Genomic DNA, 42810 nt, shown 5'->3' on the forward strand with positions numbered 1-42810 from the left:
CGGGCGGGCCGGGCGGGCCGGGCGGGCCGGGCGGGCCGGGCGGGCCGGGCGGGCCGGGCGGGCCGGGCGGGCCGGGCGGGCCGGGCGGGGCAGTTAAGCTCACCGGCCGTGACGGCTTTGGATGATCTGATGCGGCTGGTGCCACCGCCGGCCAATCCTGTCGGCGGGCCGGCGGACTGGGCGGCGGCCGAGGCCGGGCTCGGACTGCGCCTGCCCGGCGACTTCAAGGCGATGGCCGACCGCTACGGGCAGGGCGAGTTCTGCGATCTCCTCTCTCTCCAGCAGGACCTGCCCGGCTACAACGCCGACGTGCTCGAGGACGAGCGGGGCTATCAGGAGGACGACCCGGAGGACTACCCGTACCCGCTGTACCCGGCGCCCGGCGGGATCCTGATCTGGGGCGGCACCAGCAACGGCGACTGGCTGTGCTGGCTCACCGAGGGCGACCCCGAGGAGTGGCCGGTCGTGGTGTGGACGCCCCGGGGTGCGGAGTGGGAGCTCTACCGCATGGGCGCTGCGGCGTTCCTCGAAGGCTGGCTCGCCGGCCGGGTCACGGCGTTCCCGGATGGCTTCCGGGCCACAGCGCAGTGGTTCGACCCCGCCCAGGACCTGACCCACGTCTACGTCAGGCTCACCGAGAGCACACTCCCCTACGAACAGCGGTACACCCACCTGCGCGAAGCCCTCGCCCCGACCGCGGACCGGATGCGGGTCGGCCCCGAGGAGTCCCGGCAGGACAAGTTCGCCGCGGCCGGTGGCCGGTGGCGGGTGATGTACGAGACGGCGTACAGGCATCAGATCCGGATCGCGTTCCCGCCCGGCGACAACGACCGAGCCCGCGGGGCTGTGTTGCGGGCCGCCGCCCTGATGGGTTGCCAGGTCGACTCGGCGGACCGGCTCGACTCCGGCGCGATGGTCGCGGTCTGGCTTTGAACCCACTGACCTCACCAGGCGGTCCCGGCGTTGCCGAGCCGGTGAACGATGCTTCGCCTGTCACGCCTTCTCCCGTTTCGTCAGGAGCCGGCGTCCACCCCAGGCGATCAGTCCGGTGATGGCGCCTACCAACAGGCCGGTGAAGATGCCGCTGACCGCGGCGAAGATCCGGATCATCAGCTGTTCCGTGCCCGGCGACAGCCGGCCTTCGAGGTTGCCGCCCAGGCGCACATCGTGACCCCCGCTCACGTCCCAGAGCAGCTGGTGGGCAATGCACAGGAACACGCCGTAGAAGGCCCCGACCGCCAGGAGGGTGAGGAACGGTCGCGGGACCCTGGCAGCAAGCGCCACCGCGATCCAGATCATCGGCGGAACGACGACGAACAGCAGGTTGACGAACGTTCCTTCCTCAAGGATGTCCAGATCATGCAGGATCACGCGGGGCACGGCGAGCAGCGCCAATCCGGCCACAGCGGGCCAGGGCATTCCTCGGGGACGGGATGGCTGCTTCTGCATGGCCCGACCGTAGGCGCCCGGGCCTCGCGCGCCATCCGTCTCGGACCTCGACCGTGTACGTCGAGAAGCGACAGCCCGGACGCCTCGCTACTACGTTCGGCGGCGCGCTACCGCGGTACTGGGGATTTAGGCTGGCCACCATGGATAGTCGTATCCGGAGGCCCATGCCGTGGGTGGCCGACTCCATACTCGGGCTCGTTGTGACCGCCACGCTGGTGGGGACCATCTCGGCCCGGCAGGGCGGTACCCAGCAACCGGACGCGATCGCGTACGCATGGGCCGCCGGGCTGGGTGCGCTCATGCTCGCCCGCCGCCGCTATCCGCGTGCGGTGCTGGGGGTGACCGCCCTGGGGTTGTTCGCCTACTACTCGGTGGGGTACCCGGCGGTCGGTGTCGCCGTACCACTGGCCGCCGCCCTGTTCTCCGCCGCGGAGGCCGGTCGGCTCGTGACCGCCGCCGTCACCTCGCTGGGGGTGCTCGGCGTCTCGCTCATGTTCCGGCTGATGGAAGGGCAGGACGCCGCCTTCGTACTCGGCTACGACCTGGCGCCGCACGTAACGCTGATGGCGGTTGCCATCGCGCTCGGCGACGGCCTGCGGAGCCGCCGGGTACAGCAGCGCAGTCAGCGCGAGCTGCGGGACCTGATGGCACGGCAGTACATCCAGGAAGCGGAGAGTTGGTTACGCGAGGAACGATTGTCGATCGCCCGCGACCTTCACGACGCGATCGGGCACGCTCTCTCCGTGATCTCGCTGCACGCGGAGGTGGCACGCGAGGCGATCCCGGTGGACGACGAGGTCGCCGGACCTGCGGTACGGCAGGTGAAGGCCGCCGCGTCGGAGGCCATGCGCGAGTTGCGTACGACGGTCGGCGTGCTGCGTTCGAAGCCGCCCGGCAGGAGCGTCACGGTGTCGCTCGCGTACCTGTCGCCTGTGCTGGATACGGCCAGGGCGGCCGGCTTCGACGTCGAGGAACAGGTCGAGGTGGCGCCGGGGACGCTGCCCCGGATCATCGACGCGGCCGCGTACCGGATCGTCCAGGAGGCGGTGACCAACGTGGTCCGGCATGCCGATGCCAGTCGGCTGAGTGTGAGAGTGGTCGCCGGCACCACGCGGCTGCGAGTGTTCGTGACCGATGACGGTCCGCCACCGGGGAAGCCCCTTCGTGCGGGTCATGGCATCGCCGGTATGACGGAGCGGGCCCGCGCGCTCGGTGGGTCGCTGCGCACGCGGCACGAAGCGTCCGGATTCACCGTCGAGGCCGAACTGCCTCTGCGCGAACCCTCATGATCCGCGTCGTGCTGGTCGACGACCAGGAGCTCATCCGGGCCGGGCTGCGCGCTCTGCTGGCGTCGGTCCCCGACGTCGAGGTCGTGGCCGAAGCAGGTGACGGCGTCGCCGGTCTCGCCGTCGTCCGGCGGCACCTGCCGGACGTGGTGCTCATGGATCTGCGTATGCCGGGCGGCGACGGCCTCACAGCGACCGCGCAGATCACCCGGGACGCATCCCTCAACGGCGTGCGGGTCCTCGTACTCACCACCTTCGACGAGGCCACCGAGATCGATTCGGCGATCCGCGCGGGAGCGGCCGGCTATCTGCTGAAGGACATCGGTTCCGACGATCTCCGCCGGGCGGTCCGGGTCGTCGCCGCCGGGGACAACCTGCTGTCCCCAGCGGTTACCCGGCATGTCATGGACCGGCTCGCCTCGCAGGATGCCCCTGCGGAACCCGACCCCCGGCTCGCCCGGCTCACGGAGCGCGAACGCGAGGTCCTGTCCCGGGTCGGTCTCGGGGAGACCAACCAGGAGATCGGCGAAGCGCTGTTCATCAGCCCGGCGACCGCCCGGACCTACGTCAGCAGGATCCTTGCCAAACTGGACGCGCGTGACCGTACCCAGCTCGCGGTCATTGCCCACCGCGAAGGCCTCGCCTGACTGTGAGGCTGGTGGTGCCGGCCCGCTAACGGCGGTCGCGGCTTTCTCACCAGCGGCGTTACTTCTCCGGCGATCTGCCCGTCTGCTGTTCGCAGGCACAAGCCCGCCGAGGGGTACGCGGACCGTCGGTGAGTGTCGTGCTGCGAGGGTTCAGTGCTCGGCAGGGGCGGTGCTACCTGTCGAGGGCGATGGCGAGGCGACGTACCCATCGCTCGACGTCGCCCTCGATGATCGGGTGCTCGGCGGCGAGGTTGTCCCAGTCGACGTCGATCCAGGACAGTACGGTCTCCGGGCCGAAGGTCGGGTCGCTGAGGAGTTCGCGGACCAGGTTCAGGTCGACCGGGGTGTGCTCGGCCAGGAGGACCGCGTCGTAGAGGTCCTTGCCCTGTGGCCACATGTCGGTGCCGAGCCACTGCAGCTTCCAGGCCAGCGACAACCCCGCGGTGGCGGCCTGCACCGGGACGCCCACGCCGGGCAGCGTCACCGGGAGCGGGTCGACGGGCAGCCGCTCCCCGAAGACGACATCGACCTGCAGCGACCCGCCGAGCTCATCCACCGAGCGCCGCGACCCCCGCGCAGGCCGACGCGAACCCCGGCCTCCACCGCGACGCGACACCGCATCGCCACGCGAACCCTCGCCTCCAGGCAAAGCCGCACCACCACGCAACGCCGAACCGCCATGCGAGCCCTCATCCAAGGCGCCGCGGGCGTGCAGGGCGTCGAAGGGGATGGCCAGCCGGTGGCCGTCGGCGCGCTCGTACGTCCAGATCGCCGACTCCGCAGCTTCGCCCGGTTGCAGCCCCGCGCACGCGAGGATGCCGTCGAGCAGTTGGCGGGCTTCGGTGCTGTCGCTGGTCAGGGTCGGGGGTGTGACCACGAAGTCCAGGTCACCCGGCTCCCGCGCGGCTTCGCCCACCCATGCCGGCATGGTGACGCTGCCCCGGAGCACCAGGTGCGCGGACCATCGGCTGGCGGCGATCGCCGTCAGGAGGTCCTGCATGGCTGTCCGGCGGGCGTCGCGCCAGCGCTGACCCAGCACCGGGTCGGTGAAGACCGGCTCGCCGGGGCGGAACGCGTGGGGGTACGGCTTGACGGCCGGATCGAAGGCGGCGCGCTGACGGAGGCCGGGTGCGGACGGCAGGGGCTGGTAGGTGGGCGGGTACCCGGGTTGGCCGGCCGGGGCCTGGCGGTTCGCGTCGTCGCGCTTCGTGAGCCAGTCGTTGTTCTTGCGACCCCAGGCGTCCGCCTGCCGGGGCGGCTGGAGCCAGCCGAGGTCCAGGTCGAGGTGGCTGTCGTGCACCACGTACTCCTGCTCGACCTTGGCGATCTCGTATCCGGCGGCCCGCAGGCCGTCCACCAGTTCGCCGAGCCGGGCCGTCGACGTCTCCCTGCCCACGCCCCAGCAGCGCTGGTTGACGAACCGCGCCTGGGTGCCGGCAGCGTCCCGGGACCGGGCGTTACGTGACAGTCGTGCCCCGAAGGCGACGGCCAGGTCGGTGAGTTCCAGCAGACCGGCGACGCCCGCCCCGGCCGGCAGCAGCACCTTCACGTGATGCTCGAAGTACCGGTCCTGCGGTTCCCCGGCGGCGTCACGATCGGCGACCGGCACGCCGGCCGCGTACGGTGCCGCCTCGACCTTGACCCGGGCCGGGCGCATGCCGGCCTGCCCCAGCCTGTCGCACCACTCTCCTGCCACCCGGATCTGCTCAGCGAGGGTGCCGCTGCCGTGCAACGTCAGCATCGGCTGGTGACTGATGTCGCCGCGGTCCAGTTCGATGTGCACAACCTTCAGTGCGTGCTCGGCGGCGAAGGCGTCCAGGGCGTCACGCTGATGCGCCTGTACGGTCACGTGTGTCTCGAAGTCCCCGCTGATCTCGCTCACGCCGGGAGGATAAGCGCTGCCCCGCCCCCGCGACGATCGATAAAGCTATCGGCAAGGGCGATCGGCGAAGCAGACGGACAGCGAAAGGCCCGGCGCGAAGAACAGATGCGCGCCGGGCCTGGGTGCCGGGCAGGAGACCGTCAGGCTGCCGCGGCCGGGGTGACCTCGACGATCAGGTGCTTGGTCAGCGGCTGTTCGCTCTGGGAGCTGTTGTCCGTCAGCGCGCAGAGCACGTTCAGTTCGGGCATGTAGCCCGTGACGCTGCCGCGCGGGGTGTCGTAGCCGATCACGCGGTACCCGTACACAGATCGGGTTTCCCCGTCTCGGGCATGGCTGGTGATGTCGATGAGGTCCCACTCGCTCAGGCCGTGTTCTGTCATGTCCTCGCGGTTCATGAACAGGACCGTGCGGATGTTCTTGACGCCACGGTAGCGGTCGTTGTCCGAGTAGATGGTGGTGTTCCACTGGTCGTGGGACCGTACGGTCGAGAGCATCAGGCGGCCCTCGGGCGGGACCACGTCGGGCAGCGGTGAGCTGTGGAACTCGGCCTTGCCGGAGGCGGTCAGCCAGACCCTTTCCCTGGCCGGCTGGGCGAGTCGGAAGCCGATGCCGTCGTGGACGCGCTTGTTGAAGTCCTCGAAGCCGTCGAGCGCGTGAGACATTGTGTCTCGGATCTTGTCGTAGTCCTCGGCGTAGGCCTCCCATGGCGTGGCCGAGCCGGGCAGGGTCGCCCGGGCCATGCCGCAGAGGATGGCGTTCTCCGACTCGAGGTGCTCGGTCGGCGGCTTGCGCTTGCCGTAGGAGAGGTGCACGTAGCTCATCGAGTCCTCGATGGTCACGCCCTGTTCCTTGCCGCCGCGGAAGTCCTTCTCGGAGCGGGCCAGGCAGGGCAGGATCAAAGCCTTCTTCCCGTGTACGAGGTGGCTGCGGTTGAGCTTTGTGCTGACCTGCACCGTCAGCTCGGTGTTACGCAGCGACGCGAAGGTCTGCTCGGTGTCGGGGGCCGCGAGGGCGAAGTTGCCGCCCACGCTGATGAAGACCTTGACCCGGCCGTCGCGCATCGCCTCGATGGTGTCGACCGTGCCCAGGCCGCGTTCGCGGGGGGAGACGATGCCGGTGGCCGCGTCGTGCTTGGCCAGCCATGCCTCGGTCGGGTGGTGGTTGACGCCGCAGGTGCGGTTGCCCTGCACGTTGCTGTGCCCGCGGATCGGGGACGGTCCGGCGCCGAGATGGCCGATCATGCCGCGCAGCAGGAGCAGGTTGATGATCTCGCGCATCGTGTCGACGCTGTGTTCCTGCTGGGTGAGGCCCAGGCACCAGGCGATGATCGTACGTTTCGACGCGACGTACTTCGCGCCCAGCTCGCGGATCTGCTCCTCGGGGACGCCGGACTGGTGCACCAGCTCGGCCCAGTCGGAGTCCTCGACCGTCTTGCGGTACGCCTCGTACTGATCGGTGTGCTCGGCGATGAAGTGCTCGTCGACGGCGCCCTGCTCGAGCACCACCTTGGCGACGCCACGCAGCAGCGCCAGGTCACCGGCGATGCGGGGCTGGATGTTCATCGTGCCGGTCTTCGTGGCGTGGAACGTGCCCATCGCCTTGAAGTCGTGCGGCACGATGGTCCGCTGGCTGGCGACCTCGATCAGCGGGTTGACGTGCACGATGTCGGCGCCACGGTCGGCGGCGAGGGCCAGCGAGGTGAGCATCCGGGGCGCGTTCGAGGCGGCGTTGACGGCCATCAGGATGAGCAGGTCGGAATTCTCCCAGTCCTCCAGGTCGCAGGTGCCCTTGCCGGTGCCGATCGCTGCCTGTAGAGCCCGGCCGCTCGCCTCGTGGCACATGTTGGAGCAGTCGGGGAGGTTGTTGGTGCCGTACTCGCGTACCCACAGCTGGTAGAGGAAGGTGCCCTCGTTGCTGAGCCGTCCGGAGGTGTAGAAGGAGGCCTCGTGCGGGCTGGGCAGGGCGCGCAGGGCATCGCCGACCATCTTGTACGCGTCGGCCCAGCTGATCGGCTCGTACTTGTCGGTCGCCGGGTTGTAGCTCATCGGCTCGGTGAGCCGGCCCTGGTTCTCCAGGTCGTGGTCGTTCCACTTGTTGAGCTCGGCGACCGTGTGCGTGGCGAAGAACGCGGCGTCGGTGCGCTTGCGGGTCATCTCCCACGTGACGTGTTTGACGCCGTTCTCGCAGAAGTCGAGGTGCAGGCCCTTGCGGTCGTCCGGCCAGGCGCACCCGGGGCAGTCGAAGCCGCCGCCCTTCTTGTTGAGGCGGAGCTGGTTCATCTGCAGCACGGCCCGCGGCGCAGCCAGGGGCTCCTGGGCCTTCGCGATGATCTTGCCGACGCTGACCGCCGCGCCCCAGCCCGCGGACGGGTGGTGATAGTCGGCCTGTGAATATTCACCGCTGGTGTTGGGCCCGCGCCCCTGTGCGGGCTCGCCGGGCGCTCCCTGTCCCAGCCGGTCACCGTCGCGTGCCATGTCGCCTCCGACCATCCGAAACACACCCTTATCGATCACGGTGCCACTTGCGGCTCCGCGGCGCCAGTCCGGCCCTCTGGACCGCCTCCCTGCACTGTATAGAGCTTTGTGAAAGTGTCGGGGCATGCCGGACATGTGGTGGCGCGACGCCGTCGTGTATCAGATCTACCCGCGTTCATTCGCCGATAACAACGGCGACGGGGTCGGGGACCTCGACGGCATCACCGCACGCCTCGGGTACGTGGCCGGGCTCGGCGTCGGCGCGATCTGGCTGACGCCGTTCCAGCGTTCCCCGCAGGCCGACCACGGCTACGACGTCAGCGACTACACCGACGTCGACCCGCTCTTCGGCGACCTGGCCGCCTTCGACGCACTGGTGGCGCGTGCCCACGAGCTCGGTCTGCGGGTCATCGTCGACGTCGTGCCCAACCACTGCTCGAGCGAGCACCCGCTGTTCAAGGACGCGCTCGCTGCCGGGCCGGGGAGTGCCGCCCGCGCCCGGTTCCACTTCGCCGACGGCCGCGGGGACAGGCCACCGAACAACTGGCCCAGCGTTTTCGGCGGCCCGGCCTGGACCCGGGTCACTGAGGGCGACGGGCGCCCAGGTCAGTGGTTTTTGCATCTGTACGCGCCTGAGCAGCCCGACTGGAACTGGCGCAACCCGCTCACCGTGGACTTCTTCGCCGGCGTGCTGCGCTTCTGGTTCGACCGCGGCGTGGACGGGCTGCGCATCGACGTCGCGCACGGGCTCTACAAGGCCGCGGGCCTGCCCGACCTGGACGACCCCGCCGCCGTCCCGCCGATGCGGCTGCGGGGCAACCCCCTCGCCAGCGACCAGGAGGAGGTCCACGACGTCTACCGGCAGTGGCGGCGCATCGCCGACTCCTGCGACCCGCCACGCGCCCTGATCGGCGAGGTCAACCTCGACCCGGAGCGAGCAGCCCGATATGTACGCCCGGACGAGCTCCACCAGGCCTTCGCCTTCGCGCTCGTGGCAGCCCCGTGGAACGCGCCGGCATGGGCGGACGTGGGCGCGAGGCTGATGACGGGCGGCGCCCCCGTGACGTGGGTGGTGGAGAACCACGACGTCGTCCGCACCCCGACGCGCTACGGCAACCCGGACCGCGCGAGGGCGGCGCTGCTCGCGATCCTGTTCCTGCCCGGCGCCGCGTACGTGTACCAGGGCCAGGAGCGGGGCCTGCCCGAGGTTGACGTGTCACCGTCCGATCGCCAGGACCCGGCGTGGACCCGCTCGGGCATCTCCCGCGACGGCTGCCGGGTCCCCCTGCCCTGGCAGTCCGACCCGGCCGGCACCTACGGCTTCTCCCCACCCGGCTCGGCCGCACCATGGCTGCCGGTCCCGCCGGACTGGGGCACCTACGCCACCGACCCCGCCTTCCTGCGCGCCGCCCTGGCCCTGCGCCGCCGCCACCTCCACGGCGACCCGGTCACCACGTCCACGCCACCGGCCGACGTCGCCGGCACCTCCCACACCGACCGCACGGCCGCGCGGCACGAACACGACGGCGCCCTGACGGCTGACGACACGGTTGTGTGGCGCGTTGACGACAATGGGCTGCTGACCGCCGTACGCGAGGATGCCTTTGTCCTTGCCATCGCCATGGGCGTCGGGCCCGCCGAGCTGCCACCCGGTGAGGTCCTGCTGACCAGCGGCCCGCTCACCGCCGGCGGCCTGCTACCGCCCGACACCGCGGCGTGGCTGAGCCTCCGGGAGTGAGGTGGCCCGCCCTGGGTACAACTGAAGGATGTTCCTGCTCTTCGGTCTGCGCACCAAGGACTATCTGATCTCCGTCACGACCATGATCTGCGAGGTGTGCGGCTGGAACGCGCCGCAGACCCTGATCCGGCGCACGACGAAGTTCACGCTCTTCTTCGTGCCGCTCTTCCCCGTGCGCCCGAGCCGGCAGTTCCTGAGCTGCGGCCACTGCCAGGCCTACCGCCCGGCCCCGACCGGCACCTACCAGGGCACAACCCCGTAGTTCTTGACGAGTACGCCATGCAGCGGCGCGCCCGCCTCGCCGCTCAGGATCGGGTGGTAGACGCGGGCCGCCGCATCGACGACGTCCAGCGGCGGCCGCCAGCCCGCAGCGGCGCGGCGGTCCCGGCGCCCCGGCGGGCTCTCGTCGGTGATCCAGCCGGTATCGACGCCACACATGTGGACGCCGTCGCGGGCCAGGTCGGGAGCCGCGACCCTGGTGAGCATGTTCAGCGCCGCCTTGCTCATCGAGGTGTGCGGGTGACGTTCCGGCCCCGTCCCGCCACTGAACCAGCCCTCACGACCGGTCACATTGACCACGTAACGCCGGTCCACCCCCGGACCGGTCAACGCAGGGCGCAGACGATCGAGCAGCAGGAACGGCGCGATGACGTTGACAAGCTGCACCTCGAGCAGCTCCACCGGATCAACCTCGCCGAGCCGGGCAGTCCACGAGTTGCGGTCACCCGGCACGACCAGCGCCCCGGTGGCATCGGTCTCGTCCCGCGCCGTTGTCGCGCCATCCACGCCGGCACGGCCGGCCGTCGCGGTGATCGAGGGCAGCATCAGCTCCGCGACACCGGGCCGATACCCCGACACCATCTCGACCGCAAACCCCGTCCCGGCACCCCGGGCAGCCTCGACCGACCCACCCGCTCCGGCCGCCCGGGCGGTGAGGAGCTCCGTTGCCACGAGCGGCTGATAGGCCCACGCGGGGCGGCGTACCGTCTGGGCGGCGTTGTTGATCAGAATGTCGAGGTGGCGCTCGCCGGCGCGGTCCGCCACCTCCAGCACCTGCCTCGGGTCACGCAGGTCGGCACCGATGATCCGTAGCCGCGGGAGCCAGGCCGCGGCATCCGGCTCCCCCTCGAACCTGCGGCCAGCATCAGCCGGGAACCGCGTCACCACCATGACCTCGGCGCCGTCGCGCAACAGCTTCAACGCGACCTGGAACCCGATCTTCACCCGCCCGCCGGTAACCAGAGCCCGTCGTCCGGTCAGGTCGGTGCGGGCGTCGCGGTAACGCCGATGCAGCCCGGCGCACTCCGGGCAGAGCGCGTGGTAGAACGCATCGACCGTCCGGAACCGCCCCCGGCAGGCATAACACCGCCGCTCCCGCCGAGTGGTCCCAGACCCCTCATCAGAGCCACCCACCACGGGTACGCCCTCAGCCCGGTCCACCGCCCCCGTCGACGCCCCTGCCACCACGGCCCGGTCCAGGGCCGCCGTCCTGCGCCGCCGATCGGCACGCCGCTGCTTCTGACCGTCCTTCACCAGCCCGTCCACGGCCCGCTGAAACCGCTGCCGCACCGGGTCATCAACATCCAGATCACGGACCTCGCCGAGCACCCGCAGGGCAGCCTCGATCGCATCACCGTCCATACCGCTCACCTCCCCCGGTTCGCGGGGCAAGCCGGCCGCCTCCCCTGTCCTGCCCTTCGGTGGTCTGCGGCGCGATCTCGGTGACCCGGCGCGCCCGCCTCCGGATGCGGGCCGGGCCGACTCCCCTGTCCCGCTTCCCCGCCCTCGGGGTGGGCCGAGCCGGATTCGAACCGGCGTCCTCCGCACGAGCAGCGCGGCGCGTCGACCTCTGCGCTACCGGCCACCCCGGCGGTGGACCCGGCCGGACTCGAACCGACATCCTCTGCCTTGAAAGGGCAGCGCGACAGCCAATTGCGCTACAGGTCCACCGAGCCAGGACTATACGGACCGCCCCACGCCCCCCAAACCCAATTCCCGCCCGGCCGCACCGCCGCACCGCCGGAGGGCCGGAGGGCCGGAGGGCCGGAGGGCTGCCCCGGTGCACCCCCTCGACTGGAGTAGGGCAGGCACCGGCGTCAACCGAAACGAAGACAGCGGCTGGCTCTCAAGCGTGGTCGGCTGCGGTGACGTATCAACCCAGAGATTGACTACATTGGATGGTGGCCGGGAGCTCATCGGGGGCAACCGCGAACTGTCGCGCGCACCGGGTGACGCCGGGCTCGCCGGGTTCGTGGGCCCGGCGCTGTCGCGAGAGAGGCATCCGTACCTCATGCGTAGACGTGATTTCCTGGCTCTGGCGAGCATCGGCGTACCCCTCGGGTCTGCTTTGCCGTTCTCTCCTGTGGCCGCCGCCGGGTTGGACAAGGGCAATGTCATCGGGTTGCTCGCCCGGGAGCAGGACAAGGTCGACGAGGGCGCGGCCCTGCTCAAGGGTTTTGTTGTCCGGCTCAACTGGGACGCGGCGCAGCCGGCCGAGGGCGGCGCGATCAGCAAGGCGGCGTGCGACCAGCTGACCGGTGCGGTCGCCTTCGCCAGGGAGCATGGCTACTCCCGGTTGAAGCTGCGCCTGGTCGCGGGCCAGTCCGCGCCGGGCTGGGCCAAGGCCATCGGCGGTACCGCCCTCGACTGGGACAACGACGGAAAGACACTGACCGTGCCACGCTGGTGGACGGGCGCGTACCTCGATGCGTACCGCGGCTTCGTGCTGCGGCTCCGCGACCACCTCGACGACCCGATGTGGTGCGAGGTGACGGTGTCAGCCACGTGCACGGTGTTCGCCGAACCCTGCATCCACGAGCTCGACTCCCAGGCGAACAGGACCACGCTGCTGAAGCTCGGGTACACGACGCAGGACGAGATGGACGCACTCAAGAGGGCGATCGCGATCCACGAGGAGCTCCTCTCCCCGTACGGTATTTCGTCCTCGGTCGCCTACAACCCTCTGCAAACGATCGTGGTTTCGCCCGACGGCACCACGAACTCGCTGGTCAACGACACCGGCAAGACCATCGAGCTGATGGACCATCAGCGAGCCGCCATGGGCGACTTCGGCGTCTGGGAGAACAACTCGCTCATCGCAGCGGACATCGACGGGACCCTCGAGCAGACCCGCCCGGCCTACCGGACCATGTACGCCCACATGCGCGCCGGTGCAGCGGCCGGCCATCCCGTCCAGTTCCAGACCGCGACCCTGGCGAAGATCCAGGAGGCGAAGGGCTCGGTCTATCACACGGCGTTGTGGGCAGCCCGGAACGGCGGCATTTCGGTCGAGCTCCCGGTGGGCTGGGAGGGCGACGGCCTGCACGGCCCGGTCATCGACGCGGCCCTCGCCGACAAGCTCAACAAGACCTTTGCCGAGAACGCCTGATCGAACCGCCTTTGCGTGTCTCTCCTGTGTGGGCGCGGGTAACTCGCCTGTCCGGCTTAGTCAGACACTTTGTCTCAGAGTGACAGGGCCGCCGTGGCGTGAAGGCTTGGCACGATGACGGGATTTAAGGACGGTGCCGGTTCGCCAGGATGATCCGCATGACTGAGACAGCGAGCCTGCCGGCACCGTCCTGGAAGTCCGTCGCGGTGCGAGGCGCCGGTGTCGGGGCCATCTCCCTGGTGACGTGGGTCGTCGGGTACGCGGTGTCGGACCTGCTGGTGCGGCCGCAGGACGGTCAGGACATCGCCGACTACGTGATGAACGCCGCCCTGGTCGCCCTCGCCATCGGAGTGCCGGCCGGCCTCATCATCGGCCTGCTGAGCGGCCGCGCTCTCCACCTGCGCCGGCCCTTCCTGACGGCAGTGCTCGGCCTCGCCGGTGCTGCCACCCTCGTGGTCAGCGGCCTCTCGGTGACGGAGTACGTCCCCGGGCTGCCGGTCATCGCCGGCGTGGCCGAGGAGGTGGTGTTCGTCGTAGCGGCCTACGCCGGCGCGGCCCTGCTCGTCTCCCGCGGCCGCCTGGCGGCGACATCCACCCGGACCGCGGCGTCGTCCACTCGCGCAGCAGCCCGGCCCAGCCGCGCGACGGCAACGCCGGCCCGTCCCGCCACCGCCGCAGCCCACCACCGCGCGACCCGGACCTACGCCGACGCGCCCCGCACCTACAGCACCACCCGCCCAGCCCGCGTCGCCGCCTGACAACCGCCCCGGTCCGAGCCGGACAACACAGCCCGAGCCGAGCGACACAGCCCGAGCCGGGCGACACAGCCCGAGCCGAACAATGCGGCACTCAAGCCGAACAATGCGGCCCGAAGCCGCCCCGATCAGCCCGCGCACTCAGTCAAGCAGGTCGTCGAGCCAGGGTTGCGGACGATGCGGTCTGAACAATGCGCCCCGAGCCCGCCCCGAGCAGCAGCCCGCGCTCTCAGTCGAGCAGGGCGTCGAGCCAGGGGTTGCGGAAGATGCGGTTCGGGTCGAATTCGCGGGTGAGGGACACGAAGTCGGTGAAGCGGTCGTACTGGGCGTGGATGGTGTCCGGGCTGGTGGTGAAGACCTTGCCCCAGTGGGGGCGGGCGTCGAGCGGCGCCAGGGCCTGCTCCAGCCTCGCCACGACCGGGAGCACGATGTCCGTGTCCGCGATCCAGGTGAAGTGCAGGGCAAACGTTTCGCGCTGGTAGTTGGGGCTCAGCCACAGGTCGTCCGCGCCGATGGTGCGGAGTTCGCAGATCTGCAGGACCGGTGAGACGACGTCGCCGATCGCGTCGACCGCGTCGATCGCGTCGAGGGCGCGGTCCCGGGGGACGTGGTACTCCGACTGGAGTTCTTCGCCGCTGCTCGGGGTGAACTCCATGCGGAAGTGCGGCAGCCGGGTGTGCCAGGGGCCGGGGTCGCCTGACTGATCGGTGCTGTTCTGGGCCGGCATGCCGGGGACGGGATGGCGGGCGGCGTCCGCGCGGCGGGCCCCGTGCCAGTCACCGGCGGGCATCGGGTCGCGGCGCTTGAGCCAGGCCATGTTGACGTCCGGGCCGGTCCAGTTGGTGAAGAGACTGACGCTGTAGCCGTCCCCGAGGATGCCCGGGAGGTCGCGCTCGAGCTCGGCGCGAGGGAGGTCGTCGTACACATATTGGCGCAGTTCGAAGGCCGGGGCGACGTCGAGGGTGAGCGAGACGACCACCCCGAGCGCGCCCAGGCCGACGACCGCGCCGAGGAAGGCGTCGCCGTCGAGGTCGCGGCGCAACGTGACCAGCTTGCCGTCGCCGCGGATCAGCTCGATCGCGGAGACGGCGGTGGCGAGGTTGCCGTTGTGCTCGCCCGAGCCGTGCGTGGCGGTGGCGATCGCCCCGGCCACCGAGATGTGCGGCAGCGACGCCATGTTGTGCAGCGCCAGGCCCTCGGCGTCGAGGCGGGAGGCCAGCTCTCCGTAGCGCATGCCGCCGTCGATGCGTACCGAGTTGTGGTAAGGGCCGACCTCGAAGATGCGGGGGAGGTCGGCGAGCGAGATCAGGTCGCCGGTGGTGTCGGCCATCCGGTTGAAGGAGTGGCCGCTGCCCAGGACCTTGACCGGCCGACCGGCCGCCACCAGCTCCTGGATCTGCTCCACCGACGTCGGCCGATGCAGGCGGTGCGCGCCGAAAACGATATTCCCGGCCCAGTTGGTGACCTTCTCATCGCTCATGGACCCAGCACACCACGGAAACAAGCCGGAAACCATCTCCCTGAAGATCCAAAATCAGGATGAGCGACAGATCCTTCAGCCGTACGCGATCAGTAGCCGGACTCCTCCCCCACAGCGGCCCGGGCAGCGGCCTCGGCCGGCCCGTCGCCGTACCCGGGCCGGGCCACGGCGACGGACTGGAAGTAGTACCCCTGTTCCTCATCCGGATCGTCGTCCGCCGCGAACGACCGCCACAGGCTTAGGTACAGATCAGGCGCCGAGAAGCAGCCGTCGTCCTCGCCCGCATCGACCCTGGTGTGCCGCCGCAACTCCCGGACCACCTCGCGGGCCGCCTGCCCGAAGACATCAACATCCCGGTACCGCACGACGTCCTCCTCGTACGGGCGGTACAGCTCGATGAAGTTGACCCGCCCCCGGGAACGCCCGGCCACACCGAACCCGACGCTGAACCCGAGACCGCCGGGCATCGTCAGCGCCACGCCGCCCAACCCGTTCCGGGCCAGCGGTCCGAGCACCGCCAGCGCGGCCCCGGCCTCCTCGACGGTCATGCCGAGCCGCAGCGGCCCGGCCCCGTACGGCGGATCCAGCACGAATTCCATCGCGAGATCATCTCCAGTCCCTCCGACGCTCCGGCGGGCGCACCCCCACGTCGCCAGATCCTGCCCACGCTCCAGCGAACGCACCCGGGACAGGAGGCACGTCGCCAGACCCTGCCGACGCTCCAGCGAACGCACCCAGGACAAGAGGCACGGCGCCGCGCACGAGCCGGACGGGAGGTTCAAGGCCTGAGCGCGTGCGCCGCCAGGAACTCGAGGAAGTCCGCGGCGACGATCTCGTCGTCGTCGCCGGCGTCGTGGAAGTGGAACCAGACCTGCTCGAGGCAGCGGCCCTCCTCGACGGGAAAGCCCCAGTGGTCGCCGGTGCCGACCGCGGCGACGGCGACAAAACTGCGATCGGGGAACTCCTGGTCGTTTGACGGTGCAGAGGTCGGCGCCGTACTCCTGCGGCTCCGCGACGACGGGGAACAGCTCCACGTAACCGAACATGCCGCCACCAAAGCGTTCAATGAACGCTTTGTACTTGTCCGGCAGTGCGATATCCAGGCGGTGTTCGACGACGGCTATCTCATCGGCCGTGGCCGTGCGTCCCTCGACGAGCGCGAAGCCGTGCTCGGCCTCCCCCGCCGCGGACTCCTCCAGCAACGGCTCGGCGAGTGCGGCGAACTCACGGAGCTCCACGTCTACTCCGCGGCGGCCGGGTCGGGGCGGTCGCCGCGGGGCATGAGGGTGACCATGGCGACCATGAGGACGGCGAGGGCGATGATGCCGAGGAAGACATGCTGGACCGCGGTGGTCATGCGGACGGGGTCCGCGCCGTCGCCGCGGAGGGTGGCGTTGGCGATCGCGCCGAAGACGGCGACTCCGACGGCGCTGCCCAGGGAGCGCATGAAGACGTAGTTGGCGGTGACGACGCCGCGGTCCTCCCAGCCGACGCTCGACTGGCCGACCACGACCGTGGGCGGGCCGACCAGGCCCATGCCGAGACCGATGAGCAGGCAGACCGCGCCGACCGTGAGCACGCTGGAGCGCTGGTCGAGGACGAGCAGCAGGAGCGAGCCGGCGAGCACGATGGCCGTACCGATCAGGGCGCAGCCGCGGAAGCCGAGCCGCAGGTAGATCTTTCCTGACTGGCTGGCTGCGATGGGCCATCCGATCAGCAGCGTCGCGAGGGCGAAACCGGCGAGGAGTGGGCTGGCGCCGAGCGCAGTCTGGGCGTACGTGGGGATATAGGAAGTAAGGCCGAGCAGGACCGCCCCGATCCCGAACGACGTCAGGCCGGCGGCGACCAGGGTCCGGCGGCGGAAGACCCAGAGTGGGAGCACCGGTTCGGCGACGTTGCGTTCGGCGAAGCCGAAGGCGACCAGCAGCGCGACGCCCGCGCCGAGCACCGCGATGCCCGGCGCCGACATCCACGCCCAGCTCTGACCGCCCTCCAGTAGACCGAGAATGATCAGGGTCAGACCGGTGGTGAGCAACGCCGCGCCGCGGTAGTCGATCGCCGGATGGGCCCGGTTCACGCGTTCGCCGAAGCGGCGCCAGATGGTCAGGGCGGCGGCCAGGCAGAGCGGAATATTGATGAAGAAGATCCAGCGCCAGGACACCCATTCGCTGAACACGCCGCCCAGGGTCGGGCCGATCACCGAGGCGATGCCCCATACGCTGGCGATATAGCCCTGGACCTTCGCGCGTTCCCGCACCGAGTAGAGATCGCCGATCATCGTCATCGTGGTTGGCTGGATGGCGCCCGCGCCGAGGCCCTGCACGGCCCGGAAGGCGATGAGGGCGCCGATGCTGCCGGCGAGGCCACCGCCGACCGACCCCAGGGCGAAGACCGCGATGCCGGCCAGGACGACCGGCTTGCGTCCGAAAAGGTCAGCCAGTTTCCCGAACACGGGTACGCTCACCGCCTGCGCGAGCAGGTACGTCGAGAACAGCCACGGGAACTCCGCGAACCCGCCGATGTCCGCCACGATCGAGGGCACCGCCGTGGCGATGATGGTCGAGTCGATCGCGACCAGCGCAGTACTGAGCATGACGGCGGCGAGCACCGGACCACGCTCCGACCGTAGGCCTACCCCGGTATCCGTCACGATCACCACCCAACCACGCCCGGCCGCCATGATCGACCCGGCGATGATCGACAGTGGCCTTGATGACACGATGCGGACATGCGTTCAGGTTCCCGCGCACCTCTGGAGCCCTCCGGGATCTTCGTGCCCGCCAGGCGTCCGCCGGGCACCGCCACCATCAACCGGTGGCGAAGGGCCAACTGCGGTGAAGTGCTGCGGCCGGGCGTCCGGTCAGCCCTTTGGGATTTCGTACGCGAGACCGCGCCGCTCCTGCACCCCGGCCTCACGGCCCCGGCCGAACCGGCGCTGCTCTCCGGCCTCAACGACGGCCGCGACGCCGACGTGAAGACCGGCATGCTCGGCACGGACACCGCTCCGCTGTGCCTGATCCTGCGCACCCACCTGGGCACCGCCGGCCCCGGCCCGCACCGCCGCTGGCGCGAGACATTGGGCCGGCCGGGCGTACGCACCTCGGCGGCGGTGGTGACCGGCATCGAACAGGTCAACCCGCAGGAGGCCGGGCCGCTGCTGGCCGAGCCGCTCCCCGCGCAGGCCCGGCCCTGGCTCGTGATAAGCGCTACGGTCGCGGACCGCGCGGGCTCACTGTCGGTGGACCCGGGTGACGGGGTGCTGCGGCACGTCCTGGACTTCGCCGTGCTGCGCCTCGACCGGCCGGGCCCACTCCGAGACAGACCGTCTCATTGCCCGCACTGCGACCGGACCAGGGTCCGGCGCTACTCCGCCTTCGACCTCTGCCCAGACTGCGGCTGGTTCGACCAGCCCTCCCCCACCTAGCCCTGACGCCGCTTCGCCCTGACGCCGCGGTGCTCGGCCTTCGACGCTGCGCGGGTGTGGAGGCTGGGTCAGGACGAAGCTGAGCCGTCACTCATCTTGACCGCGAGGCGTGCGCTGAGGTCGGCGTACGTGATGCCGAAGAGGTCTCGGACCACCAGGCCGTCGCCGGTCACTTCGAGCGTCGCCACATCGGTGTAGATGCGGTCGACGCAGCGGGCGGCCGTCAGGGGGTAGGCGCACTCCGGCACGACCTTGGGGCTGCCGTCCTTGGCGAACATCGTCGTCATGACGTAGACCTTCTTCGCGCCGACCGCGAGGTCCATCGCCCCGCCGACCGCCGGGATGGCGTCCGCGGCGCCGGTGTGCCAGTTGGCGAGGTCGCCGGCCGCGGAGACCTGGAAGGCGCCGAGTACGCAGACGTCGAGGTGACCGCCGCGCATCATGGCGAACGAGTCGGCGTGGTGGAAGTAGGCCGCCCCGGGCAGCTCGGTCACCGCGACCTTGCCGGCGTTCATCAGGTCCGGGTCGACGTCGTCACCGTGCGCCTGCGGGCCCATGTTGAGCATGCCGTTCTCGGTGTGCAGCACCACGCCCGAGCCGGGTTCGAGGTGATCGGCGACCAGGGTGGGCAGGCCGATGCCGAGATTCACGTACGCCCCGGCCGGAATGTCCCGCGCGACCAGCGCCGCCATCTCAGCCTTGCCCAGCGAAGCCTGCGCGCTCATCCGACAACCACCCTGCCGATAGATGCCTGCCCACTCATGCCGCGACCACCCTGTCGATGTAGATGCCGGGCGTGACGACGGCCTCCGGATCCAGCGTGCCGATCTCTACGATCTCGCTGACCTGGACCGCGACCGTCGTGGCCGCTGTCGCCATGACCGGGCCGAAGTTGCGGGCCGTCTTGCGATAGACCAGGTTGCCCATCCGGTCACTGCGGTGCGCGCCGATGAGCGCTACGTCGCCCTTGATGGGGAACTCCAGCACATGGGTACGCCCGTCGATCTCGCGTGTCTCCTTACCCTCCGCGAGCAGCGTGCCGGCGCCGGTCGGGCAGTAGAACGCGCCGATGCCGGCACCCGCGGCACGTAGCCGTTCGGCGAGGGTGCCCTGCGGCACGACCTCGAGCTCGATCTTGCCGGACCGGTACAGGCCGTCGAAGACCCAGGAGTCGTGCTGGCGGGGGAAGGAGCAGATCACTTTGCGTACGCGTCCCTCGGCCAGCAGCGCCGCCAGCCCCGTGTCGCCGTTGCCCGCGTTGTTGGACACCACCGTAAGGCCGGTCGCGCCCTGCCGGATCAGGGCGTCGATGAGATGCGTGGGCATCCCGGCCATGCCGAAGCCCCCGACCAGCACCGTCGACCCGTCCGCCACCCCCGCCACGGCCTCGTCGGTGCTCTCGCAAATGGAAGTCATGACTCATTTTCCAGGACGACGGCGAGGGCCTGGCCGACGCCGATGCAGATGGCTGCCACGCCCCAGCGGTCGCCGGAATCGGTGAGGCGCTTCGCCAGGGTGGCGAGGATCCGGGCACCGGAGGCGCCGAGGGGGTGGCCGATCGCGATGGCACCGCCCTTGGCGTTGACGATCGCCGGGTCGATCTTCCAGGCGTCGACGCAGGCGAGGCTCTGCACCGCGAAGGCCTCGTTGAGCTCGACGGCGCTGACGTCGTCCCAGCTGATACCGGCGCGGGCGAGCGCGCGGTCGGCGGCCTGCACCGGCGCGTACCCGAACATCTGTGGTTCGAGGGCCGCCACGCCGCGGCCGGCGATGCGGGCCAAGGGGGCGCTGCCGATCTGCGCGGCTGCGGCTTCGGAGCCGATGAGTACGGCCGCGGCGCCGTCGTTCAGCGGCGAGGCGTTGCCCGCGGTGATCGCGCCGTCGGGGCGGAAGGACGGCTTGAGCGCGGCGAGCTTCTCCAGGGTGCTCGAGGCGCGGATGCCCTCGTCGCGGGTGAGCACCGCGCCCGGGACCGGGACGACCAGGTCGTCGTAGAAGCCTTCCTCCCACGCGGCGTGCGCGAGCAGGTGCGACCGCAGTGCGAACTCGTCCTGTCGTTCCCGGTCGATCCCGAAGCGGTCGCGCAGCTGCTCGTTGGCCTCCCCCAGCGACACGGTCCAGTCGGCGGGCATCCGCTCGTTGACCAGGCGCCAGCCCAGCGTGGTCGAGACCGCGGTGGCGTTGCCGACGGGGAACGCCTTGTCGGGCTTCGGCAGCACCCAGGGCGCCCGGGTCATCGACTCGACGCCGCCGGCCACGACCACGTCGGCGTCGCCGGTCTCGACGCTGCGGGAGGCCATCATCGCCGCGTCGAGGCTGGAGCCGCAGAGCCGGTTGACCGTGGTGGCGGGGACGCTGACCGGCAGCCCGGCGAGCAGCACCGCCATGCGGCCGACGTTGCGGTTGTCCTCGCCGGCCTGGTTGGCGCAGCCCCAGAGCACGTCGGCGATGGCGGTGCGGTCCAGCGCCGGGAAGCGGTCCAGCAGGCCGGACAGTGCGGTCGCGGCGAGGTCGTCGGGGCGGACGCTGGCCAGTGCCCCGCCGAACCGGCCGAACGGGGTGCGCGCGGCGCCGTACAGATAGCTCGCGGTCATACCCCTCACCGTACGGCCGCTGACTCATACTCTCCAATCTTCAATCACCGCGGATTGATAAGCTGGATGCATGGATCTCCGGCAGCTGACATCGTTCACGATGCTGGCGCAGGAGCTGCACTTCGGCCGCGCCGCCGCCCGCCTGCACCTGGCCCAGCCGGCGCTCTCCCAGCAGATCCGCCAGCTCGAGAAGGAGCTGGGCAACACGCTCTTCACCCGCTCCACCCGCCGCGTGGAGCTGACCGAGGCCGGCACGCTCCTGCTGGAACGGGCCGGCACGATCCTCGCCCTGCTCGCCCGCGCCGAGGACGAACAGGCCCGCCTGGCCCAGGGCAGCGCGGGCCAGGTCAGCATCGGCTTCATCGGGACGGCGACCTACGACGTCCTGCCCGGCGTGGCCCGCAAGCTCCGGGCCGGCCTGCCCGACCTCCGGCTCGACCTGCGCGGCGAGATGCTCACGCCGGAGTTGGTCACGGGCGTCCTCGACTACTCCCTCGACGTGGCCCTCATGCGCCCGCCCACCGACCGCGCGGGCCTCGACGTCGTGCCGCTGCGCACCGAGGCACTCGTGGCGGCGTTACGCGCGGACGACCCCCGGGCCGGCGCCGGGGTCCTCGACCTGACCACCCTCGCTATGGAACCGTTTGTCTCACACCCGTCTCGCCGGCTCTCCTCCATGCACCAGAGCCTGCTGGACACCTGCCGGGCGGCGGGGTTCCAACCCCGGGAGATCATCGAGGTACGCGAGACGTCCACGCTGATCACCTTTGTGGCGGCCGGCATGGGCGTAGCTTTGGTCCCCGCGTCGGTCCGCTCCCTCGGGATCGACGGCGTCGCCTACGTGCCGCTGCTCCAGCGCAGCGCGACCGTCGACCTGGTCATGGCGACCCGGAGCGCGGAGACCTCTCCCGGCGTACGGCGGGTGGCTCAGCTCATCGCGGCGCACGTGCGGGGCGGCCCAGCAGCTCTTCCAGATCCGGCGTCTGTGTGGCGAGGGCCCCGGCCTTAGCGAGCCCGTGCAGCCAGCCCATCGGCCCGGCGACCTCACCCTCCCGCGCCGTTGTACCCCGAGACACCGCAAGCTCGGGGAAGGTCCAGAGCGGACCGGTCAGCTCATAGGTGCGATTGGCGATCCGATCCGAGAGCAGTGCTCTTGCTGCGGCCTCGGCGAGATCGGCCCGGTAGGCGGTGTTGAGCGGCTGCCCACCGGTCGCATGCGTCAACTCGCCGGCAGGCTGCCCATCGGAGGTATGCGCCGCGCCTCTGACGGGCTGCCGGCTGGCGGTTTGCGCCGGACCTCCGACGGGCTGCCAGCTGGCGGTTTGCGCCGGACCTCCGACGGGCTGCCAGCTGGCGGTATGCGCCGGACCTCCGACGGGCTGCCAGCTGGCGGTATGCGTCGGATCTTCTGCAACGAAGGGTTCGGTGTAGAAAGGGTTTCGGAGGATCGAGTACGCCATGCCGCTGGCAGCGATCGCGTCCTCGGTCACGCCGTGTACAGCGAAGATCCCGGCGATCCGGTGGAAGCTGGTGTAGACGACGGCCTCGACCCCGGCCTCCGCGGCGGCCCCGACCACGGCGAGATGCTGCGCGGTGCGCCGGTCAGGGTTCAACTCGGGCGATGAGATGAACAGCAGCCGCGAGACCCCGTGAAAGGCTTTGGCCAGAGTCGAAGGCTTGTCGTAGTCGGCCTCGGCCCTGCCGAACGCGAGGACATCACCGGCCCGTTCCCGCAGCACATCCACCACGATTCGGCCCAGATTCCCGGTCGCCCCGGTGACACCAATCATGAGCACACCCTCACGGCCGCCCCGGTGCATGGCCAACCGATTTGCCGTGCCGTGCCGCGCCGCGCCGCGTTGTGCCCATGCCGTGCCCTGCCGCGCCGCGTTGTGCCCGCGCCGCGTTGTGCCGTGGCGCGCGGAGCGAAGCGCGGAGCTGCCAGGCGGTTTGAGTACGACAACTCACGTGGCGGCGCAGATCCGTCAATACGGTGGGTCGCATGACTTCCACGACTGAACTCGACCGTCCGATCACGAGTCCTCCGGCCAAGAGCCACGGCCGGCGATGGCTCAGACGTTCGCTCATCGCGGTGGCCGCGCTCACCGCGGCCGGCGTGACCACGGCGGCGACCGGTGCCACGTACGTGATCGCGCACAGCGGCAACGAGCCACTACCAACCGGGAGTATGCACGCGGTGAACGTCTACACCGTGGACGATTCGATCAGCACCACGGTCCCGGCTTCGGAACGGCCCGGCGTGATCGGGCGGTTCATCGGGATGTGCGACGCCGACACCTACTACGTCGAGGTGGACGGCGGTGGGTACTGCGTGGTTCTCAACGGCTCGCTCGGCGAGGTCGAGGCGACCGGCACGGACAACGGTGTCGAGCTGAGCCCCGCCGAGGCCGCCAAGGTTCAGGGCATCGTGCAGCGCGCCGACGAGGGCGGGACGGAGAAGACAACGCGGGTGGTGCTCGAGTACGACGAGGGCTGGGCCGGAATGCTCAAGGTCGCCGACCTGGCATCCGGCGGCCCGGTCCACGGCAGCGCCATCAACTGACCGACGCAGGGAGCAAGTCGCCTGCCCGGCACAACCAGGAAATCCCGAACCGGCACGGCAACAGACTCCCGAACCGGCACGGCAACAGAGAGGTGACATCTGTCAGCCGCATCGGCACTGCGCCGCAACTAACGTGAACCACAGGAACGTGAACCACAGGAACGCAGACCACAGGAACGCAGACCACAGGAGCGCAGACCACAGGAACGGGGGCAGATGCCGAAAACATTCAGGCCCAGTCGTACGGCGGTGATGGTTTGTCAGGGCCGCGCAGCGGCACAAGGACTGATCGCCGCGGGGCGCTTTGCGGATCCGACCGCCATGGCTCTGCTGCGGGACGATGAGCGCACGGCTGTCAACTGGGTGCGCGACGGGGCCGTGCCTCGGCGATGGCGGGAGAGGGTCGACTACGAGACGGTCAAGGGTTGCGCCGAGATGATGGTGCCGCGGACCGTGGCTATCGACGATGCCGTTCGGGAGCACCCGAACCCTCAGGTGGTGATCCTCGGCGCCGGGCTGGACGGCCGGGCGTGGCGGATGCCCGAGGTCGCCGGCACCGCGGTTTTCGAGGTCGACCAGCCCGCCTCCCAACAGGACAAACGCGACCGCGCCGCACGACTCGGCGACGGCGCACGATTCGACCGCGCCGCACGACTCGGCGAGGCCGCACGACTCGGCGCGGCCGGGCCGGTGTATGTGCCGGTGGATTTCGGCAGGGATGACCTGGTCGAGGTGCTGGCTGCGGCGGGTTGTCGTGCCGATCTGGCCACGACCTGGATCTGGGAAGGCGTCGTGCCATATTTGACCAGGCCGGAGGTGGCCGCCACGGTTGCCGCCGTCGCTGCCTGCTCGGCCCCGGGAGTCGCCTGATCGTCAACTTCCAGGCGCCCGCTCCGTCGATGAGGGTCGGTCAGCTGGTGGCGCGGGTGCTGATGGCCTCCACCGGAAGGCGCAGCGTGTGGGCGCGGGAGCCGTGGCGCTCGACCTGGACGGCGGGTGAGATGGCGGCTCTGCTCGCGCGGCACGGCTTCACCGTCACGTTGGACCAGAATCTGCTGGAGGTGGCCGAGGCCCTGGAAACACCGGCCCACCGGCCCCGCTCGCTCGGCAACAGCCGCCTCATGGTCGCCGACCACAGCTGAGAACGGTAAGACGCCGACCACAGCTGAGAACGGTAAGACGCCGACCACAGCTGAGAACGGTAAGACGCCGACCGCGTCTGAGAACGGTCAGGCGGAGCCGCGGATGACGAGGCTGGTGGTGAGGACGACTTCGGGATCCTCGGGCTCGATGCCGTCTATTTTCGAGAGCAGGAGCCGGACCATTTCCTGGCCCATCTGCTCGATCGGCTGGTGGACGCTGGTCAACGGCGGGTCGGTGTGCGCGGCCACCACCGAGTCGTCAAAACCAACAACGGCGACATCTTGTGGCGTACGCAGGCCGCGCTCGCGCAATATCCGCAGAGCGCCCGCCGCCATGGTGTCCGAAGCAGCGAAGATCGCGTCGAGCTCCGGGTCCTGCGAAAGCAGTTGGACCGTGGCCGCGGCCCCGCTCTCCTCGCTGAAGTCGCCGTGCGCGACGAGCCCCGGGCCTGCCACGTCGTGATAGCCGGCCAGGCGGGCGATACCCGCGGCCATGTCCTGCGGCCCGGTGATGGTCGCGATGCGGTGCCGGCCCCGCTCCTTCAGGTACGCGACAGCGTCGCGCGCACCGCCGCGGTTGTCGGCATCGACGTAGCAGCCGAGATCGGTGCCGGCGGGACGACCGGCGCGGACCGTGGCGACGCCGCGTTCCTCGAGTTTCGTGGGCAGCGGGTCGGCGCCGTGCAGGGAGAGGAGCAACGCGCCGTCGACGTGCTGGCGGGTGAGGTAGCCCTCGAGGCGTTCGCGTTCGTGGGGGGCCTGGGCGATCATGAGGACCATCTGCAGGCCGCGGTCGACGAGGCCGGTGGAGATGGACTGGACGATGCGGCCGAAGAAGGGCTCGGCGAAGAAGCGTTCGCCGGATTCGAAGACGACCAGGGCGATCGAGTCGGTGCGCTGGGTGACCAGGGTGCGGGCTGCCCTGTTCGGTACGTATCCGAGCTCGGCGATCGCGGAGCGCACCGCTTCGCGGGCCTGATCGCTGACCTGGGCCGAGCCGTTGATGACGCGGGACACCGTGCCGCGGCCGACGCCGGCGCGGGTGGCCACCTCGTCGAGCGTCGGCGGGCGGGTCGCGGGCAGAGCCTGCCCTGATCGGGAAACCGCCCTCCTAGCAGACAACTGCCGCACCTTTCGACGGGCACGTCACGAGCCCGCTGCGCGCGACGACGAGTTCCCGTCAACCTACCTCCCGCGCGCGAAGGCGTACGCTGCGGCCGTGATGCGAGCTTTTCTCGTCTCCCACTGGGGTGACGACCCGTGGTCCCGGGGTTCGTGGAGCCTGATCGGGCGGGGCGGGACGCCTGCCGACCGGGTGACGCTGGGCAGCGCGGTGGGCGTACGGCTGCGGATCGCCGGGGAGGCCACCCACCCGGACCGGGCCGGGATGGCGCACGGCGCGTACGAGAAGGGCCGCGAGGCCGGGCTGTGGGCCGCGGACCTGGGGCATCGGCGGGTCGCGGTGGTCGGTGCCGGGATGGCGGGGCTGGCGGCGGCGCGGCAGTTGACCCGTCTCGGCGTACACGCGGAGGTCTTCGAGGCCCGGGACCGCCTCGGCGGGCGGACCGCCGGGCGGGATCTGGACGGCTTCCGATTTGATCTTGGTGCCAACTGGCTTCAGCAGTACGCGGGGAACGCGCTGGCGCGGATCGCGGAGCGGCTGGGGCTGCGCACGGTGCCCACGGACTTCGCCGATCCGATGGTGTTGCGGGGCGCGCCGGCTCCGGAGGGGCTCGACGTGGACGCGCAGCGACGGCTGGCGGCGGCACCGGCGGATGCGTCGATCGCGGACGTCGTCGACGCGTGGCTGCGCGAGCCGGCGCCGTGGACGCCCGCGGACATCCAGCGGTTCGCGGACGCGGAGATCATCATGGATTCGGGGGCGCCGCTGTCGTGGCTGAGCGCCCGGCACGGGTTCGAGCCGGGGGTCGGCGAGGGCGACCGGTGGATCGCGGGCAGTTACCGGCTGCTGGTCGACCATCTCGCCCGCGGCCTCACCGTGCACCTGTCGAGCCCGGTCTCGCACGTGAGCGCCGGGCCTGAGGGCGTTCTCGTCGGGGGCAGCCGTTTCGACGCGGCGATCGTGACGGTGCCGGTGGGGGTGCTGAAGGCGGGCACGCTCGCTTTTGTGCCGCCGTTGCCGCAGGGGCATCGCGACGCGCTTTCGCGGCTGGGAATGGGGCGGGTCGAGAAGGTGGTGCTCCGCTTCGACGAGCACTTCTGGCCGGTGTCGCGTTCGGGTTACTACCGGATCCACGGGCCGGGCGCCGGCGATATCTGCGAATGGCTCGACGCTACCGGCGCTGACGGCGTACCCACCTTGGTCGGATTGTTCGCCGGGCCCTGGCTCGCCTCGCTGTGGAATGGCACGGACGCCGACATCGCGCAGCGCGCCGCTTCCATCGTGCGCGATGCCGTGGCATAGCACGAAGGGCCGCACAGCCAAGGGGGAGATTTGGCTGGACGGCCCTCCGGGGCCTTCGGAATTGTCAGACGGCGTTGAGGAGAAGCGCGCTCAGGACCATGCCGAGCACCGCGCCGGCCACTCCGGCAGCGGCGGCGTACCAGCCGAGCGGGCGGTCGCCGAGGGAACCGGCGATCACACCGAGAATCACGGCCACGAGGCCGAAAACGGGCGGGAAGAACACGATCGCGAGGGCCGCGAAGACGAAGCCCACAATGGTGCAGACCCGGGCTGCGGTAACGCCGGAACGGGTCGGCCGAGTGCTGGTCACCTGCGCCATCATCCAACTCCTTCGTGAGAATCGCTGACACCGTTCAGCTACCCACAGTGGAGCAGACCCCAAACAAAAATCATTCCTGATGTACGGGCTGAGCGCTCGACGCCCGTGCCCGGGTGACGTCCGCCATCAGCCGGTCCCACGCCGGATCGGGCCGGAAAGGGCCCAGCGCGAGCCGGCTGCCGACCCGGGCGTACGTGTATTCCCACCAGGCCGCGACCCGCACCGGCCAGAGCCCCACCCGGACCGCCCCCGCGAGGAAGCAGCGGTGCACCAGCAGCGTCGCGGCGAGGATGTCGTCGTCGAACTCGGCACCTTCCTCGTCGACCGCCCGTCCCAGGGCGCGCACGTCGCGGTGCATCTCTGAGTACGCGATGAGGTGCGGGGTCGCCGGCACGCGCACCTCGGCCCCGGGCACGAGCATGTCAGCGGCGTACGCCGGCATGAACACGACGTCGTCGACGGTGATGATGAGGGGAAGCTCCTCGTGGCCGCGCCGCACGCCCAGCTCGAGGCCGGGGTCGCCGGTGGGCACGATCACCTGCTCGAAACCCAGGACGTCGCGGATCGCGAGCGTGACCGCGTCACCGATGGCCGGGATGGTCACGGTCACGGCGCCGGCGGCCACCGACACCTCCGTGCCGGGTAGTTCGCCGAGCAGACCCACGAGAGCTTCACTGTGCATGTGCTCGTTATACCCAATCATGGCGACCTCGACAATTTCTTACAGTAATCGCCGCGCTACTAAAGGTAATATTTACCGCCATCGTAAAACGGCAAGGACTAGACTCCGAGTACTACGCACTCACGCACTTGTCCGGAACGGGAAACGGCCAAAGAATCGTTGCATGACGGTCGGTAAGGCAGAACTGCCCTATCCCTATAACCAGGACTTCTCGGGCATCGTCACCCGCGTGAAGGGTGTCCGGGAGGCCACGCGCGCCGCGCTGGTGAACTCGCCGAAGGTGGCGTCCTACCTCAAGGCCGGTGCCAACCTCGTCGAGCAGAACCTGGGTGCGTGCGACTGGGCAGCGGTCGCCGACACCGGCAAGAAGCAGTACTGGTCGGGGCTGCGGTTCCTGACCGAGCGCGCACTGTCGCGTGAGATGGAGAGCCTCGAGCCGCCGTTCCTGCGGCAGAAGGGCGACGGGCCCTACCGCGCGACCTGGGCCAGTCACGACGACTACCTGAACGACCTGCTCACCTTCATGTTCCACGCGAACAACTACGACCCGCAGTACAACGCCGAGGTGGAGACCCGCGGCTGGCTCGACGACGAGGAGAGCTTCGTCGACGCGATCGACCGCGCCACCTTCGCCGAGCTGCAGGCGATCTGCCGGATGCCGCTGTTCCGGCTCCAGCTCATCATGGTCGCCACCGCGGACCGCAACGACGGCATCCATGACGCGATCGCCAATCAGTACGACGGCGCCCTCGAGCCGTGGAAGAAGATCTACGAGTCGACGTTCGCCTCCCGCGGTTTCCAGCTGCGCAACGGCGTCACGCTCGACCAGCTCGCCAACATGCTCGCCGCGGTCACCGAGGGCTTCGCCCTGCACCACCTGGGCGATCCCGGCGCGGGCATCGTCGGCGAGGACCACCAGGACAACCTGGTCGCCATGGCGGTCCTCGGCATCCTCAACAGCTACCTCGAACCGGTCAATGAACCATCCGGGCTGACCTTGCGTGAGCACTTCCGAGACACCTCGTTCCGGGCGCGCCCGGCGGATCGCACCATCGACCAGAACGGGGACCGACCATGACCAGCACGATCGAGCCACCGGCCGTCCGCCCCGCCGCCGCCCACTCCTCCTGGTGGGAACGGCAGAGCGACGTGATCATGCGCAGGCCGCTCAACGAGTGGACCTTCACCCACATGAACTGGCTGATGCCCACCGAGCGCGTCGGCTGCGGCCTGGAATACCGTCCCCTGTCGGTCGCGTCCGTGCCCCTCGACCTGACCTACCGCTTCGACGACCACGACTACAGCCTCACGGACCTGCACCACCGCACGTTCACCACCGCGTTCGTGGTGCTGCACCACGGCCGGATCGTGCACGAGAGCTACCCCGGGGCCTTCGCCGGCCCGCGCACCAGGATGCAGCTGTTCTCGCTCTCCAAATCGGTCACCTCGATTTTGTTCGGCATCGCGCTGGCCGACGGCGCGATCGGCAGCATCAAGGACCAGATCACCGACTACCGCCCCGACTTCGTCGGCACCGCCTACGACGGGGTCACCCTCGCCGATCTGCTCGACATGAGCAGCGGCGTCGGCGAGCTCGAGTCCTGGGACGGCACCGCCAGCATCATCCGCGACTTCGAACGAGCCGTCCTCAGCGGTGGCGACGTCCCCGCCATCATCCGCTCCGCGCCCCGCACCACCCCCAGCGGCGAAACGTTCAACTACTCCACGTTCGACGCCCAGATCCTGGGCTGGGTCCTCGAAGCGGCAACGGGCAGCACCCTGGCGGCCTACGCCTCGGACAAGCTCTGGACCAGGATCGGCGCCGAACGCGACGCCTACTACGGCCTCACCCGCTCCCAGCCCCGCACCGCCATCGGCGCGGGCGCCTTCAACGCCACCGCCCGCGACCTCGCCCGCCTCGGCCTCCTGATGTCCCACGACGGCCGCCTCGCCGGCGACCAGATCGTCCCCCGCGACTGGGCCCGCCGAAGCCGCGGCACCGACCTCCCCCACCTGGCAGTCGGCGCCCTCGGCCCCTCAGGCTATGACCACTATGGGTACGCCAACCAGTGGTGGACCCTCGGCGAAAGCTGCTTCAACGCCTTCACCGGCCTCGGCGTCCACGGCCAATACCTCTTCGTCGACCCCGCCGCCGACGTCGTCATCGTCAAATGCAGCGCCTGGCCCACCGAGGACGACCCCACCCGGGACCGGGAAACCATCACCGCCCTCCGCCGCATAGCCGACCACCTGGCCTGACCCCCTCCCCTCCGTCCGCCACCTCCCGCCGTTCCGCCTCCAGCCTTTCCACCTCCAGCCGTTCCACCTCCCGCCGTTCCACCTCCCGCCGTTCCGCCTTCAGCCTGACCCCCTCCCTCCCTCCCTGCCCCCTCCGCCACCTCCGGCCTTTCCCCCTCCGACCATTCCGCCTTCAGCCGGTCCGCCTTCAGCCGGTCCGCCTTCAGCCTCTACCCCTCCGGCCATCCCACCCTCGGCCCGCCCTCTTGGGCCGATCTACTTCCGGCCCGTCCCCTTCGACCGGTCCCCGCCGGCATCAGAAGCCTTATTCCCCGCCCAGGTCCGGGCCGGTGCGGTCCGCCCGCCCGGTCCGCACCGGCCCGCCCTGGGAGCACCCCGCAAGCCGCACCACCCCGCACCACCCGGCAATCCGCACAACCCCGCACGCCGCACCACCCCGCGCCACCCCGCAAGCCGCACCACCTCGCATCACCCGGCAAATCGCACCACCTCGCATCACCCGGCAAGCCGCACCACCCGATCCACCCGGCAAGCCGATCCACCCGATCCACCCGGCAAGCGCACCGATCGACTAGCTGCACCACCGCTCCACTTCGCACTCCGCTCCACCGCATCAGAACGTCCCGTGTGCGTGCGCACGCACGTACACCCCTACAACCTGCGCGCATATGTGTGCGTGCACACCACCCCGTACCACCCGAAATCCGCACGCTGCGCCACCCGCACGACAGCACTCGTGCGGGTGCGCCGCCCTCACCCGTGCCGGCGTTCATGACACAGAACGGCAGTGCATCGTTCCGACAGCACGATGCGTGCCGTGAGACCGCCGTGCGGAAACCGTCAGGTGATACCCGCACCGATCGCCGTCCGGCTGTTCGCACCCCGCGAAGCGTGCCCCGGGCCCGACGACCGGGCGCCGTCCCCGCAGGCCCAGGACCGCCGCAGCAATGCCGGCGGCGCGAGACCACGTCCGGAGAACTGATCCGCGAGCATTCACCCGATCACGGTAATCATCGCCGCGAAAGCGGTCCCTTTACATTCTTCGCCGGCCGGAATCCGGTCAGTGCCACAGGCTGCCCGTAATCCGTCCGTCAGTAATGCGCGATACCGCTTCCCTGAAAGGACACATACATGAGAACTGTGCTCCGACGGCGTTACGCCGTCCGCCTGGCCGCAGCCGGTCAGGCCGTTGTGCTCGCCCTTGCCGGTGTTGTTCTTACCACCAGCGGCCCCGCGAACGCGGTGGTCAATGTCGCCGGAACCGTTCTGTCGTCGGCGAATCTCACCGTTCCGGCGGAATACTCAGCGCTGGCAACGGCCAAGAAAATCACGTATGTGACGACCGCGATCAACGGCGCGTTCATCACCACCTCCGGGCTGGTGTTCACGCCGAAGAGCAACAAGAAGAACAAGACGGTCGTATGGGCGCACGGTACGACCGGGCTGGCCGACAACTGCGCTCCATCCACCAACATAAACGTCTTCTGGCCCGAGGCGATCGCCGCCATCAAGGTGCTGTTGCAGCGCGGCTGGACCGTTTCCGCCCCGGACTACGCGGGGCTCGGCACGGCCGGTAGCCACCCGTACCTGGTCGGGGCGAGCGAGGCTCGGGCGATCATCGACAGCGCCAAGGCCGCGCGGAACCTCGACGCCGCGCTCGGCACCCAGTACGCGATCGACGGCCACTCGCAGGGCGGTCAGGGCGCGTTGTTCGCCAACCAGCTCGCCCCCTCGTACGACGGCGCCCTGGTCCTGAAGGGCACCGCGGCGATCGCACCGGTGTCGAACCTCAACCTGATCGCCCCCGACATCCCGGGTACGCCCGGCCAGGGGTACCTCGTGATGGCCCTCTACGGCATCAACGCGGTGGAGCCGACGTTCGTCCCGAACAACTACCTGGCAGCGCCGGCGAAGTCCAAGGCCTCGGTGCTGACGACCGGCTGTCTCTACGAGATCCTCGACGCGTACGCCTCGTTCACCCCGGAACAGCTCGTGCCGGGCGGCGTTGTGTCACAGACCGTCCTGAACAAACTGGCACAGTACGGTAACCCGGCGACGTCCGCGCCCAGCGCCCCGATCCTCATCGTGCAGGGCACCGACGACGAGGCCGTCCCGTACGTCATCACGGCCGGCCCGCTGATCACCGAGCTGAACACCTACAACGCCCCCGAGCAGTTCATCACCCTCGACGGCCAGACCCACGACGGCGCGGTCTTCGCCTCCGTGAACACGGTCGCCGACTGGATCGCGGCCCACTTCGTCTGAGCAAACCGCCCGGCCCGTTCGGCCCGCCCGACCCGAGCGACCCGAACGGCCCGGGCCACCCGAACGGCCCACGCCCACCTGACCTGATTCGCCCCCTCTCAGACCGGCCCCTGGGGAGGGACCGGCGGAGCCCCACGCGGGCATATCAACCACCGCGTGGGGCTCCGTCGCCTCCGCACGACGCAGTCCACTCCGGAGTTATCGCAGCTCCTCGGTGGACACCCGGCAGGGCGAACCGCGTACCACTTCCGGGCGAATCAGCTGGTCCCGCGGCAGTTGATATCGGTATTGTCGGTGTATCTGCGGGGATGTCACCCTGCATCGTCGCTCCAGACCCCGGCGGCACGAAATTCTCTTATGCCATGGTCTGGAGCCTGCTGTGCGCATTTCCCTTCGCCGACCGTCTCTGAACCGCGACGCGGTGCCCGAGGTCGACTTCGGCTCCCTGATGGAACAGGTGTCCCGCGGAGACCGCGAGGCCTTCGCGATCCTGTACGAACACACCTCCGGGCCGGTCCGGGACCGGATCCAGGCCCACCTGGTGCATCGACACGCGACGACGACACTGGTGGCGGCCGTCTATGTCGAGGTGTGGTGGCTGGCCGGCTGTTACGCCGGGCCGGCTTCCGGCGTCACCGGATGGATCCACGGCATCGCCGAGCGGCGCTTGAGAGACCGGCGCCCGCAGCCCCCGGTCCCCGCGGCCTCGACGGAGCGAACCATCGAGGTACGCGAGCTGGCGGACCTGCTCGGCCGGGCCCCGGAGGAGCTCACGAGCTACAGGTGACGGCGTTACCGGGACCTCGGCGTGCGCTTGTGCTGCAGGGTCGCGATCAGCGCGAGGGTGGATTCGGCGCCCTGGTTGACGTTGACGCCCTGCGCGGTCAGTCCGTCGAAGCCGCCGCCCGTCGCGCGGTCCCACATCGTGACGCCGGCGTCGTTGTCGCCGAGGAACCACTGCACACATTGGCCCACTGTCACCAGCCATTGTTCGTCGCCGGTGACCTCGGCGGCGGTGGCGCAGGCGTCGGCGAGGGCGGCGATCTCGATGGGTTGCTGGTCGTAGCGTTGCCGTTTGGTCCGGCGGGTCCATCCGGTGACCGGGAGCGGGCGCAGGTGCCCGTCGGCCAGGTGGGCGTCGCGCAGCCAGGTGAGCATCCGCAGACCGGCTGCGCGCAACGCCACGTCGCCGCGGCGGTGGCCCGCGGCGATGACCACCTCGGCGAGGGCGGCGCTGGCATAGCTGAGGTGCGGGTACGGCCAGGACCACGCCGGGTCCGGGTCGGGCCACCCGATCGCGGAGGCGGCGTCGGCGAGCAGCGTCGCGGCGAGCTCGTTGCCCGGGTCGGCACGCAGGATCTCCGCCGCGCCGAGCCCCGCGAACGCCATGGCGTGCGGGGCCGGTGACCTGCGGGCAGCGCCGGTGGTGAACGCCCGCAGCGCCGAGTCCCGGATCCAGCTCGCGGGGTGGCGGGCCGCGGCGGTGCCGAGGCCCCACAGGGCGCGGCCCCACCAGTCGCCGAGCTCCGGGCGGTCGGTCCAGCGCCGCTCGAAGCTGAGCCGGTTGTGGAACGAGCCGTCGTCGGCCTGGGCGTGGACGAGAAACGTCAGGTACGTCTCGGCGAGCCGCAGCAGCGCCGGCGCCGGGTCCGGCTCGCGGCTGACAACGAGCAGGCCCCGGGCCACGTCATCGGTGCAGTAGCCGTGCTCGCGGCGGGCGATGGCGTGCTGCGCGTGCTCGAACAACCCGGTGTCGTCGGTGAGCCGGATCAGATGATGGAACGGCGGCGTCGGCGTGGTCCGCCGCGCCGGTGCCTCAACCGGCGCCGTCATGGCTGAGCCTCCTCAGGCATGCCCTCAGGGCCGCAGACCGCGGACGCCGGGGAAAGCCGCGCCGCCGGAACGACGAGGTGATCCGTTATGGCCGAGCGGCCGCGGGCCACGAACGTCGAGGAGGTCCGCGCCTGCGGAGCGAGAATGCGATCGGTCATACCAGGGCGGTCGCAGAAACAGAGGCAGAAACAGACGCGGGGACAGTGGCCGGGGCGGCGGAGGAACCAGCCACCGGGGCGCCGGTGACGAGCGCGGCGGCGAGGGCTTCGTAGCGGGCGGCGACGGCGGGCCAGCGCAGGGCCGCGTTGTCGGAGCCGGCGACGGGGCCGCGGTTGGTGAGGACCTTGCGGACCGCGGCGGCCAGGGCTCGGGGGTTGCGGTGGGGGACGATGAGGCCCGGGCCGTCGGTGAGGACTTCGACGGCGTGCGGGAACGAGGTGGCGACGACGGGTACGCCCGCCGCGACCGCTTCCACCAGGACGCCCGAGGTGACCTGTTCGGTGGAGTCGTACGGCAGGACGACCACGTCGGCCGATCCGATGAGGGCGCCGAGCCCGGCCTGGTCGAGGTAGGTATCCCGGAAGTCGACCTGGGGTGCCACGCCGAGCTCGGCGCTGAGCCGGTGCAGGCCCGACCGGTACGACTCGCCGTGCAGTTCGATCACGCGGGGGTGGGTCCGGCCCGCGACGATGTACAGCGGGTCGAGGCTCTTGAGGGGTACGAGGGCCCGGATCGCCCATTCGATGCCCTTGCCCGGCCCGAGCAGGCCCCAGGTCAGCATGTGCGGACGGGCGGGCCGCTCGGCGCGCGTACCCGTGTCGAAAGCCGCACCGTGCGGGATGACGGCGACCTTTGCCGGATCGATGTCGTAACCGATCACGAGCCGGTCCCGGGCGGTGGCGGTCATCGTGACGGCGGCGCCGGCCGTGGCGACGACCTGCTCCAGCACGGACTTCTGCCGCGGCGTGGGCCGGCTGAGGACGGTGTGCAGGACCACGATCGCGGGTACGGTCAGCCGTCGCATGAGCCGGAGCACGTCAGCGCCGTCAGCACCGGGGTAGATGCCGTACTCGTGCTGCACGATCGCGACGTCGAACGAGTTCAGCGCGTCAGCAGCCTCCCGCCAGCCGTCAGCCGCCGCCATCCGCCACGTGTGCGCGACGTCGGGCCCGGACGGCGTGTGGTCCCCCGGGGCGGTGACCCGCACGACGCTGCCGGCCGTGTCACCGCCGGTGATGCTCCCGGCGAGCGCGGCGTTGAACGTCGCCAGGCCGCATCGGGTGGGTGGCTGGGTGCTCAGAAATCCGAACCGCATAACCCCTGCTTTCGATGGTTGGAGTGCCACTGCGGTCAGGCTGTGAGCCCGGTCAGCAGGTCGGGCGCGCGGCGTTCGCCGTCCGGGTCGGCCGCGGCGGCCATGACGGTCTCCGCCTGCTCCCCGCTCGCGCCGGCGGGCACGATCACCAGGTCGTAACGGTCGCGGCCGAAGTCGGTCATCAGCGTGACCAGGCCGTGTGGCTGGGAGCTGAACCAGGCGAGCCGGACGGCGCGGCGGTCGCCGGGCAGCCGTTTCGGGTGCGGCGCCTGCCAGTCCTCGGTGCGGGCCAGCGCGTGGGTGATGGTGCCGCGCTGGCCGTTGAGCTCGGCGACGAGCTGCGGCAGCTCGGTGGTCAGGTCGTTCGTGCGGGGCCACCACGCGCCGTCGAGCAGCTTGCCCCGGGTGTCCCCGGGGGCGAGGCGCAGCCGGACGGTGGGTGCCGCGACGGCGGTCATGACGCGGCCGCTTTCGCCACGAGGTCGTCGGCGCTCAGGTCGAGGGTGGCGAGCAGTCCGACCTGGTGGTGCAGGTCGACCTGGTCGGGCAGGGAACGGTCGACCCAGTCGGCGCGCTGGTTCTTGCCGCGCTCGCGAAGGGCGGTGACGATGACGTGCCGGGGAACCATCATGGCGGGGCTGCTTCCGTGGTGCCACGACGGGATGCAACACGGCACCGGCCACGGGCCGACGGCCGCCCTGCACCGCGTGCGCAGCGGTGAATGGCGCGGGAAAGCCCGTCGGATCGGCCCGTGCGTCATCGGAAGATCGCGATGCGGCGGGGTCGAGGCCGAACCGGTGTGCCGACGGCAGGATCACCGAGAGGCTGGAATGCCGGAAATTTGGCAGCGCCAGGAGCGACAAGGCCAAGGTTGACAGCGCCCGAACAACGATGCCAAATAGACCGAACAACGAGGCCAATAGACCGGCCGACTGCGCATGGTGCCCGTCAGAGGAGCACGCAGTTCCGGAGTACTGCGTACTTTACGCCCCCGGCGGCCGTTCCGGCGAACCTGGTGACCGGGCCCACCCCATCGAGACCGTCACCCAGCGTCACGCCAGACCGGTGGCCATATCCATCAGGCGGCCCAGGACCCGCTCGCCGTCAGCGCGCAGACCGTCGTGCTCGAACTCGTTGGTGACCCACGTCCGGACGTTGCCGACCGCGGCGGCCGTCTCCAGGGACAGGCCGGCGTCGACGTACATGTCGTCGTGGTAGACCGCCGCGCGGACCGGGACCTCGTTCGAGGCGAGCCGCGCCGGGTCGTACAGGGCGGGCCAGTCCTGCGCGCGGGCCAGGATCTCGGCGGCCCCCGCGAACGGCCGCAGCGCCTTGATCTCCTCGAACATCCAGGGGAACATCATCTCGCCGGTGAAGTAGAGCGGGTCGGCCTTCTCCGCGAACTCCGGATACAGCGCGATCGCCTCCTCGGCGGCCCACCCGGTCGCGCTGCCCGGGGCGCCGTAGCAGTACTCCTGCAACGCGTACAGAGGGCGGTCGACGAACCCGGTCTCGCTCGTCACGGCGTACCGGAAGGCATCGGGAATTTCCGCACCGAGGCCGGCGGACTCGATCAGCCAGTGCACGTTCGAGAAGCCGTTGCTCATGCCGAAGGCAGAGCCGAGCAGTCGCAGGCGCCGGGCCGTGAGCCGGTCACCGTCGGGCAGGCGGACATCCTCGGCGGTGAGCCGGTCACTCAGGCGGCGGATCGCGGCGGCATCCTCCGGGTACGCCTGGTAGTACGCGGCGTTCTTGGCCGCGACCCGGGGATAGGTACGCGCGTACACGTCCTGCGCCGTCGCGGTGAGCCCCGGCAGACCCCCGGTGACGTAGCAGTTACGCAGACCCTCAGGCGCGATCGAGAGGTACGTGAGGGTGCAGAACCCGCCGTAGCTCTGCCCGAAGGTGTCCCACGGCACCCAGCCGGCGACCTCCTCCCGCAGGATCTCGGCGTCGCGCACGATACTGTCGGCACGCATCAGCCTCAGGTACGCGGCGATCTGCTCATCGGTCATCCCCTGCACCGTCCGCGCGGTGATCGGCGTGCTGCGCCCGGTGCCGCGCTGGTCCAGCATCAGCACCCGGTGCGTGCGCAGGGCCCGGCGCAGCCACGCGTCCTGCCCGAACGGCCGCGTCCCCGGGCTGCCCGGCCCGCCCTGCAGGAACAACAGCCACGGCAGCTCGTCGCGGGCCCGGTCGGCGGCGACGATCTCGCGGGCGAACACCTCGATGGTCTCCCCGTCGTCCGGCCGCGAGTGGTCGAGCGGCACGGCGACGACATGGTCCTTGAAGACGATTCCGGGATTCGCGATCACGGTTCGGAGCATAAACGTGCCTCCTCCCCAGGGAGGAGGCAAGGCTCGGACCAGCGGCCGCGGGTCCGGCCCCGGGGCGGGCGAAACGGGCGCCGCGGCACCCGAGGATCGACCCATGACCACCACAAACATGCCGGTACGGCTCCAGCGCTGGAACCGTCCGCTGCTGGTCCTGGCCGCCGCCATGGCCGTGCTGACGATCGCCACCCTGGCGGGACTCGCCGCCGACGACCGGATCGTCACCGGAGCTCCGGTCTGGCTCAAGCCGTTCAAGTTCTCCGTCTCGTTCGTCCTCTACGCGGGCACCCTCGCGTGGATGCTGACCCTGCTGCCCCGGCGCAGCCGCCTCGCCGAGTGGTCGACCGTCGTCATCGTCGCGATGAGCGTCGCCGAGATGGTCGTCATCGCCGGGCAGGCCGCCCGGGGCCAGACCAGCCACTACAACCAGACCAGCGCGCTCAACTCGGTGCTCTGGAACGTGATGGCCGTCGCGATCATGGCGCTGTTCGTGGCACAGATCGTGATCGCCGTGGTGGTGCTGCGGGCACGGATCGCCGACCGGGTCGCCGCTCTGGGCGTACGACTCGGACTGGGTCTGTCGTCCTTGGGCATGCTGGCAGCGGTCCCGATGGTCCTGCCGACAGCCGCACCGGGTATCGACAACATCGCCGGTGCGCACAGCGTCGGCACTCTCGACGGCGGGCCCGGACTGCCGGTGCTGGGCTGGAGCACGGTCGGCGGCGACCTGCGCGCCGGGCATTTCGTGGGCTTGCACGCCCTGCAGGCCCTGCCGCTGCTCGCGCTCCTGCTGGCCCGGCTCGGCGGGCGGCTCGCGCAGCGTACGCAGATCGGGCTGCTCCGGATCGCGGGAACGGCCTACGGCGCGGTGACCGTCGTCCTGACCTGGCAGGCACTGCGCGGCCAGCCGGTCGTGCACCCGGATGCCCTGACCCTCACCGCCCTGGCCGTCATCGTGGCCGCCACCGCGACCGCCGCCGGTGTGTATCTCTCCGCGAACCGGAAGGCTGTGACCGCATGACCGGGTTTCTGTTCACGATGACGTTCTACTGCGCCGCGCCGTTCTGGGCCCTGATGATCCTGCTGCCAGGCTGGTCGTGGACGCGCCGGATCATCGGCTCGCCGTGGATCGTGCTGCCGCCGCTGCTGATCTACGCGATCACCGTGGCCGGGTCGTTCGGCGAGGTCCTCCCGGCTGTCGCCTCACCGACGCTCGGGGGTGTCCGGGAGCTGCTCGGCTCGGCCGACGGTGCCACCGCGGGCTGGGCGCACATGATCGCCTTTGATCTGTTCGTCGGGCGGTGGGCTTGGCTCGACAGCCGGGAGCGCGCGATTCCGGCGCTGGTCATGGCCCCGGTTCTGCTGCTCACGATCCTGCTCGGGCCGCTGGGGCTGCTCGCGTACCTCGTCCTCCGCCGCTGGTGGCGCCCGAAAACGGTTGCGGGCGATTCAGTTGTGCACGATTAAGTTGTGTGCAATTAAGTTGTGCACAATTAAATTGCACACAACCAAGTTGTGCACAACCGATGTGGGTGAGTGGTGCGGGGAGAGCGATGCTCCGGCGGCATAGGGTGAGGGCCGTGAGATGGGCAGGCCGGCTCTTCGACGCACGCGGCGCTCTCGTGCGGTGGGTGCTGGTGGACCTGGCGGGCGTGGGCTTCCTGGTCTACAGCGTCCAGGCGCACCGGTCGCCGGGGGCGGACCAGTGGGTGCTCGCGGTGGTTGCCTTCGCGGCGGCGCTGGTTCTGCGCAACCGACCGACCGCGAACCTGGCGGCCCAGGCCGCGCTGCTCGCGGTGGCGATGGGGCTGCTCGACGATCCGACGATCAACCAGGTCGGGGCGGGCTGGGCGTTGCTCGAGGTGACCATCTGGGCGAAGCCGGTGGTGCGCTGGTGGGGTGCCGGCCTGCTCTCGGTGGTGTACGTGGCCGGCGGGTACGGGTCGCTGTTCGTGCGGGTCTTCGGCCTGATGGTGGCGGTCGTCGTGCCGCTGCTGCTCGGCATGGTCGTCCGGATCAGCGCCGAGCTCGCCCGCGAGGCCTCGGAACGCGTCGCCGAGGGGCACCGCCGCCGCGAGTCGGAGCTGCGCGCGGCCCGGGCCGACGAGCGCACCGCCATCGCCCGGGAGCTGCACGACGTGGTCGCGCATCACGTGGCGTCGATGGTGCTGCGGGTCGGGGTGGCGCGGCACGTGCTGCCCGGGCTGGACCCGCAGGTGAGCGACGTCTTCGACGATGTGCACGGCACCGGTACGACGGCCCTGGCGGACCTGCGGCGGCTGGTCGCGGTGCTTCGGGACCCCGATGGCGTACGCGGGGACGCCGCCCTCACCGCAATCGAACCGGCCGCCCTGCCCGCGGCACTGGATGGCGCCGTGGAGACCGCGCGCCGCTCCGGGCTGGTGGTCGACGCGGAGATCTCCCCGGCAGCCGGCGCCCTCGACGCGGTCCGCGGCCTCGCCGTGCTGCGCCTGACCCAGGAGGCCCTGACGAACGTGGCGAAACACGCGGGCCCCGGCACCCACGTACGGCTGGTCGTCGCGGTCGGCGACGGTGACGTCACGTGGGAGGTCCGCGACGACGGCGGCCGCGGCACCCGGGCCGTCCCGCCGGTGCCGTCCGGTGGCGGGCACGGCCTGACCGGGATGCGCGAACGGGTGTCGGTGCTGGGCGGCGAGCTCGAAGCCGGCCCCGTCGACGCAGGCTGGCGCGTCCGCACGATCCTCCCGAAGGTGGCCACATGATCCGGGTTCTTCTCGTGGACGACCAGCATCTGATCCGGGCGGGCCTGCGGATGCTGTGCGACGCCCAGCCCGACCTGGAGGTGGTCGGCGAGGCGGACAACGGCCGCGACGCGGTCTCCCTCGCCGAGCGGCTCACCCCCGACCTGACCGTGATGGACCTGCGCATGCCCGGCCTGGACGGCATCACCGCGACCGGGCGCATCCTGGCCGCCCGGCCCGCCGCCCGGGTGCTGGTGCTGACGACGTTCGGCGACGACGACCATCTCTACCCGGCGCTCAACGCGGGGGCCTGCGGTTTCCTGCTCAAGGACGCCTCCCCCGAGGACCTGCTGGACGGCATCCGGCGCGCGGCGGCCGGCGACAGCCCGTTCAGTCAGGACGTCCTGCGCCGGCTGGTCCGCCGGGCGATTCAGGCCCCCACGGAGGGGCCGCGCACGGCGGTGGCCCTGACCGCCCGGGAACGCGACGTGCTCGCCCTGGTCGCGGAGGGCCTCGGCAACACCGAGATCGGCGAGCGGCTCCACATCGGCGTGACCACGGTCAAGACCCACGTCACCAGCCTGATGACCAAGACCGGCAGCCCCAACCGGGTACGCCTGGCGCTCTACGCCCACGGCGCGTGACAGCACCTGTACCCCGGTAACATCGCGGCGGTGACGTTCGACGTGTACTTCGATGTCCTCAGCCGCACCGCCGACCCCGACGAATGGGAGGCCGCGCTGGCCGGCATCGTCGAGCAGGCGCAGCGGGCCGAGCCGGCCGAGGTGCAGACCGCGCTGGAACGCCTCGTCCAGGGGATGCGGGCCATGCCGTTCTTCTTCGCGCAGGACCTCGCCCAGGTCATCGGCGCCGTCGCCGGGCTCGGCACCGACCCGCTCGTGGTGCTGCCGGTCCTCGTGGAGCGGGCCACCGAGGTGCTGGAGTCGGCCGCGCTCTTCGCCGGCCTGTGCGAGGCGGACCTCGGCGAGATCCCGGACCTCACCGATGAGAGTACGGCCCGAGAGGCGCTCGCCCGCTTCACCGAGCTCGCCCGCCGCCGCAGCCTCGACGCGCACGAGGCCGAGCTGCTGATGCAGGCCTGGATGTCCGCCGACCAGCTGGTCCAGCCGCTGCTGGTGCTCTGCCAGCGCGCCGACGCCCGGGCCGCGCTACCCGGCCGCGAACGGCTCGCCGCCGCGATCGAACCCGTCCGCGAACGGCTCGGCACGCCGTCCTGGCTGGCCGGGCTGCTCGAGGTCCTCGACGACGAACCGCTGATCGTGCTCGACCGCGGCTTCGCGGGCACCGGCCGCGGCTACCGTGTCACGATCGGCGGCATCGCCGACAACTTCCAGCTCCACACGCTCCTCGCCGCCGCCCTGATCAGCTCACCCGCCGACGGCCGGGCCGACGAGACCCTGCTGCCCGGGCGCCCGCCGACGGAGATCGAGATCGCCGCGGCGAGCACCGGTGACCCGGCACCCGAGGGTGGCATCACGGGCAGCTGGAACATGATCGACGCCAACGGCGACTGGATCTGGAACGAGGGCAAACCCGCCTACATCCCCCACCACGACGGCGTACGCGTCATCGTGCTCGACGCCGCCCCCTACGAGCGCTCCTGGAACGCAGGCCGGGTCTACCCGCTGATGCTCCCCGCGCTGCACGTCGACGGCCCGCTCACCCCGCAGGAAGCAGCCGCCCTCCTCAGCCAGGTGAAACCCGCCTCCCGCTGAGTAAGCGGCCGGCCCCGCCGCCCCGCCCAGACAGCCCCGCCCAGACAGCCCCGCCCAGACAAGCCCGCCCAGACAAGCCCGCCCAGACAAGCCCGCCC

The 42810-nt window shown here is 70.6% G+C and carries 42 protein-coding genes and 2 tRNA genes; 22 read left to right on the forward strand and 22 right to left on the reverse strand.

The features are described from left to right. Nucleotides 1-108 precede the first annotated feature (108 nt). Nucleotides 109-933 carry an SMI1/KNR4 family protein gene (locus tag Ahu01nite_RS33615; RefSeq protein WP_203840742.1) on the forward strand — a complete coding sequence of 275 codons (825 nt, stop codon included), beginning with the start codon at nt 109-111 and terminating at the stop codon, nt 931-933. Between the two features lie 60 nt (nt 934-993). On the opposite strand, the gene Ahu01nite_RS33620 is transcribed toward Ahu01nite_RS33615, so the two are convergent. Further along, complete coding sequence (locus Ahu01nite_RS33620; RefSeq protein ID WP_239159341.1) at nt 994-1404, reverse strand: hypothetical protein; 411 nt, start codon at nt 1402-1404, stop codon at nt 994-996. Nucleotides 1405-1589: 185 nt separating this feature from the next. On the opposite strand from Ahu01nite_RS33620, the gene Ahu01nite_RS33625 reads away from it, so the two are divergent. Then, nucleotides 1590-2738 (forward strand): sensor histidine kinase, encoded by a 1149-nt coding sequence (locus Ahu01nite_RS33625; protein WP_203840744.1) that lies wholly within the window; start codon nt 1590-1592, stop codon nt 2736-2738. Next, a complete protein-coding gene (locus tag Ahu01nite_RS33630; RefSeq protein WP_203840745.1) occupies nt 2735-3382 on the forward strand; it encodes a response regulator in 648 nt (215 codons plus the stop codon). The genes Ahu01nite_RS33625 and Ahu01nite_RS33630 overlap by 4 nt, the downstream gene beginning before the upstream one ends. Before the next feature lie 172 nt (nt 3383-3554). On the opposite strand, the gene Ahu01nite_RS33635 is transcribed toward Ahu01nite_RS33630, so the two are convergent. Both Ahu01nite_RS33635 and Ahu01nite_RS33640 read right to left on the reverse strand, forming a co-directional pair. Further along, complete coding sequence (locus tag Ahu01nite_RS33635) at nt 3555-5264, reverse strand: nucleotidyl transferase AbiEii/AbiGii toxin family protein (RefSeq protein ID WP_203840746.1); 1710 nt, start codon at nt 5262-5264, stop codon at nt 3555-3557. A gap of 140 nt (nt 5265-5404) precedes the next feature. Continuing rightward, nucleotides 5405-7738, reverse strand: a complete 2334-nt coding sequence (locus Ahu01nite_RS33640; RefSeq protein WP_203840747.1) for an FdhF/YdeP family oxidoreductase — start codon at nt 7736-7738, stop codon at nt 5405-5407. Nucleotides 7739-7862: 124 nt separating this feature from the next. Between Ahu01nite_RS33640 and Ahu01nite_RS33645 the strand changes: the two genes are divergently transcribed. After that, a complete protein-coding gene (locus tag Ahu01nite_RS33645; protein WP_203840748.1) occupies nt 7863-9476 on the forward strand; it encodes an alpha-amylase family glycosyl hydrolase in 1614 nt (537 codons plus the stop codon). Nucleotides 9477-9504: 28 nt separating this feature from the next. Continuing rightward, the gene (locus tag Ahu01nite_RS33650) at nt 9505-9738 is read left to right on the forward strand and encodes a zinc-ribbon domain-containing protein (RefSeq protein WP_203840749.1); all 234 of its coding nucleotides are present in this window, start codon (nt 9505-9507) and stop codon (nt 9736-9738) included. On the opposite strand, the gene Ahu01nite_RS33655 is transcribed toward Ahu01nite_RS33650, so the two are convergent. The 3 genes from Ahu01nite_RS33655 to Ahu01nite_RS33665 all read right to left on the reverse strand — a co-directional run bounded on the left by Ahu01nite_RS33655 (nt 9717) and on the right by Ahu01nite_RS33665 (nt 11423). Next, nucleotides 9717-11117, reverse strand: coding sequence for an SDR family NAD(P)-dependent oxidoreductase (locus Ahu01nite_RS33655; protein ID WP_203840750.1), 1401 nt, complete (start codon nt 11115-11117; stop codon nt 9717-9719). The genes Ahu01nite_RS33650 and Ahu01nite_RS33655 overlap by 22 nt on opposite strands. Nucleotides 11118-11267: 150 nt before the next feature. Continuing rightward, nucleotides 11268-11339, reverse strand: a tRNA-Ser gene (locus Ahu01nite_RS33660). 10 nt (nt 11340-11349) lie between these two features. Continuing rightward, a tRNA-Glu gene (locus tag Ahu01nite_RS33665) sits at nt 11350-11423 on the reverse strand. A gap of 217 nt (nt 11424-11640) precedes the next feature. Here Ahu01nite_RS33665 and Ahu01nite_RS33670 point away from each other — a divergent pair. Then, the gene (locus tag Ahu01nite_RS33670; RefSeq protein WP_203840751.1) at nt 11641-12864 is read left to right on the forward strand and encodes a hypothetical protein; all 1224 of its coding nucleotides are present in this window, start codon (nt 11641-11643) and stop codon (nt 12862-12864) included. A gap of 158 nt (nt 12865-13022) precedes the next feature. Further along, the gene (locus Ahu01nite_RS33675) at nt 13023-13622 is read left to right on the forward strand and encodes a hypothetical protein (RefSeq protein ID WP_203840752.1); all 600 of its coding nucleotides are present in this window, start codon (nt 13023-13025) and stop codon (nt 13620-13622) included. A gap of 226 nt (nt 13623-13848) precedes the next feature. On the opposite strand, the gene Ahu01nite_RS33680 is transcribed toward Ahu01nite_RS33675, so the two are convergent. From Ahu01nite_RS33680 to Ahu01nite_RS33690, 4 genes are all read right to left on the reverse strand, one after another. Continuing rightward, a complete protein-coding gene (locus tag Ahu01nite_RS33680; RefSeq protein ID WP_203840753.1) occupies nt 13849-15099 on the reverse strand; it encodes an FAD-binding protein in 1251 nt (416 codons plus the stop codon). 89 nt (nt 15100-15188) lie between these two features. Next, on the reverse strand, nt 15189-15698 hold the full coding sequence (locus Ahu01nite_RS50745) for a hypothetical protein (protein ID WP_239159337.1): 510 nt from the start codon (nt 15696-15698) through the stop codon (nt 15189-15191). A gap of 179 nt (nt 15699-15877) precedes the next feature. Next, entirely contained in the window at nt 15878-16165 is a 288-nt protein-coding gene (locus tag Ahu01nite_RS50750; protein ID WP_239159338.1) for an SMI1/KNR4 family protein, read from the reverse strand. Between the two features lie 174 nt (nt 16166-16339). Beyond that, nucleotides 16340-17749, reverse strand: coding sequence for an MFS transporter (locus Ahu01nite_RS33690; protein ID WP_239159339.1), 1410 nt, complete (start codon nt 17747-17749; stop codon nt 16340-16342). 78 nt (nt 17750-17827) lie between these two features. Between Ahu01nite_RS33690 and Ahu01nite_RS33695 the strand changes: the two genes are divergently transcribed. Beyond that, complete coding sequence (locus tag Ahu01nite_RS33695) at nt 17828-18523, forward strand: hypothetical protein (protein WP_203840755.1); 696 nt, start codon at nt 17828-17830, stop codon at nt 18521-18523. A 68-nt stretch (nt 18524-18591) separates the two neighbouring features. On the opposite strand, the gene Ahu01nite_RS33700 is transcribed toward Ahu01nite_RS33695, so the two are convergent. Genes Ahu01nite_RS33700 through Ahu01nite_RS33710 form a run of 3 tightly spaced genes read right to left on the reverse strand, consistent with a single transcriptional unit; the run spans nt 18592 to nt 21117 of the window. After that, complete coding sequence (locus tag Ahu01nite_RS33700) at nt 18592-19248, reverse strand: 3-oxoacid CoA-transferase subunit B (protein WP_203840756.1); 657 nt, start codon at nt 19246-19248, stop codon at nt 18592-18594. Between the two features lie 34 nt (nt 19249-19282). Then, on the reverse strand, nt 19283-19939 hold the full coding sequence (locus Ahu01nite_RS33705) for a 3-oxoacid CoA-transferase subunit A (protein ID WP_203840757.1): 657 nt from the start codon (nt 19937-19939) through the stop codon (nt 19283-19285). After that, entirely contained in the window at nt 19936-21117 is a 1182-nt protein-coding gene (locus tag Ahu01nite_RS33710) for a thiolase family protein (protein ID WP_203840758.1), read from the reverse strand. Before Ahu01nite_RS33710 ends, Ahu01nite_RS33705 begins: the two co-directional genes overlap by 4 nt. A gap of 70 nt (nt 21118-21187) precedes the next feature. On the opposite strand from Ahu01nite_RS33710, the gene Ahu01nite_RS33715 reads away from it, so the two are divergent. Beyond that, nucleotides 21188-22126 (forward strand): LysR family transcriptional regulator, encoded by a 939-nt coding sequence (locus tag Ahu01nite_RS33715; RefSeq protein WP_203840759.1) that lies wholly within the window; start codon nt 21188-21190, stop codon nt 22124-22126. On the opposite strand, the gene Ahu01nite_RS33720 is transcribed toward Ahu01nite_RS33715, so the two are convergent. Beyond that, the gene (locus Ahu01nite_RS33720) at nt 22050-22907 is read right to left on the reverse strand and encodes a Rossmann-fold NAD(P)-binding domain-containing protein (protein WP_203840760.1); all 858 of its coding nucleotides are present in this window, start codon (nt 22905-22907) and stop codon (nt 22050-22052) included. The genes Ahu01nite_RS33715 and Ahu01nite_RS33720 overlap by 77 nt on opposite strands. 212 nt (nt 22908-23119) lie before the next feature. On the opposite strand from Ahu01nite_RS33720, the gene Ahu01nite_RS33725 reads away from it, so the two are divergent. From Ahu01nite_RS33725 to Ahu01nite_RS50755, 3 genes are all read left to right on the forward strand, one after another. Then, the gene (locus tag Ahu01nite_RS33725) at nt 23120-23680 is read left to right on the forward strand and encodes a hypothetical protein (protein ID WP_203840761.1); all 561 of its coding nucleotides are present in this window, start codon (nt 23120-23122) and stop codon (nt 23678-23680) included. Nucleotides 23681-23932: 252 nt separating this feature from the next. Then, on the forward strand, nt 23933-24550 hold the full coding sequence (locus tag Ahu01nite_RS33730) for a class I SAM-dependent methyltransferase (RefSeq protein ID WP_239159342.1): 618 nt from the start codon (nt 23933-23935) through the stop codon (nt 24548-24550). Between the two features lie 29 nt (nt 24551-24579). Then, nucleotides 24580-24822 (forward strand): hypothetical protein, encoded by a 243-nt coding sequence (locus tag Ahu01nite_RS50755; protein ID WP_239159340.1) that lies wholly within the window; start codon nt 24580-24582, stop codon nt 24820-24822. Between the two features lie 87 nt (nt 24823-24909). On the opposite strand, the gene Ahu01nite_RS33735 is transcribed toward Ahu01nite_RS50755, so the two are convergent. Beyond that, entirely contained in the window at nt 24910-25944 is a 1035-nt protein-coding gene (locus tag Ahu01nite_RS33735; RefSeq protein WP_438874849.1) for a LacI family DNA-binding transcriptional regulator, read from the reverse strand. A gap of 100 nt (nt 25945-26044) precedes the next feature. On the opposite strand from Ahu01nite_RS33735, the gene Ahu01nite_RS33740 reads away from it, so the two are divergent. Beyond that, nucleotides 26045-27247 (forward strand): flavin monoamine oxidase family protein, encoded by a 1203-nt coding sequence (locus tag Ahu01nite_RS33740; protein WP_239159343.1) that lies wholly within the window; start codon nt 26045-26047, stop codon nt 27245-27247. A 64-nt stretch (nt 27248-27311) separates the two neighbouring features. Here Ahu01nite_RS33740 and Ahu01nite_RS33745 read toward each other — a convergent pair whose 3' ends face one another. After that, nucleotides 27312-27566, reverse strand: a complete 255-nt coding sequence (locus Ahu01nite_RS33745; RefSeq protein ID WP_203840780.1) for a hypothetical protein — start codon at nt 27564-27566, stop codon at nt 27312-27314. Nucleotides 27567-27636: 70 nt separating this feature from the next. After that, nucleotides 27637-28248, reverse strand: coding sequence for a hypothetical protein (locus Ahu01nite_RS33750; protein ID WP_203840763.1), 612 nt, complete (start codon nt 28246-28248; stop codon nt 27637-27639). 163 nt (nt 28249-28411) lie between these two features. On the opposite strand from Ahu01nite_RS33750, the gene Ahu01nite_RS33755 reads away from it, so the two are divergent. The 4 genes from Ahu01nite_RS33755 to Ahu01nite_RS33770 all read left to right on the forward strand — a co-directional run bounded on the left by Ahu01nite_RS33755 (nt 28412) and on the right by Ahu01nite_RS33770 (nt 33559). Next, nucleotides 28412-29326 (forward strand): hypothetical protein, encoded by a 915-nt coding sequence (locus Ahu01nite_RS33755; RefSeq protein ID WP_203840764.1) that lies wholly within the window; start codon nt 28412-28414, stop codon nt 29324-29326. Further along, complete coding sequence (locus Ahu01nite_RS33760) at nt 29323-30507, forward strand: serine hydrolase domain-containing protein (RefSeq protein WP_203840765.1); 1185 nt, start codon at nt 29323-29325, stop codon at nt 30505-30507. The genes Ahu01nite_RS33755 and Ahu01nite_RS33760 overlap by 4 nt, the downstream gene beginning before the upstream one ends. Nucleotides 30508-31638: 1131 nt before the next feature. Beyond that, complete coding sequence (locus tag Ahu01nite_RS33765) at nt 31639-32772, forward strand: lipase family protein (protein WP_203840766.1); 1134 nt, start codon at nt 31639-31641, stop codon at nt 32770-32772. 379 nt (nt 32773-33151) lie between these two features. Continuing rightward, entirely contained in the window at nt 33152-33559 is a 408-nt protein-coding gene (locus tag Ahu01nite_RS33770) for a sigma-70 family RNA polymerase sigma factor (RefSeq protein ID WP_203840767.1), read from the forward strand. 5 nt (nt 33560-33564) lie between these two features. Here Ahu01nite_RS33770 and Ahu01nite_RS33775 read toward each other — a convergent pair whose 3' ends face one another. The 5 genes from Ahu01nite_RS33775 to Ahu01nite_RS33795 all read right to left on the reverse strand — a co-directional run bounded on the left by Ahu01nite_RS33775 (nt 33565) and on the right by Ahu01nite_RS33795 (nt 38235). Next, a complete protein-coding gene (locus Ahu01nite_RS33775; RefSeq protein ID WP_203840768.1) occupies nt 33565-34605 on the reverse strand; it encodes a glycosyltransferase in 1041 nt (346 codons plus the stop codon). Between the two features lie 154 nt (nt 34606-34759). Continuing rightward, nucleotides 34760-35920 carry a glycosyltransferase gene (locus Ahu01nite_RS33780; protein ID WP_203840769.1) on the reverse strand — a complete coding sequence of 387 codons (1161 nt, stop codon included), beginning with the start codon at nt 35918-35920 and terminating at the stop codon, nt 34760-34762. A 35-nt stretch (nt 35921-35955) separates the two neighbouring features. Beyond that, the gene (locus tag Ahu01nite_RS33785; protein WP_203840770.1) at nt 35956-36378 is read right to left on the reverse strand and encodes a DUF5994 family protein; all 423 of its coding nucleotides are present in this window, start codon (nt 36376-36378) and stop codon (nt 35956-35958) included. After that, entirely contained in the window at nt 36375-36551 is a 177-nt protein-coding gene (locus tag Ahu01nite_RS33790; protein ID WP_203840771.1) for a hypothetical protein, read from the reverse strand. The genes Ahu01nite_RS33785 and Ahu01nite_RS33790 overlap by 4 nt, the downstream gene beginning before the upstream one ends. 421 nt (nt 36552-36972) lie before the next feature. Continuing rightward, on the reverse strand, nt 36973-38235 hold the full coding sequence (locus Ahu01nite_RS33795) for an alpha/beta fold hydrolase (RefSeq protein ID WP_203840772.1): 1263 nt from the start codon (nt 38233-38235) through the stop codon (nt 36973-36975). 115 nt (nt 38236-38350) lie between these two features. On the opposite strand from Ahu01nite_RS33795, the gene Ahu01nite_RS33800 reads away from it, so the two are divergent. The 5 genes from Ahu01nite_RS33800 to Ahu01nite_RS33820 all read left to right on the forward strand — a co-directional run bounded on the left by Ahu01nite_RS33800 (nt 38351) and on the right by Ahu01nite_RS33820 (nt 42712). After that, nucleotides 38351-39274: a hypothetical protein gene (locus Ahu01nite_RS33800; protein ID WP_203840773.1), complete on the forward strand. Its 924-nt coding sequence runs from the start codon at nt 38351-38353 to the stop codon at nt 39272-39274. Then, nucleotides 39271-39720: an ABA4-like family protein gene (locus Ahu01nite_RS33805; protein WP_203840774.1), complete on the forward strand. Its 450-nt coding sequence runs from the start codon at nt 39271-39273 to the stop codon at nt 39718-39720. The genes Ahu01nite_RS33800 and Ahu01nite_RS33805 overlap by 4 nt, the downstream gene beginning before the upstream one ends. A gap of 113 nt (nt 39721-39833) precedes the next feature. After that, the gene (locus Ahu01nite_RS33810; RefSeq protein WP_203840775.1) at nt 39834-40997 is read left to right on the forward strand and encodes a sensor histidine kinase; all 1164 of its coding nucleotides are present in this window, start codon (nt 39834-39836) and stop codon (nt 40995-40997) included. After that, nucleotides 40994-41620 carry a response regulator gene (locus tag Ahu01nite_RS33815; RefSeq protein ID WP_203840776.1) on the forward strand — a complete coding sequence of 209 codons (627 nt, stop codon included), beginning with the start codon at nt 40994-40996 and terminating at the stop codon, nt 41618-41620. Before Ahu01nite_RS33810 ends, Ahu01nite_RS33815 begins: the two co-directional genes overlap by 4 nt. Nucleotides 41621-41650: 30 nt before the next feature. Next, nucleotides 41651-42712, forward strand: coding sequence for a hypothetical protein (locus tag Ahu01nite_RS33820; protein ID WP_203840777.1), 1062 nt, complete (start codon nt 41651-41653; stop codon nt 42710-42712). The last annotated feature ends 98 nt before the right edge of the window (nt 42713-42810 follow it).

It is taken from the genome of Winogradskya humida (genome assembly GCF_016862215.1).
Taxonomy (GTDB): Bacteria; Actinomycetota; Actinomycetes; order Mycobacteriales; family Micromonosporaceae; genus Actinoplanes; species Actinoplanes humidus.

Coding starts and splice junctions, on each gene's coding strand:
- Ahu01nite_RS33710 (WP_203840758.1), bottom strand. CDS start 21,117: ATGACCGCGAGCTATCTGTACGGCGCCGCGCGCACCCCGTTCGGCCGG.
- Ahu01nite_RS33805 (WP_203840774.1), top strand. CDS start 39,271: ATGACCGGGTTTCTGTTCACGATGACGTTCTACTGCGCCGCGCCGTTC.
- Ahu01nite_RS33750 (WP_203840763.1), bottom strand. CDS start 28,248: ATGCACAGTGAAGCTCTCGTGGGTCTGCTCGGCGAACTACCCGGCACG.
- Ahu01nite_RS33715 (WP_203840759.1), top strand. CDS start 21,188: ATGGATCTCCGGCAGCTGACATCGTTCACGATGCTGGCGCAGGAGCTG.
- Ahu01nite_RS33730 (WP_239159342.1), top strand. CDS start 23,933: ATGGTTTGTCAGGGCCGCGCAGCGGCACAAGGACTGATCGCCGCGGGG.
- Ahu01nite_RS33650 (WP_203840749.1), top strand. CDS start 9,505: ATGTTCCTGCTCTTCGGTCTGCGCACCAAGGACTATCTGATCTCCGTC.
- Ahu01nite_RS33705 (WP_203840757.1), bottom strand. CDS start 19,939: ATGACTTCCATTTGCGAGAGCACCGACGAGGCCGTGGCGGGGGTGGCG.
- Ahu01nite_RS33755 (WP_203840764.1), top strand. CDS start 28,412: ATGACGGTCGGTAAGGCAGAACTGCCCTATCCCTATAACCAGGACTTC.
- Ahu01nite_RS33675 (WP_203840752.1), top strand. CDS start 13,023: ATGACTGAGACAGCGAGCCTGCCGGCACCGTCCTGGAAGTCCGTCGCG.
- Ahu01nite_RS33765 (WP_203840766.1), top strand. CDS start 31,639: ATGAGAACTGTGCTCCGACGGCGTTACGCCGTCCGCCTGGCCGCAGCC.
- Ahu01nite_RS33720 (WP_203840760.1), bottom strand. CDS start 22,907: ATGATTGGTGTCACCGGGGCGACCGGGAATCTGGGCCGAATCGTGGTG.
- Ahu01nite_RS33815 (WP_203840776.1), top strand. CDS start 40,994: ATGATCCGGGTTCTTCTCGTGGACGACCAGCATCTGATCCGGGCGGGC.
- Ahu01nite_RS33740 (WP_239159343.1), top strand. CDS start 26,045: ATGCGAGCTTTTCTCGTCTCCCACTGGGGTGACGACCCGTGGTCCCGG.
- Ahu01nite_RS33695 (WP_203840755.1), top strand. CDS start 17,828: ATGCGTTCAGGTTCCCGCGCACCTCTGGAGCCCTCCGGGATCTTCGTG.
- Ahu01nite_RS33640 (WP_203840747.1), bottom strand. CDS start 7,738: ATGGCACGCGACGGTGACCGGCTGGGACAGGGAGCGCCCGGCGAGCCC.
- Ahu01nite_RS33725 (WP_203840761.1), top strand. CDS start 23,120: ATGACTTCCACGACTGAACTCGACCGTCCGATCACGAGTCCTCCGGCC.
- Ahu01nite_RS50755 (WP_239159340.1), top strand. CDS start 24,580: ATGAGGGTCGGTCAGCTGGTGGCGCGGGTGCTGATGGCCTCCACCGGA.
- Ahu01nite_RS33780 (WP_203840769.1), bottom strand. CDS start 35,920: ATGCGGTTCGGATTTCTGAGCACCCAGCCACCCACCCGATGCGGCCTG.
- Ahu01nite_RS33760 (WP_203840765.1), top strand. CDS start 29,323: ATGACCAGCACGATCGAGCCACCGGCCGTCCGCCCCGCCGCCGCCCAC.
- Ahu01nite_RS33775 (WP_203840768.1), bottom strand. CDS start 34,605: ATGACGGCGCCGGTTGAGGCACCGGCGCGGCGGACCACGCCGACGCCG.
- Ahu01nite_RS33745 (WP_203840780.1), bottom strand. CDS start 27,566: ATGGCGCAGGTGACCAGCACTCGGCCGACCCGTTCCGGCGTTACCGCA.
- Ahu01nite_RS33785 (WP_203840770.1), bottom strand. CDS start 36,378: ATGACCGCCGTCGCGGCACCCACCGTCCGGCTGCGCCTCGCCCCCGGG.
- Ahu01nite_RS33630 (WP_203840745.1), top strand. CDS start 2,735: ATGATCCGCGTCGTGCTGGTCGACGACCAGGAGCTCATCCGGGCCGGG.
- Ahu01nite_RS50745 (WP_239159337.1), bottom strand. CDS start 15,698: ATGGAATTCGTGCTGGATCCGCCGTACGGGGCCGGGCCGCTGCGGCTC.
- Ahu01nite_RS33655 (WP_203840750.1), bottom strand. CDS start 11,117: ATGGACGGTGATGCGATCGAGGCTGCCCTGCGGGTGCTCGGCGAGGTC.
- Ahu01nite_RS33800 (WP_203840773.1), top strand. CDS start 38,351: ATGACCACCACAAACATGCCGGTACGGCTCCAGCGCTGGAACCGTCCG.
- Ahu01nite_RS33680 (WP_203840753.1), bottom strand. CDS start 15,099: ATGAGCGATGAGAAGGTCACCAACTGGGCCGGGAATATCGTTTTCGGC.
- Ahu01nite_RS33790 (WP_203840771.1), bottom strand. CDS start 36,551: ATGATGGTTCCCCGGCACGTCATCGTCACCGCCCTTCGCGAGCGCGGC.
- Ahu01nite_RS33645 (WP_203840748.1), top strand. CDS start 7,863: ATGCCGGACATGTGGTGGCGCGACGCCGTCGTGTATCAGATCTACCCG.
- Ahu01nite_RS33625 (WP_203840744.1), top strand. CDS start 1,590: ATGGATAGTCGTATCCGGAGGCCCATGCCGTGGGTGGCCGACTCCATA.
- Ahu01nite_RS33700 (WP_203840756.1), bottom strand. CDS start 19,248: ATGAGCGCGCAGGCTTCGCTGGGCAAGGCTGAGATGGCGGCGCTGGTC.